This window comes from Pseudomonas sp. DCA-1 (assembly GCF_046523955.1).
In the GTDB taxonomy this organism is placed as follows: domain Bacteria; phylum Pseudomonadota; class Gammaproteobacteria; order Pseudomonadales; family Pseudomonadaceae; genus Aquipseudomonas; species Aquipseudomonas putida_Y.
This window is the reverse complement of the sequence record NZ_CP169881.1, coordinates 5,347,741-5,405,411: the sequence shown is the minus strand read 5'-3', so window position 1 is coordinate 5,405,411 and position 57,671 is coordinate 5,347,741. Positions and strand designations below refer to the sequence as shown.

At 62.0% G+C, this 57,671-nt stretch carries 43 protein-coding genes and 1 riboswitch (2 of these 44 only partly in view); of the genes, 30 read left to right on the top strand and 13 right to left on the bottom strand.

Going from position 1 to position 57,671, the window contains the following annotated elements; genetic code table 11:
- Together putA and ACE4QZ_RS25420 are read right to left on the bottom strand one after the other, a co-directional pair.
- Positions 1-3,794: the 5' portion of a trifunctional transcriptional regulator/proline dehydrogenase/L-glutamate gamma-semialdehyde dehydrogenase gene (gene putA / locus ACE4QZ_RS25425; protein WP_021783845.1), read on the bottom strand. It extends 160 nt beyond the left edge of the window; 3,794 of the gene's 3,954 nt are visible here — the first part of the coding sequence; the start codon lies at positions 3,792-3,794; its stop codon lies off the left edge, out of view.
- A 31-nt stretch (positions 3,795-3,825) separates the two neighbouring features.
- Positions 3,826-4,122, bottom strand: a complete 297-nt coding sequence (locus ACE4QZ_RS25420) for a hypothetical protein (protein ID WP_152546615.1) — start codon at positions 4,120-4,122, stop codon at positions 3,826-3,828.
- A gap of 27 nt (positions 4,123-4,149) precedes the next feature.
- Here ACE4QZ_RS25420 and putP point away from each other — a divergent pair, with 27 nt between their 5' ends.
- From putP to ACE4QZ_RS25375, 9 genes are all read left to right on the top strand, one after another.
- The gene (gene putP / locus ACE4QZ_RS25415) at positions 4,150-5,628 is read left to right on the top strand and encodes a sodium/proline symporter PutP (protein ID WP_028697041.1); all 1,479 of its coding nucleotides are present in this window, start codon (positions 4,150-4,152) and stop codon (positions 5,626-5,628) included.
- Between the two features lie 106 nt (positions 5,629-5,734).
- Positions 5,735-6,571 (top strand): 23S rRNA (adenine(2030)-N(6))-methyltransferase RlmJ, encoded by an 837-nt coding sequence (locus ACE4QZ_RS25410; RefSeq protein WP_003249430.1) that lies wholly within the window; start codon positions 5,735-5,737, stop codon positions 6,569-6,571.
- 187 nt (positions 6,572-6,758) lie between these two features.
- Positions 6,759-8,516: a carbamoyltransferase gene (locus tag ACE4QZ_RS25405; protein WP_003249431.1), complete on the top strand. Its 1,758-nt coding sequence runs from the start codon at positions 6,759-6,761 to the stop codon at positions 8,514-8,516.
- Complete coding sequence (locus tag ACE4QZ_RS25400; protein ID WP_084850253.1) at positions 8,500-9,630, top strand: glycosyltransferase; 1,131 nt, start codon at positions 8,500-8,502, stop codon at positions 9,628-9,630. Before ACE4QZ_RS25405 ends, ACE4QZ_RS25400 begins: the two co-directional genes overlap by 17 nt.
- Positions 9,630-10,526, top strand: a complete 897-nt coding sequence (locus ACE4QZ_RS25395) for an antimicrobial resistance protein Mig-14 (protein WP_021783842.1) — start codon at positions 9,630-9,632, stop codon at positions 10,524-10,526. Before ACE4QZ_RS25400 ends, ACE4QZ_RS25395 begins: the two co-directional genes overlap by 1 nt.
- On the top strand, positions 10,523-11,926 hold the full coding sequence (locus ACE4QZ_RS25390) for a PIG-L deacetylase family protein (RefSeq protein WP_028697039.1): 1,404 nt from the start codon (positions 10,523-10,525) through the stop codon (positions 11,924-11,926). Before ACE4QZ_RS25395 ends, ACE4QZ_RS25390 begins: the two co-directional genes overlap by 4 nt.
- A gap of 48 nt (positions 11,927-11,974) precedes the next feature.
- Positions 11,975-12,931, top strand: a complete 957-nt coding sequence (locus tag ACE4QZ_RS25385) for a glycosyltransferase (protein WP_021783840.1) — start codon at positions 11,975-11,977, stop codon at positions 12,929-12,931.
- A gap of 65 nt (positions 12,932-12,996) precedes the next feature.
- Positions 12,997-13,770, top strand: a complete 774-nt coding sequence (locus ACE4QZ_RS25380) for a glycosyltransferase family 2 protein (protein WP_021783839.1) — start codon at positions 12,997-12,999, stop codon at positions 13,768-13,770.
- Positions 13,771-13,807: 37 nt separating this feature from the next.
- Complete coding sequence (locus ACE4QZ_RS25375) at positions 13,808-14,899, top strand: glycosyltransferase (protein WP_031322437.1); 1,092 nt, start codon at positions 13,808-13,810, stop codon at positions 14,897-14,899.
- Between the two features lie 3 nt (positions 14,900-14,902).
- Here the strand turns inward: ACE4QZ_RS25375 and ACE4QZ_RS25370 are convergent, their stop codons facing one another.
- Positions 14,903-15,508 carry a hypothetical protein gene (locus ACE4QZ_RS25370; RefSeq protein ID WP_021783837.1) on the bottom strand — a complete coding sequence of 202 codons (606 nt, stop codon included), beginning with the start codon at positions 15,506-15,508 and terminating at the stop codon, positions 14,903-14,905.
- Positions 15,509-15,608: 100 nt separating this feature from the next.
- On the opposite strand from ACE4QZ_RS25370, the gene ACE4QZ_RS25365 reads away from it, so the two are divergent.
- From ACE4QZ_RS25365 to hldE, 3 genes are all read left to right on the top strand, one after another.
- On the top strand, positions 15,609-16,784 hold the full coding sequence (locus tag ACE4QZ_RS25365; protein WP_031322435.1) for an O-antigen ligase family protein: 1,176 nt from the start codon (positions 15,609-15,611) through the stop codon (positions 16,782-16,784).
- Positions 16,785-16,799: 15 nt separating this feature from the next.
- A complete protein-coding gene (msbA, locus tag ACE4QZ_RS25360; protein WP_084850259.1) occupies positions 16,800-18,608 on the top strand; it encodes a lipid A export permease/ATP-binding protein MsbA in 1,809 nt (602 codons plus the stop codon).
- Between the two features lie 130 nt (positions 18,609-18,738).
- A complete protein-coding gene (gene hldE / locus ACE4QZ_RS25355; RefSeq protein ID WP_021783834.1) occupies positions 18,739-20,160 on the top strand; it encodes a bifunctional D-glycero-beta-D-manno-heptose-7-phosphate kinase/D-glycero-beta-D-manno-heptose 1-phosphate adenylyltransferase HldE in 1,422 nt (473 codons plus the stop codon).
- Between the two features lie 81 nt (positions 20,161-20,241).
- Here hldE and ACE4QZ_RS25350 read toward each other — a convergent pair whose 3' ends face one another.
- The 4 genes from ACE4QZ_RS25350 to ACE4QZ_RS25335 all read right to left on the bottom strand — a co-directional run bounded on the left by ACE4QZ_RS25350 (position 20,242) and on the right by ACE4QZ_RS25335 (position 24,680).
- Positions 20,242-21,210, bottom strand: a complete 969-nt coding sequence (locus ACE4QZ_RS25350; protein ID WP_021783833.1) for a hypothetical protein — start codon at positions 21,208-21,210, stop codon at positions 20,242-20,244.
- A 58-nt stretch (positions 21,211-21,268) separates the two neighbouring features.
- Positions 21,269-22,081, bottom strand: a complete 813-nt coding sequence (locus tag ACE4QZ_RS25345; RefSeq protein ID WP_021783832.1) for an aldo/keto reductase — start codon at positions 22,079-22,081, stop codon at positions 21,269-21,271.
- The gene (locus ACE4QZ_RS25340) at positions 22,078-23,253 is read right to left on the bottom strand and encodes an NAD(P)/FAD-dependent oxidoreductase (RefSeq protein WP_021783831.1); all 1,176 of its coding nucleotides are present in this window, start codon (positions 23,251-23,253) and stop codon (positions 22,078-22,080) included. Before ACE4QZ_RS25340 ends, ACE4QZ_RS25345 begins: the two co-directional genes overlap by 4 nt.
- A 1,094-nt stretch (positions 23,254-24,347) precedes the next feature.
- Positions 24,348-24,680 carry a DMT family transporter gene (locus tag ACE4QZ_RS25335; protein ID WP_004577390.1) on the bottom strand — a complete coding sequence of 111 codons (333 nt, stop codon included), beginning with the start codon at positions 24,678-24,680 and terminating at the stop codon, positions 24,348-24,350.
- Between the two features lie 86 nt (positions 24,681-24,766).
- On the opposite strand from ACE4QZ_RS25335, the gene ACE4QZ_RS25330 reads away from it, so the two are divergent.
- The 6 genes from ACE4QZ_RS25330 (at position 24,767) to ACE4QZ_RS25305 (ending at position 36,955) form a co-directional block, all read left to right on the top strand.
- Positions 24,767-25,657 (top strand): LysR family transcriptional regulator, encoded by an 891-nt coding sequence (locus ACE4QZ_RS25330; RefSeq protein WP_021783849.1) that lies wholly within the window; start codon positions 24,767-24,769, stop codon positions 25,655-25,657.
- Between the two features lie 11 nt (positions 25,658-25,668).
- Positions 25,669-26,940, top strand: coding sequence for a lipid IV(A) 3-deoxy-D-manno-octulosonic acid transferase (gene waaA, locus ACE4QZ_RS25325; protein ID WP_021783850.1), 1,272 nt, complete (start codon positions 25,669-25,671; stop codon positions 26,938-26,940).
- A gap of 238 nt (positions 26,941-27,178) precedes the next feature.
- On the top strand, positions 27,179-29,323 hold the full coding sequence (locus tag ACE4QZ_RS25320; protein WP_021783851.1) for a type I secretion system permease/ATPase: 2,145 nt from the start codon (positions 27,179-27,181) through the stop codon (positions 29,321-29,323).
- Positions 29,320-30,738 carry an HlyD family type I secretion periplasmic adaptor subunit gene (locus ACE4QZ_RS25315; protein WP_028698119.1) on the top strand — a complete coding sequence of 473 codons (1,419 nt, stop codon included), beginning with the start codon at positions 29,320-29,322 and terminating at the stop codon, positions 30,736-30,738. The genes ACE4QZ_RS25320 and ACE4QZ_RS25315 overlap by 4 nt, the downstream gene beginning before the upstream one ends.
- A 26-nt stretch (positions 30,739-30,764) precedes the next feature.
- Complete coding sequence (locus ACE4QZ_RS25310; protein WP_135192559.1) at positions 30,765-31,538, top strand: hypothetical protein; 774 nt, start codon at positions 30,765-30,767, stop codon at positions 31,536-31,538.
- 5 nt (positions 31,539-31,543) lie between these two features.
- On the top strand, positions 31,544-36,955 hold the full coding sequence (locus ACE4QZ_RS25305; RefSeq protein WP_031322451.1) for a S8 family serine peptidase: 5,412 nt from the start codon (positions 31,544-31,546) through the stop codon (positions 36,953-36,955).
- Between the two features lie 130 nt (positions 36,956-37,085).
- Here the strand turns inward: ACE4QZ_RS25305 and ACE4QZ_RS25300 are convergent, their stop codons facing one another.
- Positions 37,086-38,519, bottom strand: coding sequence for a TolC family outer membrane protein (locus ACE4QZ_RS25300; protein ID WP_021783855.1), 1,434 nt, complete (start codon positions 38,517-38,519; stop codon positions 37,086-37,088).
- A 160-nt stretch (positions 38,520-38,679) separates the two neighbouring features.
- Positions 38,680-38,786, top strand: a riboswitch (TPP riboswitch).
- A 154-nt stretch (positions 38,787-38,940) separates the two neighbouring features.
- On the opposite strand from ACE4QZ_RS25300, the gene thiC reads away from it, so the two are divergent.
- Complete coding sequence (gene thiC / locus ACE4QZ_RS25295; protein ID WP_021783856.1) at positions 38,941-40,821, top strand: phosphomethylpyrimidine synthase ThiC; 1,881 nt, start codon at positions 38,941-38,943, stop codon at positions 40,819-40,821.
- A gap of 144 nt (positions 40,822-40,965) precedes the next feature.
- Complete coding sequence (gene cytX / locus ACE4QZ_RS25290; RefSeq protein ID WP_021783857.1) at positions 40,966-42,249, top strand: putative hydroxymethylpyrimidine transporter CytX; 1,284 nt, start codon at positions 40,966-40,968, stop codon at positions 42,247-42,249.
- Here cytX and ACE4QZ_RS25285 read toward each other — a convergent pair.
- Positions 42,218-42,964: an RsiV family protein gene (locus tag ACE4QZ_RS25285; protein WP_003249476.1), complete on the bottom strand. Its 747-nt coding sequence runs from the start codon at positions 42,962-42,964 to the stop codon at positions 42,218-42,220. The two genes, cytX and ACE4QZ_RS25285, sit on opposite strands and share 32 nt — an antisense overlap.
- Before the next feature lie 185 nt (positions 42,965-43,149).
- Between ACE4QZ_RS25285 and ACE4QZ_RS25280 the strand changes: the two genes are divergently transcribed.
- From ACE4QZ_RS25280 to ACE4QZ_RS25240, 9 genes are all read left to right on the top strand, one after another.
- Positions 43,150-43,767, top strand: coding sequence for an NUDIX domain-containing protein (locus tag ACE4QZ_RS25280; RefSeq protein WP_021783858.1), 618 nt, complete (start codon positions 43,150-43,152; stop codon positions 43,765-43,767).
- Entirely contained in the window at positions 43,758-44,210 is a 453-nt protein-coding gene (locus tag ACE4QZ_RS25275) for a DUF1249 domain-containing protein (RefSeq protein ID WP_003249480.1), read from the top strand. Before ACE4QZ_RS25280 ends, ACE4QZ_RS25275 begins: the two co-directional genes overlap by 10 nt.
- Before the next feature lie 85 nt (positions 44,211-44,295).
- A complete protein-coding gene (cpdA, locus tag ACE4QZ_RS25270) occupies positions 44,296-45,096 on the top strand; it encodes a 3',5'-cyclic-AMP phosphodiesterase (RefSeq protein ID WP_031322453.1) in 801 nt (266 codons plus the stop codon).
- 131 nt (positions 45,097-45,227) lie between these two features.
- Complete coding sequence (locus ACE4QZ_RS25265; protein ID WP_021783860.1) at positions 45,228-45,836, top strand: YqiA/YcfP family alpha/beta fold hydrolase; 609 nt, start codon at positions 45,228-45,230, stop codon at positions 45,834-45,836.
- A 35-nt stretch (positions 45,837-45,871) separates the two neighbouring features.
- Positions 45,872-47,770: a DNA topoisomerase IV subunit B gene (gene parE / locus ACE4QZ_RS25260; protein WP_410480260.1), complete on the top strand. Its 1,899-nt coding sequence runs from the start codon at positions 45,872-45,874 to the stop codon at positions 47,768-47,770.
- Positions 47,767-48,753 carry an esterase-like activity of phytase family protein gene (locus ACE4QZ_RS25255; protein ID WP_279935241.1) on the top strand — a complete coding sequence of 329 codons (987 nt, stop codon included), beginning with the start codon at positions 47,767-47,769 and terminating at the stop codon, positions 48,751-48,753. The genes parE and ACE4QZ_RS25255 overlap by 4 nt, the downstream gene beginning before the upstream one ends.
- The gene (locus ACE4QZ_RS25250) at positions 48,750-49,268 is read left to right on the top strand and encodes a TIGR02281 family clan AA aspartic protease (protein ID WP_021783862.1); all 519 of its coding nucleotides are present in this window, start codon (positions 48,750-48,752) and stop codon (positions 49,266-49,268) included. The genes ACE4QZ_RS25255 and ACE4QZ_RS25250 overlap by 4 nt, the downstream gene beginning before the upstream one ends.
- A gap of 13 nt (positions 49,269-49,281) precedes the next feature.
- Complete coding sequence (parC, locus tag ACE4QZ_RS25245) at positions 49,282-51,540, top strand: DNA topoisomerase IV subunit A (RefSeq protein ID WP_014859646.1); 2,259 nt, start codon at positions 49,282-49,284, stop codon at positions 51,538-51,540.
- Positions 51,541-51,712: 172 nt separating this feature from the next.
- Positions 51,713-52,423 (top strand): membrane integrity-associated transporter subunit PqiC, encoded by a 711-nt coding sequence (locus tag ACE4QZ_RS25240; RefSeq protein WP_021783863.1) that lies wholly within the window; start codon positions 51,713-51,715, stop codon positions 52,421-52,423.
- A 253-nt stretch (positions 52,424-52,676) separates the two neighbouring features.
- On the opposite strand, the gene ACE4QZ_RS25235 is transcribed toward ACE4QZ_RS25240, so the two are convergent.
- Positions 52,677-54,131 (bottom strand): hypothetical protein, encoded by a 1,455-nt coding sequence (locus ACE4QZ_RS25235; protein ID WP_021783864.1) that lies wholly within the window; start codon positions 54,129-54,131, stop codon positions 52,677-52,679.
- A 134-nt stretch (positions 54,132-54,265) separates the two neighbouring features.
- On the opposite strand from ACE4QZ_RS25235, the gene serB reads away from it, so the two are divergent.
- Complete coding sequence (serB, locus tag ACE4QZ_RS25230; protein ID WP_053870517.1) at positions 54,266-55,480, top strand: phosphoserine phosphatase SerB; 1,215 nt, start codon at positions 54,266-54,268, stop codon at positions 55,478-55,480.
- Positions 55,481-55,781: 301 nt separating this feature from the next.
- Here the strand turns inward: serB and asd are convergent, their stop codons facing one another.
- The 3 genes in view from asd to ACE4QZ_RS25215 are tightly spaced (at most 44 nt apart) and all read right to left on the bottom strand, a layout consistent with a single transcriptional unit that may run on beyond the window.
- A complete protein-coding gene (gene asd / locus ACE4QZ_RS25225; protein WP_101196350.1) occupies positions 55,782-56,645 on the bottom strand; it encodes an archaetidylserine decarboxylase in 864 nt (287 codons plus the stop codon).
- 9 nt (positions 56,646-56,654) lie between these two features.
- Positions 56,655-57,464, bottom strand: coding sequence for a rhodanese-like domain-containing protein (locus ACE4QZ_RS25220; RefSeq protein ID WP_021783867.1), 810 nt, complete (start codon positions 57,462-57,464; stop codon positions 56,655-56,657).
- Positions 57,465-57,508: 44 nt separating this feature from the next.
- A protein-coding gene (locus ACE4QZ_RS25215) for an HDOD domain-containing protein (protein WP_021783868.1) crosses the window boundary here: on the bottom strand, positions 57,509-57,671 show its 3' portion. Its footprint extends 1,373 nt past the window's final position; only the last 163 of its 1,536 coding nucleotides appear in the window; the start codon falls outside the window, past its right edge; it ends in the stop codon at positions 57,509-57,511.

Genomic DNA, 57,671 nt, shown 5'->3' with positions numbered 1-57,671 from the left:
ACGCCGCGCAACTGGTCCGAGTCGCCATGGTGGATCACGGCGTCGAACGCCACTTCATCCTTGTTCCAGTCCGCGACCAGCTTCACCTTGGCCTGCAGCTCACGCGGCAGGCGGGCGCGCAGGGCTTTGCCCGGTTCACCGTCAACCCATACCGCCGAGCTGCCAACGGCCAGTACTGCGGCCAGCTGCGCCAGCAGGTCGGTTTCGTTGTCGGCCAGGCACAGCACGTGCTCACGCGGCAAGATGGTGTAGCTGTTGCGCTCGCCGGTCGGGCCGGGCAGCAGGCGGGCGATGCCGCTCTGCGACTGGCTGGCGAACTGGCTGCACAGCGCGACCAGGTCGGCCAGCTGGTTGCTCTCGGCCCAAGCCTTCAGGCCGTGCAGTGGCTTGACCAGCTGTTCGTGCAGGGTGCGGTCCGGCTTGCCTTCGCCGTCCTGCTGCTGGAAGTGGTGGCCAATGGCGTCGGCCGGACGGGTCGACAGCAGGCGGTACAGGTACAGCGGGCCGCCGGCTTTCGGGCCGGTGCCAGACAGGCCTTCACCACCGAACGGCTGCACGCCCACCACGGCACCCACAATGTTGCGATTGACGTACATGTTGCCGGCATTGGCGGTTTCCACCACTTTGGCAATGGTCTCGTCGATGCGGGTGTGCACGCCCAGGGTCAGGCCGTAGCCGGAGTTGTTGATCTGCTCGATCAATTGGTCCAGGTTGCGGCGGTTGTAGCGCACCACGTGCAGTACGGGACCGAAGATTTCACGCTTCAGTTCGTCGAAGCTTTCCAGTTCGATCAGGGTCGGCATGACGAAGGTGCCACGCTTGATCTCGGCAGCATCGGCAATGGCCACTTGGTAGACCGAGCGGCCTTTCTCGCGCATGCCCTGAATGTGCTTCTCGATGCCGGCCTTGGCTTCGGCGTCGATCACCGGGCCGATGTCCACGGCCAGGCGGTCCGGGCAGCCCAGGCGGCTTTCAGCCATGGCGCCCTTGAGCATTTCGATTACGCGGTCGGCGGAGTCTTCCTGCAAGCACAGCACACGCAGGGCCGAGCAACGCTGGCCGGCACTGTCGAAGGCCGAGGACACCACGTCGATCACGACCTGTTCGGTCAGTGCCGAGGAGTCGACGATCATCGCGTTCTGGCCGCCGGTTTCGGCGATCAGCGGGATCGGGCGGCCCTGGTTGTCCAGGCGGCCAGCGACGTTGCGCTGGAGCAGGCGGGCCACTTCGGTGGAACCGGTGAACATCACGCCTTTGACGCGTTCGTCTCCTACCAGGCCGGCACCGACGGTTTCACCGCGGCCTGGCAGCAGTTGCAGCACGCCTTCGGGGATGCCAGCTTCCAACATCAGGCGCACGGCCTGGGCGGCGATCAGCGGGGTTTGCTCGGCAGGCTTGGCCAGTACCGGGTTGCCGGCAGCCAGGGCTGCGGCCACCTGCCCGGTGAAGATCGCCAGCGGGAAGTTCCAGGGGCTGATGCACACCACCGGGCCCAGCGGGCGGTGGGCGTCGTTGCTGAAGTCGTTACGTGCCTGCACCGCGTAGTAGCGCAGGAAGTCCACGGCTTCACGCACTTCGGCGATGGCGTTGGCAAAGGTCTTGCCGGCCTCGCGGATGAGCAGGCCCATCAGCGGCTGGATTTCGGCCTCCATCAGGTCGGCGGTGCGTTCCAGAATGGCAGCACGCTCGGCTGGCGGGGTGGCCTGCCAGATCGGCGCGGCGTTCAGTGCGCACTGGATGGCGTGGTCCACGTCGGCAACGGTGGCTTCTTGCACGTGGCCAACCACGTCGCGGTGGTCCGCCGGGTTCAGTACCGGTGCCGCAGCGCTCTCGCTGGCGGCGCAGGCCAGCAGCGGGGCAGCCTTCCAGTCGTTGTGAGCGGTGGCCAGCATGGCGCAGGACAGCGATGCCAGACGGTGTTCGTTGGCCATGTCGATGCCGGCCGAGTTGGCCCGTTCAGTGCCATACAGATCGCGTGGCAGCGGGATACGCGGGTGCGGCAGACCGATACTGCCTTCCTGGGTACCCATGCGCTCGATGCTGGCCACCGGGTCGGCGACCAGTTCCTGGATGGAAATCGAGTGGTCGGCGATGCGGTTGACGAACGAGGTGTTGGCGCCGTTTTCCAGCAGGCGGCGCACCAGGTAGGCCAGCAGCGTTTCATGGGTGCCGACCGGCGCGTACACGCGGCACGGGCGGTTCAGCTTGCCATCGGCAATCTTGCCAACCACTTGCTCGTACAGCGGTTCGCCCATGCCGTGCAGGCACTGGAACTCGTACTGGCCCGGGTAATAGTTCTGCCCGGCAATGTGGTAGATGGCCGACAGGGTGTGGGCGTTGTGGGTGGCGAACTGCGGGTAGATGGCTTCTGGCACGGCCAGCAGCTTGCGGGCGCAGGCCACGTAGGACACGTCGGTGTACACCTTGCGGGTATAGACCGGGTAGCCTTCCAGGCCTTCGACCTGAGCACGCTTGATCTCGCTGTCCCAGTAGGCGCCTTTTACCAGGCGGATCATCAGGCGGTGGCGGCTGCGCTTGGCCAGATCGATGACGTAGTCGATCACGTACGGGCAGCGCTTCTGGTAGGCCTGGATAACGAAACCGATGCCGTTCCAGCCAGCCAGGGATGGCTCGAAGCACAGGCGCTCGAGCAGATCGAGCGAAAGCTCCAGGCGGTCGGCTTCTTCGGCGTCGATGTTCAGGCCGATGTCGTACTGCTTGGCCAGCAGCGTCAGCGACAGCAGGCGCGGGTACAGCTCTTCCATCACGCGCTCGTACTGGGCACGGCTGTAGCGCGGGTGCAGTGCCGACAGCTTGATCGAGATGCCTGGGCCTTCGTAGATGCCGCGGCCATGCGAGGCCTTGCCGATCGAGTGGATGGCCTGCTCGTAGGACGCCAGGTATTTCTGCGCGTCGTGCTCGGTCAGTGCTGCTTCGCCGAGCATGTCGTAGGAGTAGCGGAAGCCTTTGGACTCGAAGCGGCTGGCGTTGGCCAGTGCTTCGGCAATGGTCTCGCCGGTGACGAACTGCTCACCCATCAGGCGCATGGCCATGTCGACGCCCTTGCGGATCATCGGCTCGCCGCTCTTGCCGATAATGCGAGTGAGCGAGGAGGTGAGGCCGGTTTCGTTGTGGGTGCTGACCAGCTTGCCGGTCAGCAGCAGCCCCCAGGTGGCGGCGTTGACGAACAGCGACGGGCTGTTGCCCAGGTGTGGCTGCCAGTTGCCGGTACTGATCTTGTCGCGGATCAGCGCATCGCGGGTGCCTTTGTCGGGGATACGCAGCAGGGCTTCGGCCAGGCACATCAGCGCCACGCCTTCCTGAGACGACAGCGAGAACTCCTGCAGCAGGCCCTGGACGACACCGGCACGGCCGCCGGCGCTTTTCTGATTGCGCAGTTTTTCAGCAATGCTTGCGGCCAGCTTGTTGGTGGCTTCGGCCAGCGGCGCGCTCAGGCGCGCCTGCTCCAGCAGCATTGGCACCACTTCCTGCTCGGGGCGGCGGTAGGCAGCGGTGATTGCCGAGCGCAGTACCGACTGCGGCAAGATGCTCTCGGCAAATTCGAGGAAGCACTGGTGGCTGTGGTCGGCCTGGATTTCACCGGCATCGTCGGCCGGGTTGCTGGCATGACCGTTGAGTTCGGTCAGGGTTGCGCCACCCTCGAGCTTCTCCAGGTAATTGAAGATCGCTTGCTTGATCAACCAGTGAGGTGTGCGGTCAATGGACTGCGCAGCTGCTTTGAGTCGCTCACGGGTCGGGTCGTCGAGTTTGACCCCAAGGGTGGTAGTCGCCATTTCTTATCCTCGTTATTGCCACGGTTGTGGCCTAAGCTGGCATCAAGAGTAGCTGTAGGACAATTCGGGTGCAACTAGGTGCAACCTGAATTTTTTGTGTAGAAGGTGCAACTCGTCCGATAGCCATTCCCGCCCCCTGAAAAGGGGCGTTTTTGGTGTGATTTATTCTGAAAAACCGGTTTTTTACTCCCGAAAGGAGCAAAAAATGGGCTTTGTCGGAAAATGCACTGGCAGGTGCAACTTGCAAAAGAAAAATGGTTGCACCTTCTTTGCGTTGTTGCATAGCATTCGCCGCCTGGGTGCAACCGCCATCGCTGCGGTTGTGCATGATAAAAACAAACGCCAGGGCACACGCATGGGCAATCCACTAACGATCACCTTCGTGATCTACATCGCAGCAATGGTGCTGATCGGCTTCGCCGCCTATCGCGCCACCAAAAACCTTTCCGATTACATTCTGGGCGGTCGCAGCCTGGGTAGCGTGGTTACCGCGCTGTCTGCCGGTGCCTCCGACATGAGTGGCTGGCTGCTGATGGGCCTGCCCGGTGCCATCTACTTCGCGGGCCTGTCCGAGGTCTGGATCGCCATCGGCCTGACGGTTGGTGCCTACCTGAACTGGCTGTTCGTGGCTGGCCGGCTGCGCGTGCAGACCGAGCACAACGGTGACGCGCTGACCCTGCCGGACTATTTCTCCAGCCGTTTCGAAGACAATAGCGGCCTGCTGCGTATCATCTCCGCCATCGTCATCCTGGTCTTCTTCACCATCTACTGCGCTTCCGGCATCGTTGCCGGTGCCCGTCTGTTCGAGAGCACCTTCGGCATGTCGTATGAAACCGCGCTGTGGGCTGGTGCAGCGGCGACCATCGCTTACACATTCATCGGTGGTTTCCTGGCTGTGAGCTGGACCGACACCGTGCAGGCCACGCTGATGATCTTCGCGCTCATCCTCACCCCGGTGTTCGTGCTGATCGCCACCGGTGGCTTCGACCAGACCTTCGCCGCTATCGAGGCGGTGAACCCTGCGAACTTCGACATGCTCAAAGGTGCCACCTTCATCGGTATCATCTCGCTGATGGGCTGGGGCCTGGGTTACTTCGGCCAGCCGCATATCCTGGCGCGCTTCATGGCCGCTGATTCGGTGAAGTCGATCGCCAAGGCGCGCCGCATTTCCATGACCTGGATGATCCTTTGCCTGGCGGGTACCTGCGCCGTAGGCTTCTTCGGTATCGCCTACTTCTCGGCCCATCCTGAACTGGCAGGCCCGGTAAGCGAGAACCACGAACGTGTGTTCATCGAACTGGCCAAGATTCTGTTCAACCCATGGATCGCAGGTGTCCTGCTGTCGGCCATCCTGGCCGCGGTCATGAGTACCCTGAGCTGCCAGCTGCTGGTGTGCTCCAGTGCCTTGACCGAAGACTTCTACAAAGCCTTCCTGCGCAAGAATGCTTCGCAGATCGAGCTGGTGTGGGTCGGCCGTCTGATGGTGCTGGCCGTGGCCTTGATTGCCATCACCATGGCTGCCAATCCGGAAAACCGCGTGCTGGGCCTGGTGGCCTATGCCTGGGCCGGCTTTGGTGCTGCCTTCGGTCCGGTGGTGCTGATTTCGGTGCTGTGGAAAGGCATGACCCGTAACGGCGCGCTGGCCGGTATCGTGGTGGGTGCGCTGACGGTGATCCTGTGGAAGAACTTCGACACCCTCGGGTTGTACGAAATCATCCCGGGCTTCCTGTTCGCCAGCATCGCCATTGTTCTGGTGAGCAAGCTGGGTAGCCCTTCGCAGGCGATGGTCAAACGCTTCGAAGCGGCTGACGCGGCGTATCACGCCGACAAGTAACACCCGTTGAATTGGCGGCGCCTGCTTTGCGGGTGCCGCCAATCAGCAGCCAGGCCTGACTCCGCCTGCAAGGCAAGGTAAACTTGCCGCCTTCGCAGGAGTTGCCATGAACTATCGTCACGCCTTCCACGCCGGCAACCACGCCGACGTCCTCAAACACATTGTGTTGACCCGCCTCATCGCCCTGATGTCGCGTAAAGAGCAGCCTTTCGCCTATATCGATACCCACGCAGGGCTCGGCCTGTACGACCTGCAGGGTGACCAGGCAAGCCGCACCGGCGAGTACCTGGAAGGCGTAGCCCGCCTGTGGAATCGCGATGACCTGCCGGCCATGGCCGACGACTACCTGCGCATCATCAAGCGCCTGAATGCCGATGGCGAGCTGCGCTACTACCCGGGTTCGCCGGAACTGGCACGTCGTCTGATGCGCCAGCAGGACCGCGCCCTGCTCAACGAGAAACACCCTGAAGACGGGCCGCTCCTCAAAGAAAACATGAAAAAAGACCCGCGCGTGACCGTGCACCTGGGTGAAGGCTGGCATGTGCCGCGGGCCTTGCTGCCGGTGCAGGAAAAGCGCGCGATCATGCTGATCGACCCGCCGTTCGAGCAGGCCGATGAGCTCAAGCGCTGCACCACTGCCATGAAAGAGGCGATTGGCCGCATGCGCCAGACGGTTGTGGCCATCTGGTACCCGATCAAGGACCAGCGTTCGCTGACCCGCTATTACCAGGACCTGACCAGTACTGGTGCGCCGAAACTGTTGCGGGTTGAGCTGTATGTGCATCACCAGGACAGCCCTCAGGGGCTGAACGGCTCTGGCCTGGCCATCGCCAACCCGCCGTGGGGGCTGGAGGATGAGCTTAAGGAGCTGCTGCCATGGCTGGCCAAAGAGCTGGCACAAACCGCCGGTAGTTACCGCATGGACTGGCTGATCGCCGAGTAAACCTGAGCGGGTTTGCCCGCGAACACCGGCAACGCCGGTGCCATCCACCGCGTGACGGCTTCGCGGGTGAACCCGCTCCCACAAGGGGGCGGTGTGCCTCCAATGTTTGCGTTATAATCCCGCCCTTTAGCCGCCATCCGCCCAAGAGGCCGTTGGCGCATTTCTACCGAATGAAGAGGCTAATCCCTTGGCATTGACGATTCTTGGCCTGTCCGGCGCCCTTAGCCATGACCCTTCCGCGGCCCTGTACATTGACGGCAAGCTGATTGCCGCCGCCGAAGAAGAGCGCTTCGTGCGTGACAAGCATGCGAAGAACCGCATGCCCTACGAGTCGGCGAAGTTCTGCCTGGAACAGGCAGGCATCAAGCCGTCCGACGTCGACGTGGTAGCCATCCCGTTCGCCCCGATCAGCCTGTTCGGCAAGGCGCGGTGGCACTATGCCAAGCGCTATTGGTACGCCCCGGATCGTGCACTCGATGCCATCCTGATGGGCAACCGTCGCTACAAGCGTTATCGCAAGAAAATCGTCTGGTGCCTGGAGCAACTGGGCTTTGACCCGAAAAAGGTCAAGATCGAGCCCGTCGAGCATCACCTGGCCCACGCTTCCAGTGCTTATCACTGCTCGGGCTTCAAGGAAAAAACCGCAATCCTGGGCATCGACGGCAAGGGCGAGTACGCCACTACCTTCTTTGGCTACGGTGAAAACGGCAAGATCCACAAGATCAAGGAATTCTTCGACCCTGACTCGCTGGGTGGCCTGTACGGTGCCATCACCGAGTTCCTGGGCTTCGAAATGCTCGATGGCGAGTTCAAGGTCATGGGCATGGCGCCGTATGGCGACGCAAGCAAGTATGACTTCTCGCGTCTGGCCAGCTTCGAGAACGGCGAGCTGGTCATCAACACCGAGTACGCCAACGTTATCGGCCTGCGCCGCTATAAAGAGAAGGGCAAAGGCTTCTACTTCTCGCCGAAGCTGATCGAATGGCTGGGCCCCAAGCGCGAAGGCGACATCGCCGACGAGCCGTACATCCATTACGCCGCCAGCATGCAGGCGCTGTTCGAGAAACTGGCGCTGCAGATGATCGACCATTACTTGGGCGACACCCTGCGTGAAACCGGCAAGCTGGCCTTCGCTGGCGGCTGTGCGCTGAACGTCAAGCTCAACCAGAAAATCATCGCCCGTCCGGACGTGAAAGAGTTGTTCGTCCAGCCAGCCTCCGGCGACGCCGGGACTGCCGTTGGCGCCGCAGCCTATGTTTCGCACGCCCGTGGCGTTCCGGTCGAGAAGATGGAGCACGTCTACCTCGGCCCGTCGTACTCCAACGAAGACGTGATCGCTGCCTGCGCCCGTCACCCGAACCAGCCAAAGTGGCGCAAACTCGAGAACATGCCGCAGCAGATCGCCCAGATCATGGTCGACGGCAACCCGGTAGCCTGGTTCCAGGGCCGCATGGAGTTCGGGCCGCGTGCCCTCGGTGGCCGATCGATCATCGGCTGCCCGAGCGTGGAAGGCGTGGCTGACCGCATCAACCACCAGATCAAGTTCCGCGAACGCTGGAGACCTTTCTGCCCGTCGATGCTCGACACTGTCGCCCCGCAGATGATCAAGGTCGACCATCCCGCGCCGTTCATGACCTTCACCTTCGAAGTCGCTGAAGAGTGGAAGACCCGCGTGCCGGAAGTGGTGCATGAGGACGGCACTTCGCGTGCCCAGGTGCTCAAGCGCGAGTACAACCCGCGCTACTACGACATGATGAAGGCGCTGGAAGACCTGACTGGCAACGGCGTGTCGCTGAACACCTCGCTGAACCGTCGTGGTGAACCGATGATCTGCTCGCCGACCGATGCGTTGAACATGTTCTTCGGCTCGGACCTGCAGTACCTGATCATGGAAGACATCCTGGTTGTGAAGGACGGCGCGGCCCCGTATGACCAGCCGCTCTGAACCGCGCATCCTGCAGTTCTGCCATGGCTATGACGGGCCGTTCCTGGACTGTGCCCGTCAGTACGCCAGCCTGTTTCAGGGGCGTGGGTACCAGGTGACTACGGTGTTCCTCACCGGCGCCGCCGACGCGCAGGTAGCGGCTGGCTGTGCGTCGGAGGAGGTGCTGTTCCTTGAGTTCAGTTCCAAGGACGTGCGTGGTCTGAAACTCGGCGCCATCCGCGCATTGCGGCGCATTGCGGCCGAACGCAATTTCGCTTTCTGCATCGCCCATCGCTTCAAGCCGATCTACGTTGCCCTGCTGGGCACCGGCCTGCCAGTGATTGGTGTGCACCATGCCTTTGGCGACTACCAGCGCAAAGGCCGCCGCCTGTTCGCGAACCTGTTCAGCAAACGTCTGAGCCTGCTGGGTGTTTCGGACGCGGTACGTGACGATATGCGCCGTTGCTTGCCTCAGTGGCCGGCCGAGCGCATTCAGACCCTGTACAACCGCATCGACATCGACGCCCTGCAATCAGCCCTGGTGCCGCGCGCTGACGCACGCCAGGCCTTGGGCCTGGATGCTCAGGCGTGGATCGTCGGCAATGTTGGGCGCCTGCACCCGGACAAGGATCAGGCCACCCTGTTGCGCGGTTTTGCCCAGGCACTGCCGGGGCTGCCGGCTGGCGCCCGCCTGGCAATCCTCGGCAAGGGGCGTCTGGAGGCCAAGCTCATGGCGTTGGCCGCCGAGCTTGGTATTGCCGGGCAAGTCGACTTTCTTGGCCAGGTGCCGGATGCGCGCCGTTACTTTCAGGCGTTCGACGTGTTCGCTTTGAGTTCGGATCACGAGCCGTTCGGCATGGTTCTGCTTGAAGCGATGGTTGCCGGTGTACCGGTGCTGGCCACGGCCTGTGGTGGTGCCCGCGAAGTGGTCGAGGGCGTTGGCGTTCTGTTCCCGCTGGGCGACGCCGCGCAGCTGGCCCAGGGCCTGAAGCACATGGCCGTACTGGATGCTGAACAGCGCCAGGTCTGCGCCAGGCACATGCTGCAGCGCCTGCGTGAGCGTTTCTCTGATCAGGCGGTGCGCGAGGCCTTCTGGCAACTCCCGCAGGTGCGCGCGTTGGTGGGGCAGGCCTGATGCTCAATCGTATCCAGGCCTTCCGCGAACGCGGTTGGCAAGCTATCGATGCCAAGGCTTATGGCCAGGCGTGGGCGCGCTTTGGCGGCAGTGTCGCCACCCATCCGCTGGTGGTCGAGCAACTGGCGGACCTGGCACAAATCCCGGTGCGTTACCTGGGCTGGCACCAGGCTGGCGAGCTGAAAGCCGCGATCCCGGTCTGGGGGCGTCACCTGGCGCTGTCCAAGGACGTGCTGAAGCGTGCTGGCAAGAAAGCCCTGTTCGACCTCGGCAACGCCGAGATCATCCTGCCGGCGGCGCCTGATGCCGCTGCGCCGTTGCGCCATACCGTGCGTTACCTGTCCGAACTGAACCTGGGCCGCTTCAACGGCCTCAAGGCGCAGAAGGAGCAGTTGGCCATGGCCCGGGCGCCTGAAGACCTGTCGAAGAAGTTCCGCTACAACCAGCGCCGTGAACTTCGCCTGCTGGAAGAGGCGGGTGGTGTGGTACGCCCGATCAGCGACTTCAGTGCTCAGGAAATCGCCAGCATGTACTGCGACCTGTTCCTGCGCCGCTGGGGCTTCCCTGCCACCGGTGCCGAGCGTATGGCCGATGTGCTGGAGCGCCTGCGTGAGCTGCTGATCGGCTCGGTGTTGCTGCTGGACGGTAAGCCGATTGCCATCCAGCTGGTGTACCGCGTCGAAGCGCCGGAGTGGATCAGCGTCGAGTACATCAATGGCGGTGTCGACCCTGAAACCAAGGCCTTCAGCCCAGGCAGCGTGCTGAGCTTCCTCAATACCCAGGCCGCCTGGGAAGATGCCCGGACGCGCAACAAGCCGCTGCGGTTCTCGTTCGGCCGTGCTGACCGTGAGTACAAGGACCGCTGGTGCAACCCTGTGCCGGTGTATCAAGCGTGAGCCGCAAGCAGCAGTTGCTCAAGCGCCACCGGCGCAACAAACGCCTGGGGCTGCTGGCGGGCCTGGTTGCGCTGGTCGCCCTCGGTGTTTTCAGCTGGTGGTGGCTGCCGCTGCTGTTGTTCCCGCTGCTCTGGGCTGCCCATGAGGCCTGGTTTGCCGACCACCTGTTCTATGCGCCGGGTGAGGACTATGCCTACGACTTCGGCGATCAGGTGCAGCAGGTTCCTGCCAGCCTGCACGATGGCTGGCTCAAGGCTGAGTGCATGCTGCAAGGCGACGAAACCCTGGTGCTTGAACTGCGGCTAAAAAGCAGCTGGTTGGGGCGCTTTCTCGACCCTCGGGTTGAGTTACTGGCTGGCGAGCAGGCCGATCGGCAAGCCTTCGAGCGTGGCGTCGATGGCGTGCGTTTTCTCAACCTGACGGGGCTTGCTGCGCCATTGCAGGCCGGCACGTTGCGCCTGCGCGGCCGGCATTGCAAGTTGCAGGGTCAGTTGCGCCTGTGGATAACCCCTTCAATCGAGCTGCAGCGTCGCCGGGTGATGGTGATCGCGCCACATGCCGACGACGCCGAGTTGGCCGCGTATGGTTTGTACAGCCAGGCCGACGAAAGCTGGGTGGTGACCCTGACCGCCGGTGAGATAGAGGCCGAGCACTATCAGCAGATGGGCCTGGCAAAGGCCGAGGCCGCGCGCCTGAAAGGTCGCCTGCGTGCCTGGGACAGCATTGCCGTGCCGCGTTGGGCCGGTGTGCCGGAGTCGCGTTGCATACAGCTGGGTTACTTCTGCCTGCAGCTGCCTGCCATGCAGGCCGCACCCGATCAGCCGGCCGCCTCACGTGAGGCAGACCTGGCTGATATCCGCGTGTTCCGCCAGTTCAACCCGTTCCCGTTACCGGGCGACCGTGATGGCGCACCCACCTGGCACAACCTGCTGGCCGACCTGCGAGCCTTGCTGGAACTGGCCAGGCCAGAGGTGCTGGTGATGCCGCACCCGCAGCTAGACCCCCACCCGGACCATATCTGCGCTCAGGCGGCGGTGCTGGAAGCCTTGCACGGTATGGCCTGGCAGCCACAAACCTTGCTGTGCTACGCCAACCACCTGCACGATAACGACCGCTGGCCGATGGGCAACAGTGGCGATGGCGTGGCCTTGCCGCCGCAATTGAGCGCCGCCCAGGCCTGGGCACCCTGCAGCCTGGTGCTGGATTGCGCGACCCAGCGCGACAAGGCCATGGCCCTGGGCATGATGCACGACCTGCAGCCCCCGGCACCGTTCAAGCGCCGCCTGCGCCGCGTGCTGCAACGCTGGCTTGCCGGGCGACAGCCATCGCCTTACGGGGAGAACGAATTCTTCCGCAAGGCCGTGCGCCGACACGAACTGTTCTGGCGGCGTGAGCTGTAAGCACGCCCCATGGTTGACCGCGAAGGCGCAGAGCGCCCAAGGAAAGCAATGAAAGTCCTATTTCTGGTACAGAAGGAACAGCGGGCCATTCTTGACCGCCTGTACGATGGCGTCGCGGCCAACTGCGAGTGCGACCTGCGCTGGCTGACCAGCCAGGATCAGCGCAACCTGCGCCGCTACTTCAAGCGAGAGGTGCAAGTCGAGCGCTATGACCGCATCGTGTTCTTCCTGCGTTTCAAGCAGGAGATCCGTCAGGTGGCCTTTATCCGCACGGTGCCGAACCTGGTGATTCTCGAGCACGACGCCTACCAGAACTACATCCCGTGCAAGTACACCGGCAAGTTCAGCGCTCATTACCGCCAGTTGCCATGGGCGCGGGTGATCAGCTCCGGCTATATGGTCAGCGAGCGCCTGCGCCAGGAAGGTTTTGACGCGGTGTTCGTGCCCAAGGGCTATGACGAGCAGTTGCTGGCCGACCAAGGGCGCGAGCGTGACATCGAGCTGGCCTTTGTCGGCAGCGTCAACAGCGTGGCCTATAGCGGCCGCAAGGCACTGCTGGACGAGTTGGGGCAGGTCGAGAACCTGCTGGTAACCCGTACCAAGTCGGGCGAGGACTACTGCAACACGCTCAACCGTATTCGTTTCTTCGTCAGTGCCGATGTCGGCATGGGCGAATACATGATCAAGAACTTCGAAGCCATGGCCTGTGGATGTGTGTTGCTGGCGTACGACCAGGGCGAGGAAGAGAACTGTGCGCTGGGCCTGCAAGACATGCACAACGTGGTGTTCTATGACAACATCCCGACCCTTCAGGAAAAGCTTCGTCACTTGCGCGAGAACCCCGAGCTGGCACGGCAGATTGCAGAAAATGGCCGCCAACTTGCGGTTTCCCGTTTTAGTTTCGGCGCAGTTGGACGTAGCATCGTCGACCACATGCGCCCGGCGCTCAGGCCCCACCCGCCATTGTCTGCATGGCAGCGGCTGCGCCTGAAGCTGGGCATCTAAACAAGAGCTTTCGCGCCCAGGAGCGGGTCGTTGAAGGCCGATAGTCGTAATGCGGAGGGAGTCCGGTGCGCTTTTCAAATGAGAGTGACGTCACGCTCGTCGTGACCAGTTGTGGGCGGTTCGATCTGCTCAAAGACACCCTTGAGAGTTTCGATCGCTACAACACCGCGCCCATTCGCGAGGTATTCATCACCGAAGACTCTGGCGACGATGCTGTGCATGCCGCTGTGCCGGAGCACTGGAAGCCGCACTGCAAGGTGTTCGTCAACCGGCCCAAACTTGGTCAGTTGCCGTCTATCGACCTGGCCTACAGCCACGTGAAGACGCCTTACATTTTTCACTGCGAAGACGACTGGCAATTCTACCGCCAAGGCTTTGTCGAAGACTCGCGGGCCATCCTGGATGTCAGTCCCCACCTGCTGCAGGTGTGGTTGCGCAGCCATGCCCACGATCTGGCCATCCACAGCCCGTACATCCACTTGGGCGATCGTCAGGTGATCGCCGGGGTGCCGTGTTATCCGCTGCTGTCCGACAAGGCCGAGTGGCAGGCGTTCTCGCTCAACCCTGGGCTGCGCCGATTGAGCGATTACCAGCGCTGTGCGCCGTTTGCCGCCTATGCTGGAGAAAAGGCGCTTTCCCGTCGCTACGCTGAGTTAAATCTGACGGCGGTCACCTTGGAGGGTGATGCAGTATTGCACACTGGATTCGGCAATCACGTGACCTTGCCCATTGAAGTGGAGCGTAAGGCCAAGCGTCGTCAGCGTGATCGGATGAAGCTGGCGTTGGCGCTGGTTGCGGGGGCCTTGATCGGCATGGGAATCACCTTTTTTGTTCAATGAAGTCACTGTCCCACCTGACTTGAGCGGGAGAGGACCCATGAACATCGTCAATATGATGTGGGCGGGTGGAACGCCCTACATGTCGATTCACAGGGTGCATCGGCAGGTCTTGTCGAACGCGGGTGCCGACGCCCGGATCAGTAATTGGCTGCTGCTGGGGAGCGGGCTCTGCTGTGGGCTCGGTTCGACCCGGGAATGGCATATGCCCTCACGTGCGCTCAAAGGGCGGCACTTGTGGCGCTTGCTGCGCCCATGGCTGCGCATGCGGTTGCGCAAGGCACTGGCCGAGGCCGGGGCAGAAATCGTGCTGCTCGATGGTATTGGCGTCGCTCGGTTGGTGCTGCCGTTGTTGCAGCGTATTCCCCACGTACGTGCCAAGGTACTGTTCCATGGCACGACGCGTCTGAATGCCAGCGATATCCGCTTGTTGCAGATGTTTCCGTCCGAGCGGCTGAGTGTTGCGGCGGTATCACGGACGTTGGCCGAGTCGCTGGAGTGTGATCTGGGTAGGCCGGTGCAGACACTGCGCATGGCGCTTGACCCGCGTGCATTCGTCGAGCCTTTGCTGAGCCGTGATCAGGCCAGGCAGGCGCTGCGGTTGCCCCACGGCGCCGGAGTGATGCTGGGTGCGGTAGGGCGGTTGGTAGAGAGTAAAGGTTTCGAGATGCTGATCGAAGCATTCGCCAGGGCCAGTGCACGGCAGCCGGACCTGCAACTGGCGATCATTGGCGAGGGGCCGCAGCATGCCATGTTGCAGCAGCGTATCAACGCGCTGGGCCTGGCTGGGCGCGTTCATCTGCGCGGTCACCGCGAAGACCTGCAGCAGCTGTATCGGGCATTCGACTGGCTATTGGTGCCTTCGCGTTCCGAAGGCCTGGGGCTGGTGGTGCAAGAAGCGGTGATGGCCGATGTACCGGTGGTGTGCAGCGACCTGCAGGTATTCCGCGAGCAGTTGCACGATACGGGTGGCTACCTGCCGGTTGCCGACGAAAGCGCCTGGGCTGAGGCGATCGAGCGCTGTGCGGTGCTCAGTGCATCGACGATCGCCGCGAAGCAGCGCCAGGCACTGGCGCCGGAGCAGGCCTGGCAGGCATTCTGCAGCGGCTCGCAGAGCCTGTTGCGCAGTTGACGCTCAGCGTGTCAGCAAGGCTGCCTCGAAGGCGGCAAGGGGGAACCGGTCGCCCAGGTTCTCCCGCTCGATATAGCGCACCATGTGCTGCACATTGCGTCGAATCATGCGAGCCGACAGCGGCGGGCGTAGAAAACGCATGTCGGCCACGTCGATCAAGCCCAGACGCTGGTCGGGGGTGACCACCACATTGCCCAGGTGCAGCGAACGGAAGTAAACGCCGCTGCGGTGCAACTGGCGGATCAGTTCGATCAGGCGTGGCAGGTAAATGTCCCAGCTGAATCCGTCGTCGCGCGACATCTGCAGCAGTGTCCGCCCAGGTAGCGGGCGATACAGCACCGCAGTGCGGCCCGGCAGGTCGAGTTTGTGCTGGCTGATCACTTCGAGGGTGGGGATGCCCAGTTGCGTCAGGCGCGCGGCGTTATCGACGAAGCGCTGCGAGTAAGGGCGTAGCAGTGCAGATGAAATCAGCCGCTTCCTGCGAAAAACCTTGAGGAAATTTCCATCTGTGAGCAGGTAGACTTTGGCGCCATGGCTGTCTGCCTCAAGCACCTGTGCGCCAAGTGTCAGCTGATCGAAGTCGACCTGGGTGAGCCGGGAGCATTGCATGAATAGGGCCTTGTCGTCTGGCGAGCAAAATGACCGGCAATAATGCCGAAAATAATGTTGTAGCACCATGGATGGTGTTTTTGATTCATCGGGGGAAAGGATGTTGTATCAAAAAAACTGGGCACGAGCCTGGTTAGGATTGGGTCTGGTCTGGTTCCTGGCGGCGATTGCCCTGGCACCCAGCAACAAGGTTTATCAGCAAGGTCTAGTGTTGTTCTTGTGGCTGCCAACGCTGGTATTGGCCTGGTCGGCCCGAGGTGTGCTGGTGCAAGCCTGGGGGCGGCAACCGGCGCTGTGGGGGAGTGTGCTGCTGCTGCTGGCCTGGAGCGGTCTGAGCCTGGCCTGGTCGCCCGCCGAGGAGCCCGGGCGCGAGCTCAAGCGTTTGCTCTACATCCTGGTGTTCCTGCTGGCGTTTCCGCTGTTGGCCCAGCTTGGCCAGGCCCGCATTCGTCAGCTATTGCTGCTTGGCAGCGCGTTGCTGGCCCTCGCTGCGTTGGTCTCCATCCTCAAGTTCTATGGGGTGCAGCATAAGCCTTTGCTGGTCAGGCTGGAGGGTATTGGCGAGATATCCCACCCCATCCTGGGGGCTTATGTCATTGGTTCGGCCTTGCTCTTGATGCTCTACGAGCCACCTCGGCACCGTGGCTTGCAGTTGTTGTGGCTGGCGGCACTGGCTTGCCTGGGTGCCTTCGCCATTTTCAGCCAGAGCCGTGGCGCGATTCTGGCACTGGTGATTACCGTGGTAATGGCGCCGCTGTGGTTCCGTGACCGCCACAGCCGGGTGTTTTCTGTTCTGGCATTGCTTGCCACCGGCCTGGCCTTTTTGGCCGTGTACGACCTTATCGCCCACCGGGGTTCATCCTATCGGCCGGAAATTTTCCATGCCGTGGTCGAGATGATTGCCGCGCACCCTTGGACTGGTCTTGGCCTGGGGGCTCACTACGAAGTGAGCGCCGTCGGCAAACACTTCGATCACTCCCACAACATGTTCACCCATGTTGCCGTTGAAATGGGCTTGCCCGGCATGTTGCTGTGGGTAATGGTATGGCTGCTTACGCTGGGCGAAATCGTGCGCGCCCGCGGCACCCTGTTCGGCAAGGTCCTGCTGGGGTTCTGGGTATACTCGACCCTGGCCATGCAGTTCGATGCCGCCAGCCTCACCGGTACGCCACGTGCCGAATGGTTCATCAGCTGGCTGCCGGTGGGCCTTGCCATGTTGCTGCCATGGGGGCGTGCCGAAAATGACGCCTGTGGTAAAATTGCCGGTTCAACCTGAACAGCGAGCTCGATAATGGCCGAAACACCGCGACCAGCGGAGCACACCTCCAGCCTGAAGATCTACTTCCGGCTGTTGAGCTATGTGAAACCCTATGTCGGCATTTTCCTGCTGAGCATTGTCGGTTTCGTGATCTTTGCCTCGACCCAGCCAATGCTGGCCGGCATTCTCAAGTACTTCGTCGATGGGCTGAGCAACCCCGAAGCGGTATTGTTCCCCAACGTACCCTACCTGCGTGACCTGCAATTGCTGCAGGCGGTGCCGCTGCTGATCATCCTGATCGCTGCGTGGCAGGGCCTTGGCTCGTTCCTCGGCAACTACTTCCTGGCGAAGGTCTCTCTGAGCCTGGTGCATGACCTGCGAGTGGCTTTGTTCAACAAGCTGCTGGTGTTGCCCAACCGCTACTTCGACAACCACAACTCCGGGCACCTGATTTCGCGCATTACCTTCAATGTGACCATGGTCACCGGCGCTGCTACCGACGCCATCAAGGTGGTGATCCGCGAAGGCCTGACCGTGGTGTTCCTGTTTGCCTATCTGCTCTGGATGAACTGGCACCTGACCTTGGTGATGGTCGCCATCTTGCCGGTGATCGCGGTTATGGTCAGCATCGCCAGCAAGAAATTCCGCAAGCAGAGCAAGAAGATCCAGGTAGCCATGGGCGACGTCACCCACGTTGCCTCGGAAACCATCCAGGGGTACCGCGTGGTCCGTAGCTTCGGTGGCGAGGCCTATGAGGAGCGGCGATTCGACCAGGCCAGCCAGAGCAACACCGACAAGCAACTGCGCATGACCAAGACCGGCGCGCTGTACACACCGATGCTTCAGCTGGTGATCTACAGCGCCATGGCTGCGCTGATGTTCCTGGTACTGTTCCTGCGCGGGGATTCTACTGCCGGTGACCTGGTGGCCTATATCACCGCTGCCGGCCTGCTGCCCAAGCCTATTCGCCAGTTGTCGGAAGTCAGCTCGACCATCCAGAAGGGCCTGGCAGGTGCCGAGAGCATCTTCGAGCAACTGGACGAAGCACCCGAAGTGGACACCGGTACTGTCGAGAAGGAACGCGTGGAAGGGCGCCTGGAAGTGCGTAACCTGAGCTTCACTTACCCGGGTACCGAGCGTGAAGTGCTGAGCGACATCAGTTTTGTAGCCGAGCCCGGGCAGATGATCGCCCTGGTCGGCCGCTCCGGCAGTGGCAAGTCTACCCTGGCGGCCCTGATCCCGCGTTTCTATCACCACGACAAGGGGCAGATCCTGCTCGATGGTGTGGAGATCGAGAACTATCGCCTGCGCAACCTGCGCCGCCATGTTTCGCAAGTCACCCAGCATGTCACCCTGTTCAACGACACCGTGGCCAACAACATCGCCTATGGTGATCTGGCTGGCGCGCCGCGCGCAGACATTGAGGCCGCCGCGGCCGATGCCTATGCCAAGGAATTCGTCGACCGGCTACCAAAGGGCTTCGATACTGAAGTGGGTGAGAACGGTGTACTGCTTTCTGGTGGCCAGCGCCAGCGCCTGGCTATTGCCCGTGCGCTGCTTAAAAACGCGCCGTTGCTGATCCTCGACGAAGCCACTTCGGCGTTGGATACCGAGTCCGAGCGGCATATCCAGGCCGCTCTGGACCACGTGATGCAGGGCCGTACCACGCTGGTGATTGCTCATCGCCTGTCGACCATCGAGAAGGCCGACCAGATCCTGGTCATGGACCAGGGCCGCCTGGTCGAGCGCGGTACTCACGCCGAGCTGCTTGCGGCTAATGGCCATTATGCCCGCCTGCATGCCATGGGGCTGGATGAGCCGGCCAAGGCCGATATCACCTGAACCCTCCTTGATCGGGGCCGTCATGGCCCCGATTGTCACGGGAATTTTCCAGGGATGATCTGGCCATAAAGCCATTGCCTACCCTGTGCTAATATCCTGCCCCTGTTCATTATTTCCATATGGGTTGCCCATGAAGTTGTCCATGCCGCGTTTCGATCAAGCCCCGGTACTGGTGGTCGGCGATGTCATGCTCGACCGCTACTGGCATGGCGGTACTTCGCGTATTTCGCCCGAAGCGCCAGTCCCGGTGGTCAAGGTCGATCAGATCGAGGATCGCCCCGGCGGTGCGGCCAACGTTGCCTTGAACATTGCTGCGCTGGGCGCGCCGGCTTCGCTGATCGGTGTTACCGGCCAAGATGAAGCTGCCGACAGCCTGGCCAACAGTCTGCAGGCTGCCGGTGTCCGTTCGGTATTCCAGCGCATCGCGCATCAGCCGACTATCGTCAAGCTGCGGGTCATGAGCCGTCACCAGCAGCTGCTGCGTATCGATTTCGAAGAGCCGTTCGCCACCGACCCGCTGTCGCTGGGCGCGGAGGTCGATGGCCTGCTCGAAGGCGTCAAGGTGCTGGTGCTGTCCGACTACGGCAAAGGTGCATTGAAGAATCACCAAGACCTGATCCAGGCGGCGCGCGCCAAGCGTATTCCGGTGCTGGCCGACCCCAAGGGCAAGGACTTTTCCATCTACCGTGGCGCCAGCCTGATTACCCCGAACCTCAGCGAATTCGAGACCATTGTCGGCCGTTGCGTCGATGAAGCCGAACTGGTCGCCAAGGGCTTGCAGCTGCTGCAGGACCTGGACCTGGGTGCCTTGCTGGTCACCCGCGGTGAGCATGGCATGACCCTGCTGCGCGTTGGTCAGCCGGCGTTGCACCTGCCAGCACGGGCACGCGAAGTGTTCGATGTGACCGGTGCCGGCGATACCGTCATCTCCACCCTTGCCGCGGCCATTGCCGCAGGTGAGGACCTGCCCCATGCGGTGGCCCTGGCCAATCTGGCGGCGGGCATCGTGGTCGGCAAGCTGGGTACGGCTGCCATCAGCGCCCCTGAACTGCGCCGGGCCATCCAGCGTGAGGAAGGCTCCGAGCGCGGCGTGCTGGGCCTGGAGCAATTGCTGCTGGCCATCGATGACGCGCGGGCGCACAACGAGAAGATTGTCTTTACCAATGGCTGCTTCGACATCCTGCATGCCGGGCATGTCACCTACCTGGAGCAGGCGCGGGCTCAGGGTGATCGCCTGATCGTTGCGGTAAATGACGATGCCTCGGTAAGCCGCCTGAAGGGGCCGGGCCGGCCGATCAACAGTGTTGACCGGCGTATGGCCGTACTGGCCGGTCTGGGCGCAGTGGACTGGGTGATCAGTTTCCCGGAAGGCACCCCGGAAAACCTGCTGAGCCAGGTCAAGCCGGATGTGCTGGTGAAGGGTGGCGACTATGGCATCGACCAGGTGGTGGGCGCTGATATCGTCAAGGGCTATGGCGGCACCGTGAAGGTGCTGGGGCTGGTCGAGAACAGCTCGACCACGGCGATTGTCGAGAAAATTCGCAAGAACTGATCTGGCCTTGGGGTCGCTGTGGCGGCCCTCTGCAGGGGCGGGTTTACCCGCGCCTGCAAGAAGGTGAAAGCTCCCGGGATGTCACTTGTGCAGCGAAGTTCGCGCCCGCTCCAGCAGCGCTCGTGCCTTGTCGCCAAACCGTTGCAAGTGCGACGCCCGTTCAGGCGTGCGTTCCACCAAACCCTGCTGCTTCACCCAATCCTTCCAGCGTATCCGTTCATCTGCCACCACCCAGCCTTCCTGCCGGGCAAAACTCTCTGCCAGGTACAACCCACGCGTACTCGCTGGCACCAGTTCATCCTTTTTCAGCGTATACAGCTCTGCCAGTGGCTGGCCGTCCTTCAATGGCATCAGGTACAGGTCGGGCCGTTTGCGGTTGAGCCGCGCCACCAACTGGTCGCCCTCCAGCCGTTCGTCAACGTGGAACAAGCTGAGTTTCTTGGCGTCCCGGGGCACTTGCAGGCGCATGTCATAGATCAGCTGTAGCGAAGCGGTGGGCAGGTGCACATAGGCCCGTGGGCGCTCCAGTAGCATCAGTTTGCCGCAATGCACCGGGCGTGCGGCACCGGACTGGGGCGCCAGCACGAAGTGGGGTGTTTCGCGGTAGTGCAGGGCGGCGGCGTAGGGTACGGGCAGCCAGGTGTCGTTGAAGCGCCCGCCCAGCCAACCTTCCGGGGTTTCCAGCAGGCACTCCTCGGCCACTTCCTGTACAGCGGTGTGCAGCGGCAGGTTCAGCTCCTGCGCCGGCACATAACCGGAAATCAGTTTCAGCACCACATCGCCACGGTCTTGTCGGCGCTGACGCACCAGTACCCAGTAATCGCGGTTCTGCCAATGCAGCGTGAGGCGCACTGACACGCCCAGGTTGGCCAGTTCGACCACGAAATGTTGCGCGTCGGGTAACTGGATGGCCTTGCGCCGTTGCTGGGTCTGGGCAAAGTTCAGCGGCATGCCGATGCTTTGGTAGATCAAGCCTTCGGGCGTGGCCTCGACATGCAGTGGCAGTGTCTTGAAGTTGCTCGGGTTCTTGCGGATCAACGTTCGCGCCACGAGGCTCCTCCTTGCGTCGGGTCAGTCTCCAGGCCCTGAGTCGTAGGCCTGAGGTAACTCAATGCTGGCCCAGGATGCGGGCGACGGTGGCCACATTGTGGGCCAGGTGCAACGGGTTGATGGTGCCGACAATAGCACTGCTGACGCCCGGGTGGGCGAACAGCAGCTCGAAGCTGGCCTGCACCGGGTCGACACCCGGGGCCAGGCAGATGTGCCCGCTCGCCAAGGCCTTCTTTACCAGGATGGCCTTGCCGTGTTCGGCAGCGTAGTCCAGCACCGGGCGTTCTGCCTGTTCGTTGAGGTTGTAGGTGACCATGGCGCAGTCGCCTTGCTCCAGCGCTTTCAGACCGCCGGCGACGGTCTTGCCGGACAGCCCGAAACCGAGGATCTTGCCCTCCTGCTTGAGTTCGGCCAAGGTCTGGTAGACCTCCTGCTGTTCTAGAATGGCCAGGTCGTTGCCATCGGAATGCACCAGCACCAGTTCGATGCGGTCGGTTTCGAGCCGGCGCAGGCTGCGCTCCACCGAGCGGCGAGTGTGGGCGGCGCTGAAATCGAAATGCGACAGGCCTTCCTCGAACTCTTCACCGACCTTGCTGACGATTACCCATTCATCACGTTGGCCGCGCAGCAGCGGGCCCAGGCGTTCTTCGCTGTGGCCATAGGCCGGGGCGGTGTCGATCAGGTTGATGCCAAGCTCGCGGGCCTGAGCCAGTAACAGGCGGGCGTCTTCATCGCCGGGGATAGTGAAGCCCGTGGGGTACTTCACGCCCTGATCGCGACCCAGCTTGACCGTGCCGAGGCCCAGTGGCGAGACCTTGAGGCCGGTGCTGCCCAGCGGGCGATGGAATTTGTGCAGGGTTGGCAGGCTCATGGCAGCAGTTGCTCCCAGGCCGGTACGCCCAGCGGAGGGCGTGGCAGGTCGGTCAGGTCGGCCTGTGCTTGTGGACGAATGCCGTCGCGCTCCAGGTGGCTGATCACCCGGTCGCTGAAGTCCGGTGCCAGTGCCAGCTTGGTCGGCCAGCCGACCAGCAGGCGCTGCTGGTCGGCAAGGAAGGCGTTGTCCGGGCGTACTAGGCCGGATTGTGCCGGCTCAGCGCGGTCGACGCGCAGTGTGGCCCAGCGCACCAGGCTCTGGTCGACCCATGGCAGCAGGCTGGCGATTTCCTTCTGCGCTGCAGCAATCTGCGCTGCAGGCTCGCGCGCCACGCCATCGGCTTCGGCCAGGTCCCCACCGAGGTACCAGACCCACTGGCCATCGGCTGCCGGATGGGTGGTCACCGTCACCCGAGGCTTGGGCCCGCCGCCGAGGCAGTGGGCGTACAAAGGTTTGAGGTTCGGGCCCTTGGCCATGACCATGTGCAGCGGGCGGGTTTGCATGGCCGGCTGATCCAGGCCCAGCGCCTGCAGCAAGCCTTCGGTGCCGGCTCCGGCGCTCAATACGATGCGCTGGGCACGGATTTCCCGGTCGTCCACGCGCAGGCCAACCAACGCATCACCTTCACGCATGGGTTCGATGCGTTCACCTGCCAGCAAGGACTCGCCGGCCAGCTCGGCCAGATTGGCCAGCAGGCTCGGGACATCGATCACCAGTTCCGCCAGGCGATACACCTTGCCCTTGAACGCGCGGTCCTGCAGTGCCGGTGGCAACTGGTCACCCTTGACCTGGTCGACCCGGCCGCGCACGGCCTTGCTGGCGAAGAAGCTTGTGAGGTTGCCGGCCAAGGTGCCCGGCGACCACAGGTAGTGGGCATCGGAGAGCAGGCGGGTACGCCCGAGGTCGAGTTCGCCGTTGCCGGCCAAGGCCTCGCGCCAGCGGCGCGGCATGTCGGCGATGGCTTCCGAGGCGCCGGTCAGGGCGCCGTGCAGGGCGTATTTGGTGCCGCCGTGGATGATGCCCTGCGACTTGATGGTCTGCTCGCCGCCAAGGCTGGCGCGCTCCACCAGCACTGTCGAGTAGCCCAGGCGGCGCAGGCGGGCATTGAGCCAAAGGCCTGCGACCCCGGCGCCGACGATCAGCACGTCAGTGGAAATGGCAGATGGCATGGCGATACCTCGAAGACTGGGACAGCTGGCAAGTATACAGGGTCAGGCACACGGGGGATCGTGTGAGGGCTAACAGAGGCTCGCCTTGAGGTTTTTCGCGCTTGTTAGATCGAGCGCCGCCCGCGCGGCGCATCGCGAGCTGCGCTCGCTCCTACGTTTGTTTCGGGCCAATTATTTCTGGGGGATTTGCGCGCGGGCGCTTTGGGGCATGTCGCGATATTGCGCCGAACAAACAAAACGGCCGCGCGCGCCTGTCACGGGCGTTACTGGCCCGAAACAGACGTAGGAGCGAGCGCAGCTCGCGATGCGCCGCGCGGGCGGCGCTCGATTTCAGCAACGGCATAACATCCACGGCAAACATGCCCGGCCATTGCGCAACCTCATGCCATGCGGTGTGGCGTGCCATGCGCCATGGCTTTAAGGGTATGGCGTTAGAGGTGCGTCGTCTTGGAGACCGAGCGCCGCCCGCGCGGCGCATCGCGAGCTGCGCTCGCTCCTACGTTTGTTTCGGGCCAATTATTTCTGGGGGATTTGCGCGCGGGCGCTTTGGGGCATGTCGCGATATTGCGCCGAACAAACAAAACGGCCGCGCGCGCCTGTCACGGGCGTTACTGGCCCGAAACAGACGTAGGAGCGAGCGCAGCTCGCGATGCGCCGCGCGGGCGGCGCTCGATTTCAGCAACGGCATAACATCCACGGCAAACATGCCCGGCCATTGCGCAACCTCATGCCATGCGGTGTGGCGTGCCATGCGCCATGGCTTTAAGGGTATGGCGTTAGAGGTGCGTCGTCTTGGAGACCGAGCGCCGCCCGCGCGGCGCATCGCGAGCTGCGCTCGCTCCTACGTTTGTTTCGGGCCAATTATTTCTGTGGAATTTGCGCGCGGACGCTTTGGCGCATGGCTCGATATCGTGCCGTACGAACCAGGCGGCCGCGCGCGCCTCTTGCAGGCGTTACTGGCCCGAAACAAACGTAGGAGCGAGCGCAGCTCGCGATGCGCCGCGCGGGCGGCGCTCGATCTACCCGACACCCCAAAAATCAAGGCAAGCACCAGGCAGCCCTGGCACGACCTCCAGCCAGACGCAGGGCAAACATCAATGCCCAGCCGTCTTCGAAAACAGCTGAATCACCACCACGCCACCCACGATCATGGCCATGCCAAGCATCGCCGGCATATCCAGCTTCTGCCCATAGATCACCAGCGCCGCCACACTGATCAGCACAATCCCCAGGCCCGACCAGATGGCATAGGCAATCCCCACCGGAATGCTGCGTACCACCAGCGTCAGCATCCAGAACGCAATGCCATAGCCAACCACCATCAGCAGCAGTGGCAACGGCGTGCTCAGGCCTTTCACCGCCTTCATCGAGGCGGTGGCGATGACTTCGGCGCAGATGGCAATGGCGAGGTAGGTATAGGCATTCATGGCGGGATCCTCCGTTACTGAGCGGGCATTCTAGACGTTGCCTGGATGGGGTAAAGTCATTACCTATCAATTTGGGAGATAGGTTGATGGCCGAGCAGTGGAATCTTGAACAATTGCGTACCTTTCTGCGCGTTGCAGAACTGCGCTCGTTCTCCGCGGTGGCACGTGAGCAGCACAAAGCCCAGTCGGCGATCAGCAGCGCCATCGCGCTGCTCGAAACAGACCTAGGGGTCACCCTGTTCGAGCGCAGCAGCGGCCGGCAACCGAAACTGACTGAAAATGGCAGCGCCTTGCTGGAAGACGCCCGCGAATTGTTACGCCAGTGCGAACGCCTGGATGGCCGCGCCCTGGCCCTGATGCGCGGGCAGGAGGCCTTGCTGCGGGTCGCGCAGGACGAAGCCATGCCATATCAGCCGGTGATCGACAGCCTTGACGAACTGGCTAGCCGCTACCCGTTCCTAGAGGTGCAATTGGCCAGTGGAGCCCAGGGCGATGTGGCGCGCAAGCTGGTGGAGCGGCGCGCCGATCTGGGCCTGTTCTTCCTCCACGAAAGCATCCCGGCTTCCTTGGAACGCCGTGCCTTGGGCAGCGTGGAGATGGTCACGGTGTGCGCGGCCGGCCACCCGCTGGCAGGCGAAGGCCGGGTCACCCGCCAACAATTGGCCCGCCACCGGCAGTTGCTGATCACGCCACAACAAAGCGGTTACCCTGGCGGCGAGGCGATCAGCCCGCAGGTATGGCGTGCCGACAGCTTCTACGCCATGGCCGAACTACTGATGCGCGGCCTGGGCTGGGCCTGGTTACCCCGGCATGTGGTGCAGTACCCGACCTACCAGGCGCACATGGTCGAACTGGACAGCGATTGGCGGCCGCCGGCTTTGGTGGCGGAGCTGGCCTGGCGCCGTGATGAGCCTCTGGGCCCGGCCGCGCAGTGGCTGGCCGAGCGCTTTGCAGTGCACCTTCGCGCGATCGGGTAGAATTCGCCGCCATGAACAGAACTCTCTATACCTTGTTGTTTCACCTGGGCCTGCCGCTGGTTGCGCTGCGCCTGTACCTGCGCGCGCGCAAGGCGCCGGCCTATGGCCAGCGTATCGGCGAGCGTTTTGCTTTCAAGCTGCCGGCCATGCGCCAGGGTGGCATCTGGGTGCATGCGGTATCGGTGGGCGAGAGCATTGCGGCCGCACCCATGGTGCGTGCCTTGCTCAAGGCTTATCCGGAGCTGCCGATCACACTGACCTGCATGACCCCTACCGGCTCTGAACGCATCCGCGCCATGTTCGCCGACGAACCGCGCGTGCAGCATTGCTACCTGCCCTACGACCTGCCTTGGGCGGCGGGGCGTTTTCTCGATCATGTGCAGCCTAAGCTGGGCATCATCATGGAAACCGAGCTTTGGCCCAACCACATTCACCAGTGTGCCAGGCGCGGCATTCCGGTGGCGCTGGCCAATGCGCGCTTGTCCGAGCGCTCGGCCCGTGGCTATGGGCGCTTTGCCAGGCTTACCCGGCCGATGCTGGCCGAGATGAGCCTGATTGCCGTGCAAACCGAAACCGAGGCCCAGCGCTTCCGTGACCTGGGTGCACGCCCTGAGCGCGTGCAAGTCACCGGTTCGATCAAGTTCGACCTGAAGATCGACGAACAGCTGCTGCCGCGCGCCAAGGCATTGCGTGAACAGTGGGGGGGCGGCCAGCGTCCTGTGTGGATCGCCGCCAGCACCCACGAAGGTGAAGATGCCTTGATCCTGCAGGCGCATCGGCAGTTGTTGCAGGTGCATGGCGATGCCTTGCTGATCCTGGTGCCGCGCCATCCCGAGCGCTTCAATGCAGTGCATGCGCTGTGCAGCGAGCAGTTCCCCACCGTGCGCCGCTCTGCCGGCACGCTGGTCGATGCGCAAACGCGGGTATTGCTGGGCGACACCATGGGCGAACTGCTGTTCCTGTATGCCCTGGCCGACATTGCCTTCGTCGGTGGCAGCCTGGTGCCGACCGGTGGGCACAATCCGTTGGAGCCTGCGGCGCTGGCCTTGCCGGTGCTCATGGGGCCGCATGTGTTCAACTTCCTCGAAATCAGCGCGATGCTGCGCGAGGCGGGTGCGTTGCAGCAGGTGGATGATGCTGACGGGCTGGCCGGCGCGGTGCGCCGTCTGGTGGAACTGCCGCAGGATGCCCAGCGCATGGGCGAGGCGGGCAGGGCGGTGATGCGGGCCAATCAGGGGGCTTTGCAGCGATTGCTCGAGGGTCTGGGGGCCTTGATCCGCTGATAATCGACATATCCACTCAAAGACCCGGTCTAGAGTGGGTATGTCTGATTCTGGTTATTTATTCCTACGGCGTAAGTTATAACTTCCTACACTGGATTTCTCGCCGTTAGGAAACTTCCTACGAATAGACTTTAAAAGTCAGAAGTGTCACACGCTTGTGTCGGAAGCTTGTAGGACGTTTGTCCTATTGCTTCGGGCTAGTATCGCCTCATGTCCGGTTTTCATAAGAGGTGGCGTGATGGCTGATTTATCTGATGGCAATGCCAACACTATTGAAAGTGGGCTGGTGTGTCTTATCACGCTGGCGCGTTACCATGGTGTTGCCGTCTCTGCCGAGCAGTTGCAGCACGATCATGCAGCAGCGGGTGAGCGTTTCTCTACCTGCACACTACTTCGGGCATTTCAGCAACTTGGCCTCAAGGCCAGACACCGCAGCGTCGATCCGGCCCGGCTGCAGCAGACGCCCTTGCCCGCTATTGCAGTGGATACGCGTGGTGAATACTTCATCATCGCGCGCGTGGAGGGCGAGAAGGTTCTGGTGCAGGACCCCCATTCCCGCGCGCCGCAAGCGCTGACCTTCGCGGAACTGGTGGTGCGCTGGTCGGGAGAACTCATTCTGGTTCGCTCCGATGCCCAGTTGCCCCTCGGGCTGTCACGCTTCGACTTTACCTGGTTCATTCCTGCCCTGGTGAAGTACAGGCGGCTATTTGGCGAAGTGCTCGTGGTTTCCCTGGTCATTCAGATACTGGCTTTGCTGACGCCTTTGTTCTTTCAGGTGGTAATGGACAAAGTCCTGGTGCATCGCGGTTTGACCACGCTGGATGTTATCGCCTTGGGTTTATTGGTCGTCGTTCTGTTTGAAACATTGCTGAGTGGGTTGCGTACCTATGTGGCAGCTCATACAGCGTCAAGAATCGATGTCGAACTGGGTGCAAAACTGTTCAGGCATTTGATCGATCTTCCCACCGCCTATTTTCACGCCAGGCGAGTCGGTGACTCGGTTGCCCGAGTGCGAGAACTGGAGAACATCAGAAGTTTCCTGACCAACAACAGCATCACGCTAGTGCTGGATGTGCTGTTCTCGGTGGTCTTCATCGCTGTCATGTTCCTCTATAGCGGATGGTTGACGCTGGTCGTCGTTGGCTCGCTGCCTTTCTATTTTCTCGTATCCTTGGTCGTTACTCCGCTACTGCGGGCGTTGATTGATCAAAGCTTCCAGCGCGGCGCCGAGAACCAGGCCTTTCTGGTCGAGGCGGTCAACGGCATCGACACACTGAAGTCGATGGCCGTGGAACCTCAGGTGACCCGGCGCTGGAATGATCAGTTGGCCGCTTATGTATCTGCCAGTTTCAAGACCCAGAACCTTTCCAGTATCGCCAATGAAAGCGTCGGCCTGATCGGCAAGCTGGTCACGGTAGCCACCTTGTGGCTGGGGGCCCGGCTGGTCATCGAAGGCGCACTCACGGTGGGCGAGCTGATCGCCTTCAACATGCTCGCAGGGCGCGTGTCGCAGCCCATCATCCGCCTGGCCCAACTCTGGACCAGCTTCCAGCAGACAGGGGTATCGATTCAACGCCTGGGTGACATTCTCAACACCCGTACCGAGGTCAACCAAGGCAAGGGCACGGTGCTGCCCACACTTGTCGGGCAGATCGAGCTCGATCGTGTGTGTTTTCGCTATCGGCCGGACGGGGGCGAAGTCGTGCGCGACGTCAGCCTGAAGATCGCCGCCGGAGAAGTGATAGGCATTGTAGGTCGCTCGGGGTCAGGCAAGAGCACGCTGACACGCTTGATTCAGCGGCTGTACTCACCCGAGCGGGGGCGGGTACTGCTCGACGGTGCTGACCTGGCGGTAGCCGATGTGGCGTCACTGCGTCGGCAGATCGGTGTGGTGTTGCAGGACAACGTGCTTTTCCGGCGCACCGTGCGCGAGAACATTGCCCTCGGCAACCCAGCGGCACCGCTTGAAGAAGTGATCGCCGCAGCGACGCTGGCGGGTGCTCACGAGTTCATCCTCGAATTACCGGATGGCTACGAAACCCTGATTGGTGAGCACGGCGCCAGCCTGTCGGGTGGGCAGCGACAGCGCATAGCCATCGCCCGAGCGCTGTTCGGCAACCCACGCATCCTCATTTTCGACGAAGCCACCAGTGCGCTGGACTATGAGTCCGAACGGATCATCCAGCAGAACATGGCGCGGATTTGCGCGCAGCGCACGGTCATCATCATTGCCCATCGGCTCTCGGCAGTACGCCATGCCGACCGCATCGTGGTCATGGAGCGTGGGCAGATCATCGAGCAAGGGACTCATGATGAGCTGCTGGGTTATCCACAGGGCACCTATGCCTACCTGCATCAACTGCAGCTCGGGGCCGCCGTATGAGTGTGGCGTTCAAGGACCTTGCCGAGCGCTACCGGGATGCGTGGATAACGGCATGGCGAAAGCGCCGGAGCATGGACGGCCCCGTACGTGAGCCCGACGAACTGGCCTTTTTACCTGCGGCACTGTCCTTGCAGGAAACGCCAGTGCATCCCTTGCCGCGCTACCTGCAGTGGAGCCTGCTGATGTTCATCGGGCTGGCGCTCGCCTGGGCTTGCATCGGTGAGATCGATGTCATCGCCAGTGCCGAAGGCAAGATCGTGCCCAGTGGCAGGAGCAAGTTGATACAGGCCAGCGAGGTCGCGGTGGTGCAGTCGATCCACGTCGTCGATGGCCAGCCGGTGCGCAAAGGCGATGTGCTGGTCGAGCTGGAAGGGCAGTTGACCGAGGCTGACATCAAGCGCCTGGGCAGCGAACTGCTGGCTGCACAGATCGACCAGGCCCGCGCCAGCACACTGCTGAGTGCGCTGGACGGCGATGTGGCACCTGCCTCCCTGGCACCATTGATACCGCAGGCCACGGCCGCGCAGCAGGCAGGCGCGCAGCGCTGGCTGGAGGGGCAATACCTGGAGTTGCAGGCCACGCTGGAACAGGCCGATGCCGAAATCGGTCAACGCGCTGCCGAAATCCGTTCCGCCCAGGGCCGGGCTGACGCGCTCCGGCAACTGTTGGTGATCACCCGCCAACTGACGGCGGATTACAAGCTGTTGTTCAGCGAATCGGCCGTGGCCAAGCACACCTACCTGGAAAAGGAGCAGGCCCGCCTGGAGCAGGAACGCGAACTGGCACTCCAGCGCTCGCGCATCGACGAACTGAACGCTGCACGGCTTGCTGCTCAGCACCGCCGCAGCGGTGCCATTGCCCAACTGCGCAGAGCCATGCTCGATCTTCACGGTGAGGCGCAACGGCGCATTGCAACCCTTGAGCAGGAGTTGAACAAGGCCGAGCAGCGGCATCGCCTCAAGGTACTGACATCCCCCGTTGACGGCACCGTCCAGCAGTTGGCGATCCATACACAGGGCGGGGTGGTTACACCCGCGCAGACACTGATGGTCATTGTGCCGACGGGCGAGCCGGTGGAAGTGGAAGTGAAAGTCGAGAACAAAGATATCGGCTTTGTATATCCCGGGCAGCCAGTGGAAGTGAAAGTTGAGACGTTCACGTTTACCCAGTACGGGGTTGTCCCGGGGGTGGTGGAGAGTATTTCTGACGATGCCATTGAAGATGAGAAGCGAGGGTTGGTTTATAGCGCTCGAGTCCGCCTGGGTAAGGAAATAATGCGTGTAGGAAAACAGGATGTTCCGTTGACGGCGGGTATGTCAGTGCGTGCGGAGGTTATTACGGATAAGCGCAAGGTTATAAGTTATTTTCTAAGACCTTTGCGGCGACATGTGCAGGAAAGTTTAACGGAGCGCTAAGTGATTACTTGTGAGGGCGATAACAGATGGGCGCGAATCAGCTACGAGAAAAAAACGGCTGGAGAATGCTGTACGAAATTATATGGAATGCACTGAGGGTTAGCGCCGCCGTCGCGTTGTGTCTTCCCGCGAGCTGTGTTGCTTTAGTAGTGGCGACTGTTGCTTTAAGCGAGAAATCGAAGCCGGTAGCACCCCCTGCACCAAAAGTATGTGGTGTGGTGTCCGGTGTTATGTATGAGTTTTCAAGCGAATATGTTCCTTTCTGGCCGGAATATGAGGATGAAGGAAGTTATAAGAGAGGGGCTGGCGGCGTTGATAGAGGGTGTGAATCAAATTTATATTCTTTAAGTCTGGCCATGAACTGGCCTGAGTTAACGCCGGGAAACTATTTCTCAGAGACGTTTAGTGGAATCGTAGTGACGATTGAACCATGGCCCGCCGGTGAGAGGGGACTGCGCGAAACCTTTGATTTTTTCATTTCCGAGGCAACTCATAAGCAGCGAGAGGCCAAGGTGTTTGATAGACAATTAGGTTTGAATCGAGTGGAAGGTGTTGATAGCGTTTTCCCCAATTCACCACGGATGATTTTCTGGTCTGAAAGAAATGGGTACATGGAGCAAATTGGAAGGTGTAGTTGGAGTAAGTATAGGTCTAAATACCATCGCTGTCATTTTAGATATTTGCTGGAGGACAGTAAAGCTATTGTAAAGATTGATTTTGGATGGGACGAATTGAGCGAGTGGGGTGAGATAGCATCGCGTGTAAAAATCTTCTTGGCTTCTAATGGTATACAAGGATAATTTTTATGATGAAATTAAGCCATTCTGATATCGAGCTTGCAAGCGAGTTGTTAACAAAAGAAGGTCCGTCGGCGATGTATGATAAATTAGCCGAAAAAGGTGATAAATATGCGGTGCTCGCAAATGGTGTGGCTCGGGGGAACAGCATTGCAGGTGTGGCGGCGATAAACTACATGAAAGGCGTAGCCGCAGAAGCGGGTATGCCAATGCGCGATGAAGATGTTGAAGCCATCCGTTTTAATATGGCTAAGGAATATCTGAATGCGTTAAAGGCGCATGCGGTGGATGGTTTTGTTTCAGGGCCAATACCTCAAGCTGCTATAGCGAATTTCCATAAGCAAGTATTTGAAGGTTCCGGATATCCTGAAAGCGCTTGGACCCTTTATCCCATATTTTTAGGATTGCCAGAAGAAAGTAAACAGATATATTGGGGACTGGTTTTGTCCTCTGCGGGGGATCCCGCGAAGGAGCTAGAGCTGGCAGGGCGTACCCATGCTTTTATGAGCCAAAAAAGTGTGTTGGGTTCAAAAGAGGTAATTGGAGCTGCTAGAAAGTGGTTTCATCATATCGAAGCACCCACGGGATGGTTCGATCTTGCGTCAACTACTTTCGACAAACTGGTTGATTTTTTCATACATCAAGATACTGGTTTAGGTGGAGGTGCATCAGACGCCTCAATCAAAATCGAAATCACCCCCACAACCGAATCCCGCCGCGACCTCCAAGGCCAGGACGATATCCGCAATGACGTCTCCAACGGCTACGTCGATCGTCGCCTGACCCACAGTATCGCATTCACCGACAGCACCCTCGACAACACCGACTTCACCTCCGCTCAGTTGGGCAGTTTGGCCACCGGTGGTGTTCGCCCTGGCGAGCTGCAGATCGACCCCAACGTGCGACCCAATCAGCATCTGGCTCAGTTCTATCGTGATGGCAATGAACAACCGGATTTCAGCCTGCGCAATGCCGTGGTACTCAACGGGTTGGCAGCAATGACCACGGTGAACACGTTTGTCGACCCGCTCTTGCTCGACCTCAGCGGCAAGGGCGTTGGTCTGACGGGTATCGAGGAAGGCGTACTGTTCGATATCGATAACAGTGGTTCACTGCGCCGCACCGGCTGGGCAGACCGGCTGACCGGCATGCTGGTGCATGACAACGGTACCGGCCAGGTGAGCAACGTCAGCCAGCTGTTCTCCGAATACTACGGCGGCAAGGCAGGCAGCGACGGCAGCTCTGGTGAAACACCGTTCAAGGATGGCTTCGCCGCCCTGGCAAGTGTCGACGCCAACGCCGATGGCGTCATCAACGTTGAAGACGCCATCTGGGCGCAATTGAAGGTGTGGGTCGATGGCAACCATGACGGGCGTGCCGATGCCGGTGAGCTGAGGGCATTGCAGGAGCATGGCATTAGCCAGATCAGGCTCGGCCAGGTCGAGCCGGTAGGAGAGGTGCGTCAGGGTAACGAGGTCATTTCCCGAGGCGCTTTCACTGTTAATGGTGAGGACCGGGAAGTACTGGCGGTGAGGTTTCTCGCCGATACCGTCGGTAATCGGATCGAGGCCCAGGAGGGTGGCACTCTACTGACTTCGTCAAGCGGGCCCACTTCCCGAAGGGCCTACATCAGCCAGAGTGCTCAAGGCAGCACGCTGGACGCCGCAGCGCTCGGCGTACAGACGCTGTACGGCAGCGCGGGCGATGATGTCTTGACCGCGGCCCCAGGGGGCAGTTGGCTGGTTGGTGGCGGTGGCAGCAACACCTATCACGGCGGGGCGGGCGACGATGTATTCGTGATCAGTGCCAGCGACGATTGGGCGAACATGCAGGGCAATGGTGGGCGCGACACGGCACTGATCGTGGGGGAGCATGGCGTTGGGCTGAACATGGCCAAGGCCGGGCTGACAATTGCGCAAGGCGGGCGGGGTAAGGACATCATCGCCAGCGGCGGTCAACGCGGAGTTTTCATAAAGGGCGGCTCGGGCGACAGCTTGCTGATTGGCGGTGGCGGCAACGATGTGCTGGTTGGCGGTACGGGCCGTAACGACATCATTGGCGGTACCGGCAAGTCGGTGATCTATGCGGGCCCCAAGGGGGATCGCATTCAGGCCTCGGCGGGCGGAAGTATCATTTACGCCGGTGGTGGCGCTGATCGGATTACGGGCGGTGCTGCCGATGACGTGATCGAGGCCGGACGCGGCGATGCCACGATTGACGGAGGCGCGGGCACCAACCTGGTCAGTTTGCATGGTGCTCACGACGAGTACCTGATCACACGTACCGAATCGGGCCACCTGATCACCGACACCGTGGCGGGACGAGATGGCCGTCTGAGCTTGAGCAACATCCAGAAACTCAGCTTCGCCGACATTGCTGCCATCGATCTTCTCGGCGGGGGCGCCATGCCAATCGGCGACAGGCTCTCGCCTGAGCAACTGGCTACATTCGCCACCACTGACACGGCGCTGATAGTCCCTGCAACGGCGCTGCTGGGCAATGACCAGCCACTTGGCAGCAGCGGGCCATTGCGCATCGCCTCAGTCAGCGCTGGCAAGGGTGCAACAGTGCGGCTGAATGAGCAGGGTGATGTGGAGGTCACGCCGTTGCCAGGCCATGACGGTGATGTCAGTTTCCGCTACGACTTGGTCGATGCTGCCGGCAATGCGTCCATGAGTGTGACCGAAGTGGGCAGTGCTGCATCAGCACCCTTGCGGGCAACGGTAACGTTGCGCCATGAACAATCCCCCGCTGACCCGCTGTCGGGGCGGCAGTGGTACCTGGACGAGATCAATGTCGCGCCGGTATGGCGTGACTTCACGGGCAAGGGGGTGAGGATAGGGCAGTTCGAGCCGGGTGGGGAGTTTGCCGTGGCACCGGAAATCTTCGACATCGGGCACCCCGATCTCAAGCCGAATATCGATCCTATCTGGCTACAAACTCAACGCACTAATGGCACGCTGCCCGCTCTGGCGTCCAATCACGCCACTCAAGTGGCTGGGGTCATGGTTGGCGCGCGCAATGATCAAGGAGGGATCGGCATCGCATATGAGGCGAAGATCGGCGGGCACTACCTGGCCAACAAAGGCGATGACCTGACCAATCTGGGGCAAATGGTCAACTACGACATAGCCAACAACAGTTGGGGTTTCAAAACGGACTTCGGACTCACAAATGTTCCAGAAGGAAAAGTCGATACTGCTCTGGCGCTGGCATTCAGCACTACGCTTGCCGCCACCAACGGCCGTGGCGGGCTAGGCACCATCGTCGTCGCCTCTGGTGGCAACCAGCGCCATAAAGGCGGTAATGCACAGGGCTCGCTGACCAACAACAACCGCCACGCCATTGAAGTGGCGGCCATCAACGCAAAGGCAGACCTCTCGGTACTGCAAGCTGCCACGGCACCCTTTTCCAATCCAGGCTCCAGCTTGCTGGTCGCTGCACCGGGGAGCCATGTTTTATCCAGTGGCGTCAGCCTTGAAGCGGAGCGCGGTGCGTCGGTCGGCAGCGCCTACAGCACGACTCAGGGCACCAGTTTCGCCGCGCCGATCGTCTCAGGCGTGGTGGCGTTGATGTTGCAGGCCAACCCGGGGTTGGGTTACCGGGATGTTCAGCAGATCCTCGCACTGTCTGCGCGCAAAGTGGATGACGCATCAACCCAATGGGCTTACAACGCAGGGCGCAATTGGAATGGCGGTGGCATGCACGCCAGCCACGACTATGGCTTTGGCATGATCGACGCCCGCGCCGCGGTGCGCCTTGCCGAGTCCTGGGGGAGCCGGGCGACCAAGGCCAATGAACGGCTGCTGACAGCCAGCAGTGCACCAGTGGCTCAACAGGTTGCGGCGGGACAGGTTGCGACTTTGTCTTTGACCCTGCCGGCTGATTTGCTGGTGGAGCATGTGGAGGTCGATGTCCACTCGATGGTCGGCCGCCTTGGCGACATGACGCTCACGCTGGTGTCGCCTGGCGGCACGCGCAGCGTACTGCTCGATCGCACAGGCAAGGCGCCGGGCTCGGGTGATGACGATCTGGGCGATTCGCGTTCAGGGGCGTTCAAATATGGGTTCATGTCGACCCATCATCGCGCAGAGCGCTCGGCTGGGGAGTGGAAACTCGAGGTGCGTAATGCTGTTGCTGGCTTACCGTTAACGCTTGATCGCTGGACGCTGCGCCTCGTCGGCAGCCCCGGCACCACCGATGATGTCTATTACTTCACCGACGACTACGCGAACCTGGTGGCAGAAAACCCAGGGCGCGCGAAGCTTGACGATGCCATCAGCGGCACCGCTGGCGGGCGCAATACGTTGAACGCGGCTGCAGTAAGTCGCAGTATCTCGGTGGATCTGGCCAGCGGCAGCGCCAGTATTGCCGGTGCGGCGCTCACCATAACCTCTGGCTCGGTGCAAAACCTTATCAGTGGTGATGGCGACGATACCTTGATCGCCGGGCCCGCCGGGGCATTACTGGATGGTGGCCGTGGGTACAATCTCCTCAAGGGGGGTGAGGGTACCGACCGCTTTGTCATCCACAGGCGTGCAGGCGGTAACGATGTACTCAAGCAGTTCGAGACTTCGCGTGAGGTGATCGACCTGGTCGGCTTTGGTGGTTCAGGGTTTGCTGACTTGCAGATGCAACAGGACGGCAATTCGACTGTGCTCGACCTTGGCAGTGGGCAGAAGCTGACGATTGCGGACACTACGATTGCTGAACTGCGGTCAGCGAACTTCCGTTTCCTTGACGCTTTCACCGCTGCACCAGGTTATTTCGAGGGCAGCCCTGAAGAGCAGACGACCCCGCCTGTCAACGCAAATGTTCTGCTTACCGGTGGTGCAGGTGGCGTGTCGCTTGCCAGTGACGCATCCGGGCAGTTGGTGGCTTCGTTGGCAGGCACGATATATTCCCCGCCGACGGTTGCGCCCAGCGTGTTTCTGGTGACAAAACAAGAAGGTGTGAGCGATTACAAGAACACCCTTCGGGGGTTCCGACACGGTATCGACAAGATTGACCTGACCCAGGTAGGCATCAGTCGCTTCGAGGATCTGCACGTCAGCAAAGTCCAGCGCTTCAAACTCAATGACTTTGCGCAGATCCACGGTGTAGCCGTTGATACTCAGGCAGTGCCGGGGCAGGAAGGTATTGTGAAGATGCTGTACCTGGATGCGCTCGAAGTTGCGCAGGTGACAGCGGAGGACTTTATCTTTGCGCAGCCGGCAATGGTCACATCTGAAGCGGTTGCCGTGCCAGAAATTTCCGCCCTTTCAGCAGGGTCATCGCTGTTTGCTGTCGAGCACTCGCTACCGAGCCTGGGGAATCTTGTTGACGCAATGGCTGCGTTCGCCCCTGAACCTGCGGGGCCTGCGCTAATTGGTGATATGTCGGTTCAACGCATCGACTCGACGATTGCCGTAGCCGCCTAGGCGTTGTCGTTCAGGGCTAGAGTGATAGTGGAGGCCTATCGCCAGCAAGCCAGCTCTCACAGGTGCATCATGCCTTCAGGCCTGGCACCGTGTGGGAGCGGGCAAGCCCGCGAAGAGTCCAGCACCTATCTCAAGGCCTGCGCTCGAAGTTCTTGGCCGCTGCTGCCGCCAGGTCCGGTGGCAGGAAGTCCTTGTCCGGGTTGTAGTCAGGTTTCAGGTAGCGCTTCAGGTCCTGCAGGTCTTGCGGGCTCAGGGTGCCGGCTGCCTGCTTCAGGCTCAGGTTGTCGAGAATGTAGTCGTAACGGCTATTGTTGTAGTCGCGCACGGAGGTGTACAGCTGGCGCTGGGCATCAAGCACGTCGACGATGTTGCGGGTACCGACCTGGTAGCCGATTTCGGTGGCTTCCAGCGCGCTCTGGTTGGAAATGATCGACTGCTTGCGCGCCTGTACCTGTTCCACATCGGTGTTCACTGCGCGGTGCAGGTTGCGGGTGTTTTCCACGACCTGGCGGCGCAGGCTTTCACGCTGTTGCTCGCTCTGGCTCAGGCGCTGGTAAGCCTCGCGTACCTGCGAGCTGGTCAGGCCGCCGCTGTAGATCGGGATATTCAGTTGCAGGCCAACGCTGGTCTGCTCGACGTCGCCGCTGTAGCGCACCCCCAGTTGCGATGGGTTGGTAAAGCCGAGGCTGTCGTTGTCACCCTTCTGGTACTTGGCCACGGCGTCCAGGGTCGGTGCATGCCCGGCCTTGCGCTGACGCAGGGTCTCTTCTGCGGCAGAAACCGCGTAGTTGGTGGCCAGCAGGTTGAGGTTCTGGCGCCCGGCGGTTTCGACCCAGGCTTTGGCATCGTTGGGCGTTGGCACTTGTACCGGCAGGCTATGCACTACGCCCTGGATAGAGGTGTACTCACGGTTGGTCAGGGTCACCAGGGCCTCGAAGGCATCCTGCACCTGGCGTTCGGCGATGATCCGGTTAGCGCGTGCAGTGTCATAACTGGCTTGGGATTGCAGCACGTCGGTCTTGTCCGAAAGGCCCACGTCGAAACGCTCGTTGGACTGATCCAGCTGGCGCTTGAAGGCCGCTTCCTCTGCCTTGGTGGCGGCCAGGTTGTCCTGGGCGCGGAGGACGGCGAAGTAGTTTTGCGCGGTTTGCAGGATCAGGTTTTGCTCGGTCGCCGACAGCTCCAGTGCTGCCTGTTCGTTGACGGCTTCGGCGGCTTGCAACTGGAACCAGCGATCAGCGCGGAAGATCGGCTGAGCCAAGGTCGCGCTCCAGGAGTTGCCGCTGCGATTGGACGTCATGGACGGCTCGTCCAGCTTGGTGCGGGTGTTCATCATCTCGGCACCGGCCGACAGGTTTGGCAGCAACCCGGCGCGGGCCTGCGGCACCACTTCGCGGCGCGCCCCGTAATCGGCGCGTGCGGCAGCCAGGTCGGCGTTGTTGTCCACTGCCTCCTGGTAGACGCTGACCAGATCGGTCTTGACTGTCGAGGGCACGTCCGCTGCCCAGACCACTCCGTTGGACGCACAAGACACGGCTATCGCCAGTGAGAGTTTGCGCAGCATAGAGGCAATCCTTGTACGAAATTTAATTACTGAACTGTTGAGTATCGAGCGATGGGCCAGTGTAGTGCCATGCGCACCCGGCAACAATCGCTCGGTGTGCCTTTCATCATCCGCGCATTTACCTGCTTGGCTTTGCTGACCACTCCAGTCTAGACTGCGCATGTTCTTGTCGGGGTGCCTTGAAGCAAAGGCTGAGATCGCAGAGGTGCGGATCCCGTTGAACCTGATCAGGTTAGCGCCTGCGTAGGGAACAAGATTGCTCACCTTCCCGGGGAGCCTCTTGTGCCAGGTCCGGGATTGTCACAGCTGCATACAGCTTCAGGCACCCCCATATCCGGCACTGCACCCAAAGAGGGTGCGTCCGCGCGTTTCAGGTTCACCCCGACATTCCACTGCTAGGAAGCCGTCAGGAGAGCCTGTGATGACCAAACAAGAAAAAACGATCAACCTCAGCGAATCGGCACAAGTCGATCAGCAGTCCGTACAACCGTTCCCGCGTTCGCGCAAGGTGTATGTCGAAGGCTCGCGCCCGGACATCCGCGTCCCCATGCGTGAAATCAGCCTGGATGACACCCCGACCGATTTCGGCGGCGAGGCCAACGCCCCGGTGCTGGTGTATGACACTTCTGGCCCGTACACCGACCCCGATGTGATCATCGACGTGCGCAAAGGCCTGGCCGATGTGCGTTCGGCTTGGATCGAAGCCCGCGGTGACACCGAGCGCCTGGAAGGCCTGAGCTCCGACTTCGGTCAGCAGCGCCTGAACGATGCAGAGCTGGCCAAGCTGCGTTTCGCCCATGTGCGCAACCCGCGCCGGGCCAAGGCCGGCGCCAACGTCTCGCAGATGCACTATGCCCGTCAGGGCATCATCACCGCCGAGATGGAATACGTGGCCATCCGCGAAAACATGAAGTTACAGGAGGCCCGCGCCGCCGGCCTGCTGAATGAGCAACATGCCGGCCACAGCTTCGGTGCCAACATCCCGAAAGAAATCACCCCTGAATTCGTCCGCCAGGAAATCGCCCGTGGCCGCGCGATCATTCCGGCCAACATCAACCACCCGGAAGTAGAGCCGATGATCATCGGCCGTAACTTCCTGGTGAAGATCAACGGCAACATCGGCAACAGCGCCCTGGGTTCCTCGATCGAGGAAGAGGTGGCCAAGCTGACCTGGGGCATCCGCTGGGGCTCGGACACGGTCATGGACTTGTCCACCGGCAAGCACATCCACGAAACCCGCGAGTGGATCATTCGCAACTCGCCGGTACCGATCGGTACCGTGCCGATCTACCAGGCCCTGGAAAAGGTCAACGGTGTGGCAGAGGACCTGACCTGGGAACTGTTCCGCGACACCCTGATCGAGCAGGCCGAACAGGGCGTGGACTACTTCACCATTCACGCCGGTGTGCTGCTGCGCTATGTACCCCTGACCGCCAAGCGCGTCACCGGCATCGTCAGCCGTGGTGGCTCGATCATGGCCAAGTGGTGCCTGGCGCACCACAAGGAAAACTTCCTGTACACCCACTTCGACGAAATCTGCGAAATCATGAAGGCCTACGACGTCAGCTTCTCGCTGGGCGACGGCCTGCGCCCTGGCTCGATTGCCGACGCCAACGACGCGGCGCAATTCGGTGAGCTGGAAACCCTCGGCGAGCTGACCAAGATTGCCTGGAAGCACGACGTGCAATGCATGATCGAAGGCCCCGGCCACGTGCCGATGCAATTGATCAAAGAGAACATGGACAAGCAGCTGGAGTGCTGCGACGAGGCGCCGTTCTACACCCTCGGCCCACTGACCACCGATATCGCGCCAGGTTACGACCACATCACCTCGGGCATTGGTGCGGCGATGATCGGCTGGTTCGGTTGCGCCATGCTCTGCTACGTAACGCCGAAAGAGCACCTGGGCTTGCCGAACAAGGACGACGTCAAGACCGGCATCATCACCTACAAGATCGCCGCGCATGCCGCCGACCTTGCCAAGGGCCACCCGGGGGCACAGATCCGCGACAACGCCTTGTCCAAGGCGCGTTTCGAGTTCCGTTGGGAAGACCAGTTCAACCTGGGCCTCGACCCGGACACCGCCCGTGCTTTCCATGACGAGACTCTGCCGAAGGAATCGGCCAAGGTCGCGCACTTCTGCTCGATGTGCGGGCCGAAGTTCTGTTCGATGAAGATCACCCAGGAAGTGCGTGAGTACGCTGCCAAGATCGAGGCCGTGGATGTGACGGTCGAGCAAGGCATGCGTGAGCAGGCCGAGCGGTTCCGCCAGGAAGGCAGCCAGCTGTACCACAAAGTCTAAACCGCAGCACCTTACCCTGTGGGAGCGGGCTTGCCCGCGAAGCAAGCACTGCGGTGCATGGCACCGGCTTTGCCGGTGTTTGCGGGCAAGCCCGCTCCCACAGGGTGGTGCATGCCACTCACCATCATTCCTGCGGACATGACAATGACATCACCCAGCCAGTTCTCTCCCGACCATCCAATCCCCATCCAGCAGCGCATCTTCGGTGCTCGCGACCTGTTTTCACTGTGGTTTTCCCTCGGCATCGGCCTGATGGTGCTGCAGGTCGGTGCCATGCTGGCGCCAGGCCTGGGCCTTGCTGGCGCGGTGCTGGCCATCGCCCTGGGCACCGGTGTCGGTGTGCTGTTGCTGGGCGCCGCCGGGGTTATCGGCAGCGATACCGGCCTGTCTGCCATGGGCACCCTGAAACTTAGCCTGGGCAGCCATGGCGCGCGCTTGCCGGCGCTGCTCAACTTGCTGCAACTGGTGGGTTGGGGCGCCTTCGAGATCATCGTCATGCGCGATGCCGCCAGCTTGCTGGGAGCGCGGGCGTTCGGTGAGGAGAGTGCCTGGAACAGCCCCATGCTCTGGACCCTGTGTTTTGGTGCCCTGGCCACCCTGTTGGCCGTCAGCGGGCCACTGGCCTTCGTGCGCAAGGTGTTGCGCGCCTGGGGTATCTGGTTGTTGCTGGGCGCTTGCCTGTGGCTGACCTGGAACCTGTTCGCCAAGGCCGACCTGGCCGAACTGTGGAACCGTGCCGGGGATGGTTCGATGTCGCTGGCGGTTGGCTTCGATATCGTCATCGCCATGCCGCTGTCCTGGCTGCCGCTGATCGCTGACTACTCGCGCTTTGCCCGCAATGGCAAGCATGTGTTCGGCGGCACGGTCGTTGGCTACTTCATTGGCAACACCTGGCTGATGAGCCTGGGCGTGGCCTACACGCTGGCGTTCGCCGCCAGTGGCGAAGTCAATGCGCTGTTGCTGGCCCTGGCGGGCGCCGGTATGGGGATCCCGCTGCTGCTAATTCTGCTGGACGAGTCGGAAAAAGCCTTCGCCGACATCCACTCGGCGGCGGTTTCCACCGGTGTGCTTATACCGCTGAAGGTCGAGCACCTGGCGTTGGCCATCGGCGTGTTGTGCACCCTGATCGCCCTGTTGGCGCCACTGGCACAGTACGAAAACTTCCTGTTGCTGATCGGTTCGGTGTTCGCGCCGCTGTTCGGCGTGGTGCTGATGGACCACTACGTGGTCCGTCGACGCCGTCTGCCAGCGCAGGTCAATGGCTTGCACTGGCAGGCGTTGGTGGCCTGGTTTGCCGGGGCGGTGGCCTATCACCTGATTGCCGCCAAGGCGCCGGAACTGGGCGCGACCCTGCCAGCATTGCTGCTGGCAGGTGTGCTGCATGGGTTACTGAGCCTCAGCCGCGGCCGGGAAACAGTTCAGGCTTGAGTACGCCATTCAGGCGCGGGTAGGGGATCTTCAGTTCCACGTGGCCCATGGAGTAGGGCGCGATGGCATAGACCTCGTACTTGACCACTACCGCGCCGTACGTCAGAGCGACGTGCGGCGATTTCTTGAATGGCCAGGTCTTGACGAACTCGGCATCCTTGTCCATGCCCACGCTCATCAGCCAGGCGCGGTGCGATTCTTCGACGGTTTTCCAGAAGGTGTCTTCCTGGCCGGGCACCAGCATGTCCTGCAGGGTCAGCACCTTGTCCAGCTTGCGTGAATAGTTGATGAAGCCGCGGCCGGGCATGCCGTGGGCGCCACCGCTGTCCAGGTAGCTGGACAACTCGATGATCACCAACCCGTCATGCTGTTCGCGTACCTTGGCTTGCAAGTAGCTGCTGTTACGTTTGTCGGCACTGGCCAGATATTGCTGTTCGTAGGCCTGCAGGGTGGCTGGTGCGGTGCCATGCTGATTGTCTTCGGTCAGTTGCAGCAGGCGTTTTTCGACGATGCCGTCGAGCTTGGGCAGGGCTGGGAAGTGGATCATGTCGATGTTCACCAGCGGGCAGTCGCTCTCGCTGCAGCCGGGTTTGACATGCTCCCAGGCGTCGCGCTTGACCTCGAGCGGGGCCCGGTAGTTGGGCGTGAACAGGCTCTGGCAGGCGCCCAGAGCGAGTGCCAGCACGGCCACGGAAGTCAGTTTGACAAGTGTCATGATGATCCTTGCAGAACAGGGAAAAGTCGGCCTTTGACCGTCTGCGCGGCCTTCAGTTCGCCACTAAGCTAACAGAGTGAAGGGCTGCTGTCCCGAGTGCGCCAGCGGTTGCTGGAAAGGGATGAAACCAACAGGCGTGCGGAGTAGGATGGCGCGAAGCAGTATTCGAGGTAATGAGGATTTCCATGTCAGACGCGTTGAACGCTGTGCCCAAGGGCTTCGAAATCATCGAGCGGGCCAATTGCTTCCAGGGCTTTTACAAGCTCGACAAGTTACGCCTGCGTCACGAGCTATTTGCCGGTGGCATGGGGCGCGAGATCAGTCGCGAGCTGTTTGTGCGCCACGATGCGGTATGCGTGCTGCCTTACGACCCTGCGCGCGATGAAGTGGTGCTGATCGAACAGTTCCGCGTGGGCGCACTGGACAAGGTCGCCAACCCTTGGCTGATCGAGATGGTTGCCGGGCTGATCGACAAAGACGAGCAGCCCGAGGAAGTCGCCCATCGCGAGGCCGAAGAAGAAGCAGGCCTGACGTTCAGCGCCCTGTGGCCGATGACCCGCTACTTCCCGTCGCCAGGTGGCAGTGACGAATACGTTCACCTGTTCCTCGGCCGTTGCAGCAGCGAGGGCGCGGGAGGGCTGCATGGCCTGGAAGAGGAGGGCGAAGACATTCGCGTACGCGTGTGGTCGTTCGAGGATGCCCTGCAGGCGGTGCGCGACGGGCGCATCTGCAACGCGGCAACCATTATTGGCCTGCAATGGCTTGCGCTGAACCGTGACGAAGTAAGAGGTATGTGGAAGTGAACCTGCTGCGCGAGCGCTATCGAGTCGACCTGGTCGGGCTGCAGGCAGCCTGCGAGGCCAACTACGCCCGGCTGATGCGCTTGCTGCCCGACATGCGCACCACCCAAAGCTCGCGCCGCATCGGCATGACCCAGGGTGATCAGATGCTCGGCGTGCTGGTGCTCGACGTGGTGCTGGCCTGCCCGTACACCACCACCCTGCATGTGCGCCAGGAACACAGTCTGCCGTGGTTGCCAGTCCCGCACCTGGAAGTGCAGGTGTATCACGATGCGCGCATGGCCGAAGTGGTCAGTGCCGAACACACCCGGCGCCTGCGCAGCATCTATCCGTATCCAAACGACGCCATGCACCAGCCGGACGAAAAGGCCCAGCTCAACCTGTTCCTGGGTGAGTGGCTCAGTCACTGCCTGGCCTGCGGCCACGAATTGGCAAGTGTTCGCTGAATTGTGACGTGAGTCGGTTGCGGGTGTTTGCTCGTCACCGTCGCCCAGCCATAATTCCCGCTGAATCCATTCGAGGAGATGGCCGTTGTTGCCGCCAGACCAATCCCGTCCTGTGCACGTGGTGCAACTGACCGATGCCCACCTGTTCGCCGACCCGGCTGGCAGCATGCTGGGCCTCAATACCCGCGACAGCCTGCGCCACGTGGTGGCCCAGGTGCGACGCGAGCAGCCACTTGTCGACTTGCTGCTGTGCACGGGCGACCTGTCCCAGGATGCCAGCGTGGCATCCTATGAAGCGTTTCGTGAGCTGACCGCACCGTTTGCCGTACCCACCCGCTGGTTGCCGGGCAACCATGACGAGGCTCAGGTGATGGCGCAGGTGGCGCCGGAGCTGGTGCAGGCGGTGACCGATATTGGCGCATGGCGGGTGGTCATGCTCAACACCGCCGTGCACGGTGCTACCCACGGGTTTCTGCAAGATGACCAGCTGGCCGTGCTGGAAGCCGCCTTGAAAGAGGCTGGTGAGCGGCATTGCCTGGTGTGCTTCCACCATCAGCCAGTGGACATCGGCTGCGCCTGGATCGCGCCGATCGGCTTGCGCAATGCCCAGGCGCTGTTCGATATCGTTGAGGGATATCCACAGGTACGGGCTTTGCTATGGGGGCATGTGCACCAGGAATGGGATGAGGTCCGAGAGGGGCGGCGCCTGCTGGCCACACCGTCGACCTGTATTCAGTTCGCGGCGCGCAGCGAGGGCTTCCAGGTGAGCGAAGAGCATCCGGGGTACCGCTGGTTGCGCCTGCATGCCGATGGGCGGCTGGAGACCGGGGTGGAGCGGGCGGTGGATTTCGAGGTGCAGCTCGACTTCGACAGCCCAGGGTATTGAGCAGGCCACGTCAGCCTGCCGGAAAATTATTGCGAAATCCGTGGCACTGCGTCAAAACCCGGCGAACGCGCTACACTGCGCGTCCCTGCGCCCGCATTATCAGGCGCGAAGCCACAGATTCCGGGGGCAGCATGTCGGGTTCCATCCTCTATATCCATGGCTTCAACAGCTCACCGCTTTCGACCAAGGCGCGTCAGCTGGAGGCAGTCATGCAGCAGCTCGGCCTGGCCGACCAGTTGCGAGTGCCGGCCCTGCACCACCACCCACGGCAAGCCATGGCCCAGCTCGAAGCGGCCATCGCCGAACTGGGTGCGCCACTGCTGGTGGGCAGTTCGCTCGGCGGCTACTATGCCACCCATCTGGCCGAGCGCCATGGCCTCAAGGCCCTTCTGGTCAACCCGGCGGTAACCCCACACAAGCATTTCGACGGTTACCTGGGCACCCAGCGCAATCATTACAGTGGTGAAACCTGGGAGCTGACCCACGATCATGTGCAGGCCCTGGCCGAACTGGAAGTCGCGGCCCCGGCCGATGCCGACCGCTATCAAGTGTGGCTGCAGACCGCCGATGAAACCCTGGACTACCGACACGCCGAGCGCTATTACCGTGCTTGTGCACTGCGTATCCAGGCCGGTGGCGACCACAGCTTCCAGGGCTTCGCCGAGCGCATGCCGGCACTGCTGGCCTTCGCCGGCATTGCCCGTGGGCAGTATGCGGCGCTCGATTTTTCTGTATTTTGACTTTTTTGCATTCACCAGACTGACGACGAGACCCTATGGCCAATCCTAGCGCCTATAACGCAGACGCCATCGAAGTCCTCTCGGGCCTTGATCCGGTCCGCAAGCGGCCGGGCATGTACACCGACACCAGCCGCCCCAACCACCTGGCCCAGGAAGTCATCGACAACAGTGTCGACGAAGCACTGGCCGGCCACGCGCGTTCGGTGCAGGTCATCCTGCATGCCGATCATTCGCTGGAAGTCAGCGACGACGGCCGCGGCATGCCGGTGGACATCCATCCGGAAGAGGGCGTGTCCGGGGTCGAGCTGATCCTCACCAAGCTGCACGCCGGCGGCAAGTTCTCCAACAAGAACTATCAGTTTTCCGGTGGCCTGCACGGGGTGGGTATCTCGGTGGTCAACGCCCTGTCGACCCAGGTGCGCGTACGCGTCAAACGTGACGGCAACGAATACCAGATGACCTTTGCCGATGGCTTCAAGGCCAGCGAGCTGGAAGTGGTCGGCTCGGTCGGCAAGCGCAACACCGGCACCAGCGTGTACTTCAGCCCCGACCCGAAGTACTTCGACTCGCCCAAGTTCTCCATCAGCCGCCTCAAGCACGTGCTCAAGGCCAAGGCGGTACTGTGCCCAGGGCTGCTGGTCAGCTTCGAGGACAAGGCCAGCGGCGAAAAGGTCGAATGGCACTACGAAGATGGTCTGCGCTCTTATCTGGTCGACTCGGTCAACGAATTCCAGCGCCTGCCCGACGAGCCGTTCTGTGGCAGCCTGGCGGGCAACAAGGAAGCGGTTGACTGGGCTTTGCTGTGGCTGCCCGAAGGCGGCGACAGCATTCAGGAAAGCTACGTCAACCTGATCCCCACCGCCCAGGGCGGCACCCACGTCAACGGCTTGCGCCAAGGCTTGCTGGATGCCATGCGTGAGTTCTGCGAGTTCCGCAACTTGCTGCCGCGCGGGGTGAAGCTGGCGCCGGAAGACGTTTGGGAGCGCATCACCTTCGTACTGTCGATGAAGATGCAGGACCCGCAGTTCTCCGGGCAGACCAAAGAGCGCCTGTCATCACGCGAGGCGGCCGCATTTGTCTCCGGTGTGGTCAAGGACGCTTTCAGCCTGTGGCTCAACGCCCACCCCGAGCTGGGCATGCAACTGGCAGAACTGGCCATCAGCAACGCCGGGCGCCGCCTCAAAGCCAGCAAGAAGGTCGAGCGCAAGCGCATCACCCAAGGCCCGGCATTGCCCGGCAAACTGGCCGATTGTGCGGGCCAGGACCCGATGCGTGCCGAGTTGTTCCTGGTCGAGGGTGACTCGGCCGGTGGTTCGGCCAAGCAGGCGCGGGACAAGGAATTCCAGGCCATCCTGCCGCTGCGCGGCAAGATCCTCAACACCTGGGAAGTGGACGGTGGCGAAGTCCTGGCCAGCCAGGAAGTGCACAACATTGCCGTGGCCATCGGCGTCGATCCGGGTGCAACCGACCTTGCGCAACTGCGCTATGGCAAGATCTGCATCCTCGCCGACGCTGACTCCGACGGCCTGCACATCGCCACACTGCTGTGTGCGCTGTTTGTTCAACACTTCCGGGCACTGGTCGAGGCTGGGCATGTTTACGTGGCCATGCCGCCCCTGTACCGCATCGACCTGGGCAAGGAAATCTACTACGCCCTCGACGAAGCCGAGCGTGACGGCATCCTCGACCGCCTAGTGGCCGAGAAGAAGCGCGGCAAGCCGCAGGTAACACGCTTCAAGGGCCTGGGCGAGATGAACCCGCCGCAGTTGCGCGAAACCACCATGGACCCGAACACCCGACGGCTGGTGCAGTTGACCCTGGACGACGTAGAAGCCACCTGCGAGCTGATGGACAAGCTGCTGGCCAAGAAGCGCGCCGGTGACCGCAAGAGTTGGCTGGAAACCAAGGGCAACCTGGCCGAGGTCATGGTTTGATTCGGCAAGTACTTGCCGTTTGCCTGGCGCTGGTTGCCCTGCCTTCCCTGGCGGGCAACTGGCCAGAGCTGAAGATGCAAGCCGAGCACCCGATCGACGGTATGCGCGGTGGCAACCTGTCTGGTCTGGTGGAATGCCGGGGCGGGCTGTGGGGTGTGTCCGACCGTGACGACGACCGCATCTACCGCTTCGATCAGCAGAACCCCACCTGGCGCGCGCAGCCGCTCACCTTCACCCCGCCAACTGTCCCGGAAAGCGGCCTGCCATGGGGGTTGAAGTCACGCAACTGGGCGGCATCGTTCATTCGCGGTGGCGAGCTGGATTTCGAAGGCATCACCTGTGATCAGGCGGGTAACCTCTATCTGGTCAGCGAGGCGCATGCCGCGGTACTGCAATTGCCGCTGGAAGGTGAGCCGGACTGGTTGAGGATAGACTCGGCCATGGTGCGCCAGGCCCGGGCAAGCGGCATGCTGCTGAACTTCAATGCCCTGTTCGAAGGCGTGGCGATCAACCCGGCGGGTGACCGCCTGTGGCTGGCCGCCGAGCGTGAGCGCCGTGGCCTGGTGGCCATTGAGCGCCGGCAATCGGTATGGACCTGCGGGCGCAGTTGCGTGCTGCTGAGCGAGGCCGGGGTCGAGATGCAACCGGAGCAAATGCCCAATGCCAGTGCGCTGTCGCGCGACTTCGCTGACCTGGCCTGGTTCGAGGGCAAGCTGTTTACCCTTGAACGTAACGCTTACCGGGTGTGCCGGCGTGATGCCGACAGTGGCAAGGTCGAGCGTTGCTGGTCGTTCGCTGCTGATGCGCTGGTCGAGTCACGGCGCTACGCGCAGCCGTTTGGCCTTGCCGAAGCACTGGTGATCGATGCCAAGGGTGCCTGGATTGGCCTGGACAACAACAACAGCGCCCGCGCCGATGGCGAAACCCGCCCGGTCGTCTGGCGCTTCGACGCCCCGCAAGGCGGCTGGAGCGCCAAACCATGAGCCAGGCGCCGGGCAAGCGCGCGGGCAGGGTGCTGATGATCGTCGCCTGGGCGGCGGCGCTGTTTCTTGCCACGCGCTTTTTCGGCCAGTGGGAAGACAGCCAGCGTAACCCCAATAGCCAGGTGCAATCCGAGCATGGTGCAGGCTTTATCGAAGTGCGCCTGCTGAGTAATGGCCAGGGCCACTTCGTGGTGGATGGTGCCATCAACGGCCAGGTGGTGCATTTCATGCTCGACACCGGCGCCACCGACGTGGCGATCCCCGAGGCGTTGGCTCATGAACTGAGCCTGGAGCGCGGTAGCCCGGTGCTACTGAGCACCGCCAACGGCCGCACCGAAGGCTACCGCACGCGCCTGGCCAGCCTGCAACTGGGCGATATCCGCCTGCAGAACGTACGCGCCATCGTGGTGCCGGGCCTGGACGGGCCCACCGTACTGCTGGGCATGAGTGCCCTGCAACAACTTGAATTTACCCAGCGCGGTGGCACCATGCTGCTGCGCCAGAACCTGAAATAATGACGAGGCCCGCATGAGCGACTCACTGGAACTCAGCCTGGACGGCGTCGAACGCCGCTCGCTGGCTGACTTCACCGAACAGGCCTACCTCAACTATTCCATGTACGTGATCATGGACCGCGCACTGCCGCACATCGGCGACGGCCTGAAGCCGGTGCAGCGACGCATCGTCTACGCCATGAGCGAGTTGGGGCTCGACGCCGATGCCAAGCACAAGAAGTCGGCGCGTACCGTCGGTGACGTGCTCGGCAAGTTCCATCCCCATGGCGACTCGGCCTGCTACGAGGCCATGGTGCTGATGGCGCAGCCGTTCAGCTACCGCTACACCTTGGTCGATGGCCAGGGTAACTGGGGTGCGCCGGATGATCCGAAGTCGTTCGCCGCCATGCGCTATACCGAGGCGCGGCTGTCGCGCTACGCTGAAGTGCTGCTCAGCGAAGTCGGCCAGGGCACCGTGGACTGGGTACCGAACTTCGACGGCACGTTGCAGGAGCCGGCCGTGCTGCCTGCGCGCCTGCCCAATATCCTGCTCAACGGTACCACCGGTATCGCGGTGGGCATGGCCACCGATGTGCCGCCGCACAACCTGCGAGAGGTGGCCAGTGCCTGTGTGCGACTGCTCGATGAGCCCAAGGCAACCATCGAGCAGTTGTGCGAGCATATCCAGGGGCCGGATTACCCGACCGAGGCAGAGATCGTCACGCCGCGGGCAGAAATTCTCAAGATGTACGAAAGCGGCCGCGGCTCGATCCGCATGCGCGCCGTGTACCGTGTCGAAGATGGCGACATCGTCGTCACTGCGCTGCCGCACCAGGTCTCCGGGGCCAAAGTGCTGGAGCAGATTGCCGCGCAGATGCAGGCCAAGAAGCTGCCGATGGTCGCCGACCTGCGCGACGAGTCGGACCACGAAAACCCGTGCCGTATCGTCATCATCCCGCGTTCCAACCGCGTGGATGTCGACGAGCTGATGCAGCACCTGTTCGCTACCACTGACCTGGAAAGCACATACCGGGTCAACGTGAACATCATCGGCCTGGACGGCCGTCCGCAGTTGAAAAACCTGCGAACCATATTGGTAGAGTGGCTGGAATTCCGCACCAATACCGTTCGTCGCCGCCTGCAGCACCGTCTGGACAAGGTCGAAAAGCGTCTGCACCTGCTGGACGGTTTACTCACCGCGTTCCTCAACCTGGATGAAGTGATCCACATCATCCGTACCGAGGAATACCCCAAGCAGGCCCTGATCGAGCGTTTCGAGCTGACCGAGATTCAGGCCGACTACATCCTCGAGACCCGCCTGCGGCAGTTGGCGCGCCTGGAAGAGATGAAGATCCGCGGTGAGCAGGATGAGTTGCTGAAGGAGCAAGCCAAGCTGCAGGCCCTGCTGGGGAGCGAGGCCAAGCTGCGCAAGTTGGTGCGCAGCGAGCTGATCAAGGATGCCGAAACCTATGGCGATGATCGTCGCTCGCCGATCGTAGCGCGTGCCGAAGCCAAAGCGCTGTCGGAAAACGAGCTGATGCCGACCGAGCCCGTCACCGTGGTGCTTTCGGAGAAAGGCTGGGTGCGCTGCGCCAAGGGCCACGATATCGACGCCACTGGCCTTTCCTACAAGGCCGGCGACGGCTTCAAGGCTGCCGCGGCCGGGCGTTCCAACCAGTTTGCCGTGCTTATCGATTCCACCGGGCGCAGCTACTCGCTGGCCGCCCACAGCCTGCCATCGGCGCGTGGCCAGGGTGAGCCGCTGACTGGCCGTCTGACGCCGCCACCGGGGGCGACTTTCGAATGTGTGTTGTTGCCTGACGACGATGCGCTGTACGTGGTGGCTTCGGATGCCGGTTACGGCTTTGTGGTCAAGGGTGAAGACCTGCAGGCCAAGAACAAGGCCGGCAAAGGCTTGCTCAGCTTGCCCAACGGGGCCAAGGTCATGACCCCGCGCCCAGTGGCCGATCGCGAGCAGGACTGGTTGGCGGCGGTGACCACCGAAGGCCGCCTGCTGGTGTTCAAGGTCAGCGACCTGCCGCAGTTGGGTAAAGGCAAAGGCAACAAGATCATTGGCGTGCCGGGTGACCGGGTGGCCAGTCGTGAAGAATTTGTTACCGATCTAGCCGTGATTCCCGAAGGCGCGACGCTTGTGTTGCAGGCCGGCAAGCGTACCCTGTCTTTGAAGGCGGACGACCTGGAGCACTACAAGGGCGAGCGCGGACGGCGCGGCAGCAAGCTGCCACGCGGGTTCCAGCGTGTCGATGGGTTGCAGGTGGAAGTGCCGACTTAACCGGTTGCAATGTCTGGAACGGCAATTTCAAAGCCGTTTCGGGCAGAAATGCTGGAGTCGGACGGTTATTTCGCGGATGATATGCCCCTTGCGGAGCCGGCGTGGCCGTGTGCCCGTTTGAATATACATGTATCACTGCGGTGTGCCTTGTGGCAGCCGCCTGGATGGGATGATGAAATTTCTGCGCCTTCCATTTGCGCTGTTGATGACTGGCCTGCTGGGCCTTGGCGGGTGCACCATGCATCAGCCGGTTGCCCTGTATCAGCTCGACAGTGGTGATCCTGGCCAGCCGTCGCAGAGTGCGGGCATGGCCGTGGTACTCGGCCCTGTATCGGTGGCCGATTACCTTCAGCGTGAGACATTCCTGCAGCGTCAAGCTGATGGCAGCCTGAGCGCGGCGACCGACGGTCGCTGGGCTGGCAGCCTTTCATCGGATATCGACCAGTTGCTGGTGCGTCAACTGGCCTGGCGTCTGGACAGCCAGCGCGTAGTGCTGGCCCCGGCGACTGCAGGCTTCAGCCCGGACGTGCAAGTGCTGTTGTCGATCACACGCCTGGACTCGGGCAGGAACCAGCCGGCCATTCTGGATGCCCAGTGGCGTCTGCTGGACCGCCGTGGCCATGTGCGTGACAACCGTATCATTCACCTCGAGCAGCAGCACGAGGGCAGTGAGTCGTCGCAGGTGCAGGCTCAGGGCCAACTGCTGCAAAAGCTGGCCGAACAGCTGAGCACAGCGGTGAAGCCGCTGGCCAACCAGCCGGCGATTGCCGAAGAAGCACCGAAAAAACCCGCTGCACCGACGCAGGTGAAGAAGGGGCCAGAGAAACCCAAAATCCCGATGGCCTCGCCGATTCGCACCGATATGGAAGTTTATCGGTTCTGATCAAACTGGCAGATACAAAAAAGCCCGCATTCGCTGCGGGCTTTTTTGTATCTGCTGTTCCGTCTGAAGCTCGGCGCGGTCTTTGTGGGAGCGGGTTTACCCGCGAAGCAGGCGACGCGTTGCATGGCACCGGTTGCGCCGGTGTTCGAGGGTGAACCCGCTCCTACGGGGGGAGCGCTAACGGTTGGATTTTGCGCCAGTCAAAGCAACCAGCCTGACTTAAGACATACGCTGTAGATGTCGCGTATACCTGTCAGGCACGGTGCTCATGCATGCGCGCCAGTTGCCTTTCCAGCATTGACGGGTAGGGCTCCATGAGCCGCTCCACACAGCACGCGCCTTCGGGGCTGGCGATCGGGCGAATACGCGCACGCTGGCGAATCAGGGCGTCATCGTTGATCTGTCGTTCTACCAGCAACAGGTTGCGGCTGTGCTGCGACAGCGCCAGGGCATCCTGGACTTTCTCGGCAATCAGCAGGTCAACCAGCTCCAGCCCATGCAGGTCGTTGCCCAATACCAGGCCTAGCTGCAGTTGCAGGGTGATGCCGCTATCAGCCACCTCGATCTGCAGGGCGTGGCCCAGGGCACGCAATAGTTCGCCACAGCAAATGGCGTTGGTCAGGTAGTCCTCGCCACACTCGCGGCTGTGGAACAGCACCAGGGTGCTGCCGTCGTTCAGCGTGTGGGTTTCACCGTCGTAGAGCGAGGCCGCGTGCTCCAGGCAATCGCGGTAGCGCTTGGTCAGCTCGTCCAGGCGTGTACGTGGCAGGCGGCGCAGTTGCTCCTGCGAGCCCAGCTGCACGGCAAGTACGGCGCTGTACTGGGGCTCGTCGGACTCGACCTCTGCGTGGGCTTTGGCTGTAGTGTCATCGTCCAGCAGGCCGGCGAAGGCTGCGTCGTCATCTTCGTCTTCCAGGGCAACCTTGGCGCGCGGTACGGCTTTGGGTGCCGGGGCAGCTGCGTGCAGGTCGTCGAACGGCTCGTCATCTTCCTCGGGCTCCGGCTCTGGTGGCGGAGGCGGGGCCAGGCGTGCATGCAGCTGGCGGGCGATGTCGCCGATCTCGTCCTGGCGGTCGGTCGCCGGGGTATACGGCTGCGGGTCGCGCAGCCATACCCGCAACTGCAGCAGTGGCAGGGTGATAAAGCGGCCCTGACGCAAGCTGAGGGCCAAGGCCAGGGCCAGCAGGATGGCGGCCAGAATGCCCATGCTCTGCAGGCTGATCAGCATCGGCTGCTGGAACTGGCTCATGTCCAGGCTGATGCGCAGTTGCCCGGCCGTCACGTCCTGGAACGTGATCTTGGTCTGGTACAGGCCTTCGGCCTCACCCAGCAGGCTGTTGCGCGGGCGCTGGCCGGCTTCGGCGAGGATGCGGTTATCGACGCTGAAGATTGCCGCATGGGCCACCAGCGGGTTTTTCACCAGGTTGCCCAGTAGCACGTTGAGGCTGAGGATGTCGTTGGACACCAGCAGCTCGGTTGCCGATGTGGCGGTCTGGGTGGTCAGGCTTTGGCCCAGGGCATCGGCCTGCTCATGCATGGCCTGCTTGAACTGCAGGCCCATCACGCAGGCGTAGATCACCAGCGCCAGCGCCACCAGGAAAATGTTGGTGCAGGCGATGCGCAGTGCCAGCGGCACGCGACGTTGACTCAAGGCGCGATAGATCATCAGGAAGAAATTGTCTGGTTTGACTGGCGTGGGCCGGTTCACAGAGCTCGGCTCTTAATGGCATGAAAGTGGGGGGAGTATAGCGAGCCGGGTTTTGTCGGCAAAGTATCGTTGGCGCCCGATGGTCATGGAAAATCGGTAGAATGCGCATTTTTCATCGAAGTCGGAGCCAGGTTGTGCGCGAAATCGTCCTGATCAACATCACCGGTGAGGACCGTCCCGGTCTCACTGCGGCTATCACCGGCGTCCTGCTGCAGGGCGGTGTGAGTATCCTCGACATCGGCCTGGCGGTCATGCACGGCACCTTGTCGTTTGGCATCCTGGTCGACATCCCGGACAACGAAGTGGCTACCGCACTGCTGCAAGGCGTGCAGGCAAAAGCCCACGAACTGAACCTGCAGGCCCGTTACACGCCGATTTCCGAGGCGGACTACCAGCACTGGGCCGATGGGCATGGCGAAGCGCGCCACATCGTTACCCTGCTCAGCCGCAAGATCACTCCCGAGCAGCTGCAGCGGGTGAGTGCGGTGATCAGCCAGTACGGCCTGACCATCGAGCGCATGGAGCGCCTCTCGGCCCGGGTGGCACTGGATGCCGAATTCGACAAGGGCAAGGCAGCCGTCGAGATCTCCGTGCGCGGCGTGCCGAGCGATGCCCAGGCCCTGCGTGCGGACTTCTTTGCCCTGGCTGAAGAACTGAGCGTCGACATCGCCTTCCAGAAGGACGATCTGTTCCGCCGCAACCGCCGGCTGGCGGTGTTCGACATGGACTCCACGCTGATCGAGGCCGAAGTCATCGACGAGCTGGCCAAGGCGGCGGGGGTAGGGGAGCAGGTCGCGGCGATCACCGAGCGCGCCATGCGCGGTGAGCTGGACTTCCGCGCCAGCTTCAAAGAGCGCATGGCTTTGCTCAAGGGCCTGGACGTGGGGGTGCTGGACGAGATCGGGGCATCGCTACGCCTGACCGAGGGTGCCGAGAACCTGTTTGCTGAGCTCAAGCGCCTGGGATACAAGACCGCGATTCTGTCCGGTGGCTTTACCTACTTTGCCCGTCAGGTGCAGGCGCGCCTGGGTATCGACTATGTGTTCGCCAATGAGCTTGAAGTGGTCGATGGCAAGGTGACCGGCGTGGCTGTTGAGCCGATTGTCGATGCCCAGCGCAAGGCTGAATTGTTGAAGAAGCTGGCCAGTGAAGAAGGCTTGCAACTGGAGCAGACCATCGCCGTAGGTGATGGCGCCAATGACCTGCCGATGCTGTCGCTGGCCGGGCTGGGCGTGGCGTTCCGTGCCAAGCCACTGGTGCGCCAGTCGGCCAAGCAGGCGATTTCCACCTTGGGGCTGGATGGGGTGCTGTATCTGCTGGGCCTGCGTGACCGCGACGCCCGTGGCTAGGTTGTCGTCGAATCTTCTGTGCCTGTGAAATCGAGCGCCGCCCGCGCGGCGCATCGCGAGCTACGCTCGCTCCTACGTTTGTTTCGGGCCAGTGACGCCTGTGACAGGCGCGCGCGACCGCCTGGTTCGCGCAACACGATATCGCGTCGTGCGCCATAACGTTCGCGCGCAAATCTCTCAGGACTGATTGGCCCGAAACAAACGTAGGAGCGAGCGTAGCTCGCGATGCGCCGCGCGGGCGGCGCTCGATCTTACAGGCGCAAAATAAACCCCGACATGCACCCCAATGCAAAAACCGTAATCAAGCCTGCACAGGCGCCGCCAACTGTTGCCCCATGCGCACTGCGGAGCCAGCACCCAGGCTCTCAGCCCATTTCACCTGCTCCGGCCCGAACAGCACGATGGCGGTCGAACCCAGCTTGAAGCGGCCCAGTTCGGCACCTTTTTCCAGGTGGATCGGGCCGCGGCTGGCTTCGTCGTAACGGAAGGTCTTCAGCTCACGCTTGGGCGGCGTGACCAGCCCAGCCCATACCGTTTCGATCGAGGCGACGATCATAGCGCCGACCAGTACCACGGCCATTGGTCCACGCTCTGTATCGAACAGGCAGACCACGCGCTCGTTGCGGGCGAACAGCTCGGGGACATTTTCTGCGGTGGTCTGGTTGACCGAGAACAGACGGCCCGGCACGTAGACCATTTCGCGCAGGGTGCCGGCCAGCGGCATGTGCACGCGGTGGTAGTCCTTGGGCGACAGGTAGATGGTGGCAAACTCGCCGCCCATGAACGGCGCGGCCATGGCCGGGTCACCGCCCAGCAGCTCTTGCGCACTGAATCCGTGCCCTTTGGCCTGGAAGATACGGCCGTGCTCGATCGGGCCGAGCTGGCTGACCGCGCCGTCGGCCGGGCACAGGATGGCGCCTGGGGTTTCGTCCAGTGGGCGGGCGCCTGGCTTCAGGGCGCGGGTGAAGAACGCATTGAAGTGCTCGTAAGCGCTCAGGTCTTCGACCAGAGCCTCGCTCATGTTCACCTGGTAGCGCTTGGCGAACCATGCGGTGAAGGCGTTCTTGAACCAGCGCACGCGGCACTCGGCGATGCAGCCGGCCAGCCGCGACAGCAGGTGGTGCGGCAGCAGGTACTGGCTGATGATGAACAGACGGGATTTCATGGGGGTTCCTTAGACTTCTACAGGCGTGTCCGGGTGGTTGCCCCATTCGCCCCACGAGCCGGCGTAGGCCTTGACGCGTGGGTAGCCGAGGGACTTGGCCACCAGGTAAGTGAAACCGGAGCGGCGGTGGGTCTGGCAGTGGGTGATCACTTCCTTGTCGGGGGTGATGCCCAGCTTCTCCAGGACTTCAGCGATGTCCTGACGGATGCGCAGGTGGTCGTTGAAATCCATGCCGGCGGTCCACTCGAAGTTGATCGCGCCGGGGATGTGGCCGCCTTTGGCTGCCAGCACTTTTTCGCCGCTGAATTCCTGCGGGCCGCGCGCATCCCAGATGACCAGGTCATCGGCGCCCAGACGGCTTTGCAGGTACTCGCGGGTGGCGGTGGGTGCGCTGTCGATGTGCAGACGGACCGGGGCGTTGCCACTGGCAGGCACGTCGGTGGACAGCTTGTCTGCCGGCCAGGCCTGGATACCGCCATTGAGGTAGTGGTAGCGCTTGTGGCCGATGACATCGAGCAGCCAGATGAAGCGCCCGGCCCAGCCACCGCCTTCATCGTCGTACACCACATACACGGCATCGGCGCGGTGGCCGAGTTCGCTGAACAGTTTCTCCAGCTCGCCCAGGGCCGGTAGCAGGCCGGGCGCCGGGGGCTGGCCGAGCTGGGTGCGCTTGCCTTCGACAAAGTGCGCGCCGGGAATATGCCCGCTGACATAGCGGTTGGCGCTGCTCAGGTCGACCAGGATCAGTTGCGGCGAATCCAGGCGTGGCAGCAGGTCTGCAGCTTCGATCACCAAGGGCAGGCCGGAAAAGTCGGTCATCCACGGTCTCCAGTGTGGAAAGAGAGGCGATTGTAGCGCAAGGCTCAACCCTTGCGGTTGGTAAACACCGACAAGGCCCGCTCGATGCATTGCGCGGTCTTGCCGAAGGCTTGCACGCTGATATCGGCCATCGGCCGGCAGCCCTGGTCGGCCACCAGCAGCATCAGCACCTGGTCGTTTGCAGCCAGCGAGCGAAGTAGAACATGC

Coding starts and splice junctions, on each gene's coding strand:
- ACE4QZ_RS25420 (WP_152546615.1), bottom strand. CDS start 4,122: ATGCACAACCGCAGCGATGGCGGTTGCACCCAGGCGGCGAATGCTATG.
- putP (WP_028697041.1), top strand. CDS start 4,150: ATGGGCAATCCACTAACGATCACCTTCGTGATCTACATCGCAGCAATG.
- ACE4QZ_RS25410 (WP_003249430.1), top strand. CDS start 5,735: ATGAACTATCGTCACGCCTTCCACGCCGGCAACCACGCCGACGTCCTC.
- ACE4QZ_RS25400 (WP_084850253.1), top strand. CDS start 8,500: ATGACCAGCCGCTCTGAACCGCGCATCCTGCAGTTCTGCCATGGCTAT.
- ACE4QZ_RS25395 (WP_021783842.1), top strand. CDS start 9,630: ATGCTCAATCGTATCCAGGCCTTCCGCGAACGCGGTTGGCAAGCTATC.
- ACE4QZ_RS25385 (WP_021783840.1), top strand. CDS start 11,975: ATGAAAGTCCTATTTCTGGTACAGAAGGAACAGCGGGCCATTCTTGAC.
- ACE4QZ_RS25375 (WP_031322437.1), top strand. CDS start 13,808: ATGAACATCGTCAATATGATGTGGGCGGGTGGAACGCCCTACATGTCG.
- ACE4QZ_RS25370 (WP_021783837.1), bottom strand. CDS start 15,508: ATGCAATGCTCCCGGCTCACCCAGGTCGACTTCGATCAGCTGACACTT.
- ACE4QZ_RS25365 (WP_031322435.1), top strand. CDS start 15,609: ATGTTGTATCAAAAAAACTGGGCACGAGCCTGGTTAGGATTGGGTCTG.
- msbA (WP_084850259.1), top strand. CDS start 16,800: ATGGCCGAAACACCGCGACCAGCGGAGCACACCTCCAGCCTGAAGATC.
- hldE (WP_021783834.1), top strand. CDS start 18,739: ATGAAGTTGTCCATGCCGCGTTTCGATCAAGCCCCGGTACTGGTGGTC.
- ACE4QZ_RS25345 (WP_021783832.1), bottom strand. CDS start 22,081: ATGAGCCTGCCAACCCTGCACAAATTCCATCGCCCGCTGGGCAGCACC.
- ACE4QZ_RS25340 (WP_021783831.1), bottom strand. CDS start 23,253: ATGCCATCTGCCATTTCCACTGACGTGCTGATCGTCGGCGCCGGGGTC.
- ACE4QZ_RS25335 (WP_004577390.1), bottom strand. CDS start 24,680: ATGAATGCCTATACCTACCTCGCCATTGCCATCTGCGCCGAAGTCATC.
- ACE4QZ_RS25330 (WP_021783849.1), top strand. CDS start 24,767: ATGGCCGAGCAGTGGAATCTTGAACAATTGCGTACCTTTCTGCGCGTT.
- waaA (WP_021783850.1), top strand. CDS start 25,669: ATGAACAGAACTCTCTATACCTTGTTGTTTCACCTGGGCCTGCCGCTG.
- ACE4QZ_RS25320 (WP_021783851.1), top strand. CDS start 27,179: ATGGCTGATTTATCTGATGGCAATGCCAACACTATTGAAAGTGGGCTG.
- ACE4QZ_RS25315 (WP_028698119.1), top strand. CDS start 29,320: ATGAGTGTGGCGTTCAAGGACCTTGCCGAGCGCTACCGGGATGCGTGG.
- ACE4QZ_RS25310 (WP_135192559.1), top strand. CDS start 30,765: ATGGGCGCGAATCAGCTACGAGAAAAAAACGGCTGGAGAATGCTGTAC.
- ACE4QZ_RS25305 (WP_031322451.1), top strand. CDS start 31,544: ATGATGAAATTAAGCCATTCTGATATCGAGCTTGCAAGCGAGTTGTTA.
- ACE4QZ_RS25300 (WP_021783855.1), bottom strand. CDS start 38,519: ATGCTGCGCAAACTCTCACTGGCGATAGCCGTGTCTTGTGCGTCCAAC.
- thiC (WP_021783856.1), top strand. CDS start 38,941: ATGACCAAACAAGAAAAAACGATCAACCTCAGCGAATCGGCACAAGTC.
- cytX (WP_021783857.1), top strand. CDS start 40,966: ATGACATCACCCAGCCAGTTCTCTCCCGACCATCCAATCCCCATCCAG.
- ACE4QZ_RS25285 (WP_003249476.1), bottom strand. CDS start 42,964: ATGACACTTGTCAAACTGACTTCCGTGGCCGTGCTGGCACTCGCTCTG.
- ACE4QZ_RS25280 (WP_021783858.1), top strand. CDS start 43,150: ATGTCAGACGCGTTGAACGCTGTGCCCAAGGGCTTCGAAATCATCGAG.
- ACE4QZ_RS25265 (WP_021783860.1), top strand. CDS start 45,228: ATGTCGGGTTCCATCCTCTATATCCATGGCTTCAACAGCTCACCGCTT.
- parE (WP_410480260.1), top strand. CDS start 45,872: ATGGCCAATCCTAGCGCCTATAACGCAGACGCCATCGAAGTCCTCTCG.
- ACE4QZ_RS25250 (WP_021783862.1), top strand. CDS start 48,750: ATGAGCCAGGCGCCGGGCAAGCGCGCGGGCAGGGTGCTGATGATCGTC.
- parC (WP_014859646.1), top strand. CDS start 49,282: ATGAGCGACTCACTGGAACTCAGCCTGGACGGCGTCGAACGCCGCTCG.
- ACE4QZ_RS25240 (WP_021783863.1), top strand. CDS start 51,713: ATGAAATTTCTGCGCCTTCCATTTGCGCTGTTGATGACTGGCCTGCTG.
- asd (WP_101196350.1), bottom strand. CDS start 56,645: ATGAAATCCCGTCTGTTCATCATCAGCCAGTACCTGCTGCCGCACCAC.
- ACE4QZ_RS25220 (WP_021783867.1), bottom strand. CDS start 57,464: ATGACCGACTTTTCCGGCCTGCCCTTGGTGATCGAAGCTGCAGACCTG.